This window comes from Desertivirga xinjiangensis (genome assembly GCF_024436435.1).
GTDB lineage: Bacteria > Bacteroidota > Bacteroidia > Sphingobacteriales > Sphingobacteriaceae > Desertivirga > Desertivirga xinjiangensis.
Genome location: NZ_JAFMZP010000007.1, coordinates 170167 through 227837 on the forward strand (window position 1 = coordinate 170167; position 57671 = coordinate 227837).

The 57671-nt window shown below is 42.4% G+C and carries 41 protein-coding genes and 1 pseudogene (2 of these 42 only partly in view); 25 read left to right on the forward strand and 17 right to left on the reverse strand.

Going from position 1 to position 57671, the window contains the following annotated elements:
- Window positions 1-2999, reverse strand: partial view of an amidohydrolase family protein gene (locus tag J3P37_RS17250; RefSeq protein ID WP_256012599.1) — the 5' portion only. 229 nt of this gene lie to the left of the window's left edge; 2999 of the gene's 3228 nt are visible here — the first part of the coding sequence; the start codon lies at window positions 2997-2999; its stop codon lies beyond the left edge, outside the window.
- A gap of 100 nt (window positions 3000-3099) precedes the next feature.
- Between J3P37_RS17250 and J3P37_RS17255 the strand changes: the two genes are divergently transcribed.
- Window positions 3100-4992, forward strand: a complete 1893-nt coding sequence (locus tag J3P37_RS17255) for a RecQ family ATP-dependent DNA helicase (RefSeq protein WP_256012600.1) — start codon at window positions 3100-3102, stop codon at window positions 4990-4992.
- Window positions 4993-5000: 8 nt separating this feature from the next.
- Here J3P37_RS17255 and trpA read toward each other — a convergent pair whose 3' ends face one another.
- The 4 genes from trpA to trpD are packed head-to-tail and all read right to left on the reverse strand — an operon-like array spanning window position 5001 to window position 8683.
- On the reverse strand, window positions 5001-5789 hold the full coding sequence (gene trpA, locus J3P37_RS17260; RefSeq protein WP_256012601.1) for a tryptophan synthase subunit alpha: 789 nt from the start codon (window positions 5787-5789) through the stop codon (window positions 5001-5003).
- A gap of 44 nt (window positions 5790-5833) precedes the next feature.
- On the reverse strand, window positions 5834-7015 hold the full coding sequence (trpB, locus tag J3P37_RS17265) for a tryptophan synthase subunit beta (protein ID WP_256012602.1): 1182 nt from the start codon (window positions 7013-7015) through the stop codon (window positions 5834-5836).
- 4 nt (window positions 7016-7019) lie between these two features.
- Window positions 7020-7685, reverse strand: a complete 666-nt coding sequence (locus J3P37_RS17270; RefSeq protein WP_256012603.1) for a phosphoribosylanthranilate isomerase — start codon at window positions 7683-7685, stop codon at window positions 7020-7022.
- The gene (gene trpD, locus J3P37_RS17275) at window positions 7685-8683 is read right to left on the reverse strand and encodes an anthranilate phosphoribosyltransferase (RefSeq protein ID WP_256012604.1); all 999 of its coding nucleotides are present in this window, start codon (window positions 8681-8683) and stop codon (window positions 7685-7687) included. The genes J3P37_RS17270 and trpD overlap by 1 nt, the downstream gene beginning before the upstream one ends.
- A gap of 290 nt (window positions 8684-8973) precedes the next feature.
- Here trpD and J3P37_RS17280 point away from each other — a divergent pair, with 290 nt between their 5' ends.
- Window positions 8974-9858 carry a YitT family protein gene (locus J3P37_RS17280; protein ID WP_256012605.1) on the forward strand — a complete coding sequence of 295 codons (885 nt, stop codon included), beginning with the start codon at window positions 8974-8976 and terminating at the stop codon, window positions 9856-9858.
- A gap of 138 nt (window positions 9859-9996) precedes the next feature.
- Here the strand turns inward: J3P37_RS17280 and J3P37_RS17285 are convergent, their stop codons facing one another.
- From J3P37_RS17285 to J3P37_RS17305, 5 genes are all read right to left on the reverse strand, one after another.
- The gene (locus J3P37_RS17285) at window positions 9997-10812 is read right to left on the reverse strand and encodes an SDR family oxidoreductase (protein ID WP_256012606.1); all 816 of its coding nucleotides are present in this window, start codon (window positions 10810-10812) and stop codon (window positions 9997-9999) included.
- Between the two features lie 18 nt (window positions 10813-10830).
- On the reverse strand, window positions 10831-13179 hold the full coding sequence (topA, locus tag J3P37_RS17290; protein ID WP_256012607.1) for a type I DNA topoisomerase: 2349 nt from the start codon (window positions 13177-13179) through the stop codon (window positions 10831-10833).
- 105 nt (window positions 13180-13284) lie between these two features.
- Complete coding sequence (locus J3P37_RS17295; protein ID WP_256012608.1) at window positions 13285-13971, reverse strand: hypothetical protein; 687 nt, start codon at window positions 13969-13971, stop codon at window positions 13285-13287.
- Window positions 13972-14003: 32 nt separating this feature from the next.
- On the reverse strand, window positions 14004-15092 hold the full coding sequence (gene mnmA / locus J3P37_RS17300; RefSeq protein WP_256012609.1) for a tRNA 2-thiouridine(34) synthase MnmA: 1089 nt from the start codon (window positions 15090-15092) through the stop codon (window positions 14004-14006).
- A gap of 74 nt (window positions 15093-15166) precedes the next feature.
- Window positions 15167-16711: a SulP family inorganic anion transporter gene (locus J3P37_RS17305; protein WP_256012610.1), complete on the reverse strand. Its 1545-nt coding sequence runs from the start codon at window positions 16709-16711 to the stop codon at window positions 15167-15169.
- A 126-nt stretch (window positions 16712-16837) separates the two neighbouring features.
- Between J3P37_RS17305 and J3P37_RS17310 the strand changes: the two genes are divergently transcribed.
- Complete coding sequence (locus J3P37_RS17310; RefSeq protein WP_256012611.1) at window positions 16838-17692, forward strand: endonuclease/exonuclease/phosphatase family protein; 855 nt, start codon at window positions 16838-16840, stop codon at window positions 17690-17692.
- 66 nt (window positions 17693-17758) lie between these two features.
- On the opposite strand, the gene J3P37_RS23220 is transcribed toward J3P37_RS17310, so the two are convergent.
- The 5 genes and pseudogenes from J3P37_RS23220 to kaiC all read right to left on the reverse strand — a co-directional run bounded on the left by J3P37_RS23220 (window position 17759) and on the right by kaiC (window position 21733).
- Window positions 17759-18391 carry a sensor histidine kinase gene (locus tag J3P37_RS23220; RefSeq protein ID WP_439648976.1) on the reverse strand — a complete coding sequence of 211 codons (633 nt, stop codon included), beginning with the start codon at window positions 18389-18391 and terminating at the stop codon, window positions 17759-17761.
- A gap of 60 nt (window positions 18392-18451) precedes the next feature.
- Window positions 18452-19429, reverse strand: a pseudogene (locus tag J3P37_RS23225) (PAS domain-containing protein); the annotation flags it as partial.
- A 10-nt stretch (window positions 19430-19439) separates the two neighbouring features.
- Window positions 19440-19730, reverse strand: coding sequence for a circadian clock KaiB family protein (locus J3P37_RS17320; protein ID WP_256012613.1), 291 nt, complete (start codon window positions 19728-19730; stop codon window positions 19440-19442).
- Window positions 19731-19735: 5 nt separating this feature from the next.
- Window positions 19736-20026, reverse strand: a complete 291-nt coding sequence (locus tag J3P37_RS17325) for a circadian clock KaiB family protein (protein ID WP_256012614.1) — start codon at window positions 20024-20026, stop codon at window positions 19736-19738.
- A gap of 15 nt (window positions 20027-20041) precedes the next feature.
- Window positions 20042-21733 (reverse strand): circadian clock protein KaiC, encoded by a 1692-nt coding sequence (gene kaiC, locus J3P37_RS17330; protein ID WP_256012615.1) that lies wholly within the window; start codon window positions 21731-21733, stop codon window positions 20042-20044.
- Window positions 21734-21945: 212 nt separating this feature from the next.
- On the opposite strand from kaiC, the gene J3P37_RS17335 reads away from it, so the two are divergent.
- The 5 genes from J3P37_RS17335 to J3P37_RS17355 all read left to right on the forward strand — a co-directional run bounded on the left by J3P37_RS17335 (window position 21946) and on the right by J3P37_RS17355 (window position 27532).
- On the forward strand, window positions 21946-23538 hold the full coding sequence (locus J3P37_RS17335) for a glycoside hydrolase family 28 protein (protein ID WP_256012616.1): 1593 nt from the start codon (window positions 21946-21948) through the stop codon (window positions 23536-23538).
- 122 nt (window positions 23539-23660) lie between these two features.
- Window positions 23661-24047, forward strand: coding sequence for a hypothetical protein (locus tag J3P37_RS17340; RefSeq protein ID WP_256012617.1), 387 nt, complete (start codon window positions 23661-23663; stop codon window positions 24045-24047).
- A gap of 98 nt (window positions 24048-24145) precedes the next feature.
- Complete coding sequence (gene mtaB / locus J3P37_RS17345; protein WP_256012618.1) at window positions 24146-25465, forward strand: tRNA (N(6)-L-threonylcarbamoyladenosine(37)-C(2))-methylthiotransferase MtaB; 1320 nt, start codon at window positions 24146-24148, stop codon at window positions 25463-25465.
- Window positions 25466-25572: 107 nt separating this feature from the next.
- The gene (locus tag J3P37_RS17350) at window positions 25573-26733 is read left to right on the forward strand and encodes a prolipoprotein diacylglyceryl transferase (protein ID WP_256012619.1); all 1161 of its coding nucleotides are present in this window, start codon (window positions 25573-25575) and stop codon (window positions 26731-26733) included.
- Between the two features lie 4 nt (window positions 26734-26737).
- Entirely contained in the window at window positions 26738-27532 is a 795-nt protein-coding gene (locus J3P37_RS17355) for an inositol monophosphatase family protein (RefSeq protein WP_256012620.1), read from the forward strand.
- A 48-nt stretch (window positions 27533-27580) separates the two neighbouring features.
- Here the strand turns inward: J3P37_RS17355 and J3P37_RS17360 are convergent, their stop codons facing one another.
- Together J3P37_RS17360 and purB are read right to left on the reverse strand one after the other, a co-directional pair.
- Window positions 27581-28132, reverse strand: coding sequence for a NifU family protein (locus J3P37_RS17360; protein WP_256012621.1), 552 nt, complete (start codon window positions 28130-28132; stop codon window positions 27581-27583).
- A 97-nt stretch (window positions 28133-28229) separates the two neighbouring features.
- Entirely contained in the window at window positions 28230-29573 is a 1344-nt protein-coding gene (gene purB / locus J3P37_RS17365) for an adenylosuccinate lyase (protein WP_256012622.1), read from the reverse strand.
- 160 nt (window positions 29574-29733) lie between these two features.
- Here purB and J3P37_RS17370 point away from each other — a divergent pair, with 160 nt between their 5' ends.
- The 17 genes from J3P37_RS17370 to J3P37_RS17450 all read left to right on the forward strand — a co-directional run.
- Complete coding sequence (locus J3P37_RS17370) at window positions 29734-30345, forward strand: TetR/AcrR family transcriptional regulator (protein WP_256012623.1); 612 nt, start codon at window positions 29734-29736, stop codon at window positions 30343-30345.
- A 10-nt stretch (window positions 30346-30355) separates the two neighbouring features.
- Window positions 30356-31696 (forward strand): TolC family protein, encoded by a 1341-nt coding sequence (locus J3P37_RS17375; protein ID WP_256012624.1) that lies wholly within the window; start codon window positions 30356-30358, stop codon window positions 31694-31696.
- Between the two features lie 19 nt (window positions 31697-31715).
- Window positions 31716-32801, forward strand: a complete 1086-nt coding sequence (locus tag J3P37_RS17380) for an efflux RND transporter periplasmic adaptor subunit (protein WP_256012625.1) — start codon at window positions 31716-31718, stop codon at window positions 32799-32801.
- Window positions 32802-32834: 33 nt separating this feature from the next.
- The gene (locus tag J3P37_RS17385) at window positions 32835-36236 is read left to right on the forward strand and encodes an efflux RND transporter permease subunit (protein ID WP_256012626.1); all 3402 of its coding nucleotides are present in this window, start codon (window positions 32835-32837) and stop codon (window positions 36234-36236) included.
- A gap of 356 nt (window positions 36237-36592) precedes the next feature.
- The gene (locus J3P37_RS17390) at window positions 36593-37813 is read left to right on the forward strand and encodes an exo-beta-N-acetylmuramidase NamZ family protein (protein WP_256012627.1); all 1221 of its coding nucleotides are present in this window, start codon (window positions 36593-36595) and stop codon (window positions 37811-37813) included.
- Between the two features lie 280 nt (window positions 37814-38093).
- Entirely contained in the window at window positions 38094-41117 is a 3024-nt protein-coding gene (locus J3P37_RS17395) for a SusC/RagA family TonB-linked outer membrane protein (protein ID WP_256012628.1), read from the forward strand.
- Between the two features lie 13 nt (window positions 41118-41130).
- Window positions 41131-42666, forward strand: coding sequence for a SusD/RagB family nutrient-binding outer membrane lipoprotein (locus J3P37_RS17400; protein WP_256012629.1), 1536 nt, complete (start codon window positions 41131-41133; stop codon window positions 42664-42666).
- A gap of 7 nt (window positions 42667-42673) precedes the next feature.
- Entirely contained in the window at window positions 42674-43465 is a 792-nt protein-coding gene (locus J3P37_RS17405; protein WP_256012630.1) for a hypothetical protein, read from the forward strand.
- A gap of 5 nt (window positions 43466-43470) precedes the next feature.
- Window positions 43471-45060, forward strand: a complete 1590-nt coding sequence (locus tag J3P37_RS17410) for a PKD domain-containing protein (RefSeq protein WP_256012631.1) — start codon at window positions 43471-43473, stop codon at window positions 45058-45060.
- 52 nt (window positions 45061-45112) lie between these two features.
- On the forward strand, window positions 45113-46153 hold the full coding sequence (locus J3P37_RS17415) for a glycoside hydrolase family 18 protein (protein WP_256012632.1): 1041 nt from the start codon (window positions 45113-45115) through the stop codon (window positions 46151-46153).
- 238 nt (window positions 46154-46391) lie between these two features.
- A complete protein-coding gene (locus tag J3P37_RS17420) occupies window positions 46392-48245 on the forward strand; it encodes an outer membrane protein assembly factor BamB family protein (protein ID WP_256012633.1) in 1854 nt (617 codons plus the stop codon).
- An 8-nt stretch (window positions 48246-48253) separates the two neighbouring features.
- Window positions 48254-49471 (forward strand): C40 family peptidase, encoded by a 1218-nt coding sequence (locus tag J3P37_RS17425; protein WP_256012634.1) that lies wholly within the window; start codon window positions 48254-48256, stop codon window positions 49469-49471.
- 2 nt (window positions 49472-49473) lie between these two features.
- A complete protein-coding gene (locus J3P37_RS17430) occupies window positions 49474-50604 on the forward strand; it encodes a dipeptide epimerase (protein WP_256012635.1) in 1131 nt (376 codons plus the stop codon).
- Between the two features lie 16 nt (window positions 50605-50620).
- Window positions 50621-53575 (forward strand): serine hydrolase domain-containing protein, encoded by a 2955-nt coding sequence (locus J3P37_RS17435; RefSeq protein ID WP_256012636.1) that lies wholly within the window; start codon window positions 50621-50623, stop codon window positions 53573-53575.
- A gap of 44 nt (window positions 53576-53619) precedes the next feature.
- Window positions 53620-54453 carry an N-acetylmuramic acid 6-phosphate etherase gene (gene murQ / locus J3P37_RS17440; protein WP_256012637.1) on the forward strand — a complete coding sequence of 278 codons (834 nt, stop codon included), beginning with the start codon at window positions 53620-53622 and terminating at the stop codon, window positions 54451-54453.
- A gap of 70 nt (window positions 54454-54523) precedes the next feature.
- Window positions 54524-56032 (forward strand): sodium:solute symporter, encoded by a 1509-nt coding sequence (locus J3P37_RS17445; protein WP_256012638.1) that lies wholly within the window; start codon window positions 54524-54526, stop codon window positions 56030-56032.
- A gap of 16 nt (window positions 56033-56048) precedes the next feature.
- On the forward strand, window positions 56049-57671 hold the 5' portion of the coding sequence (locus J3P37_RS17450) for an FAD-binding and (Fe-S)-binding domain-containing protein (RefSeq protein ID WP_256012639.1). 1191 nt of this gene lie beyond the right edge of the window; 1623 of the gene's 2814 nt are visible here — the first part of the coding sequence; the start codon lies at window positions 56049-56051; the stop codon falls past the right edge of the window.

The window sequence follows — 57671 nt, forward strand, 5'->3', positions numbered from 1 at the left end:
AGTTTTCCCGGCTCCAGTGAACCAAGTTCTTTAGACACTCCCAGGTATTCGGCTCCATTTATTGTTCCGGCTCTAAGGACTTCCATGGACGACATACCTCCCTGCGCAAGCATCCAGAGTTCCCAGTGTGTGCCTAATCCCTGCAGCTGACCATGTCCTCCGACATTTATTTTTGTGCCGCCGTCTGCTATTTGTTTCACTGCCTTCGAAATTTCGATGTGACCATAGTCGCCAAATTCGGAGGTGGTTCTTCTGCGGGCACGGCTATCAATAAGGGCTCTCGGAGTAAATGAAAGTAAACGCTCGTTCTCCCAAACGTTCGTTCTGTCGTACCAGAAGTTTTCTCCCGACTGAGCGCCGTAACTTACAATAAGGGTAGGAGTGTAGGCAGTTTTGCTGGCATTCCATAAAGCTTTAACATCTTTATACACAGGCACCACAGGGATGTTATGCTCAATTCCTGTATGCCCGTCTAGTATCATCGACATGTTATGAGCGAATGTTGAACCGCCTTCAGGCACAACCTGCATTTTTAACTCTCTGGCCGCCTGAATAATCTGTTGGCGTTGTTCACGCCTCGGCTGATTATAGGATTTTACCGTAAAGGCACCAACGGCTTTCATTCTTCTTAAATGAGAGCGGGCGTCGTCCAGGCTGTTAATAACTGCTTTAAAATCGCCGTCAGCACCATAAAGGATCGTCCCGGTGGAATACATCCGGGGTCCCACAATGGTGCCGGCCTTTTGCATTTCCGATTGGCTGAACACCATTTCGGTATTACTGGAAGGGTCATGCGCTGTAGTCACTCCGTATGCCAGATTAGCATAATACGCCCAGTCCTGTTCGGGTGTTAAGCCGTCGGGACTTGTAGGGATATGTGCATGTACGTCAATAAGTCCCGGTATGATTGTCTGATTATCAGCATTTATGATCTTTGCATCCTCAGGAACTTTCACCTGGTCGGCCGGACCGACTGCCGAAATACGGTTTTCTTTAATTACAATAGTTCCCTTTTCTATCACCTGCTCGCCCTTCATCGTGATGATCCGCGCATTGGTTAAGGCGATTGTGCCTGTCGGAACATCGGTTTTAAGCTTTAAACCCAGATCGAGGCCGGTACTGTCAACCAGCGAATTGGTTGAGGCGTTGTCAGCGAAGCTGAAAATGTTCTTTAATTCCTGTGAGAAATATTCAGGGCCTAAGGTCCAGTTCAGCTTCTTACTGTCTTTACTCCAGTGTAAAAACGTCCCTGCATCCCTGGTTACCTTAGACAAAGGCAAAGATTTGTTGCTGCTGGACAGTTCGAGGGAATTATTTGTATTTACCAGCGGCGTGATATAAGCGTTAAATAGTTCGGTAAAAGCAAGCCATTTACCATCGGGACTGGGCACAAACTGGTTAGCATACCTGGAAACATAATGAGTACGGACGTTCCCGCCGTTAGTGTCCATGCTTTTAAAGGCCTTCATCTCTCCCTGTGTCGATTGAAAATAAATCCGGGAGTCGGAAGAATTAAAAGATGGTCTGATGCCGTTATCTGATACTTTTATGCCAGTGCCTCCTGTGGCCGGCATAATATAGATACCGGGATTTTTACCGTGATTGAATCCCAGCATAACATTCCCAACTCCTTTCCGGTACACGATCTTGTCGCCTTTCGAAGAAAATTTTGGGGAATAGTAAAAGCCCTTTTCAGTGGTCAGGACTGTGATCTCTTTAGTTGTAAGATCAATTTTATTAACCGATCCCTTAGCTTCATCACCCCAGTTGATATAGATCAGGGACTTCCCGTCGGGACTGAAGTCAGGTTCATACTCAAAATCTGTCCCGGTGCTGAGACGTTCCGGCCTCCCGTTAGGCAGATCTTTCAGATATAAATGACCAGCAGCATGGAAAGCAACCCTTTTGCCATCGGGTGAAGTAGTAAGCTGGCGGATCATGCGGACCTTAAAGTCATCAGTAAATACTTTCTGGTCAAAGTGCAGAGCCTCTGAGATGTTATGTGAAGAGTTTACTTCAAATGGAATAACTGATACGACTTGGGAGCTCACATCCAGGCTTCTAATTTTTCCCTTTGCGTAGAAAATAATATTCCGGCTATCGGGCGTCCAGGCAAAATTCGGATAAACGCCAAATACAGCCCAGGTTTCCTGCTGATCACGAGACAGATCGTCGTAAACAGGCCATTCTTCGCCCGTCGCGAGATCCTGAATGAACAAGGCAGTTTTCAGTCGTACGCGTTTTACAAATGCCATTAATTTACCATCAGGCGAAATCTCAGGGCGAACAGCTCCTCCCTGTCCCCGCGCTACAACTTCAATTTCATTAGTTTCGCGATTCAGGCGTTTAATCTGGTAGATTTCGCCGTTAGGGTCCTTATTGTATTGAAAATATGGACCTGGACTTACATCTTCACTGAAATAGACGTATTTTCCATCAGGGGAAACCTCAGGTTCTCCGGCATCCTGCTGATCATTTTTTCGCTTAGTCAGTTGGATACCCTCACCGCCGGCGATATGGTATTGCCACATCTCACCGGCCCCGAGAGACCGTGTGCTCGTGAAGTGTTTTCTTGCAATAATGTATTGGTTGTCGGGAGTCCAGCTTGCATTGTTCAACAGGCGAAAATTTTCTTTCGTGATCGAATGCTTGCCGCTTCCATCCGCATTCATGATCCAGATATTATCGCCACCCTCTTTGTCGCTAGTATACGATATATACTTTCCGTTTGGACTGAACCGTGGCTGTACTTCAAAAGCGGCGCCACCCGACAGTATGGTGGCTTTGCCCCCGGTCACAGGCATTTTGTAAATATCACCTAACAGGTCAAAAACGATCTCTTTTCCATCCGGACTTACATCCAGGTTCATCCAGGTTCCTTCATCGGTGCTGAAGGAGGCTGATTTGGAAGGTCCTCCCGGTCGCTCAACATTCCATTTCGATTGTGTGTAGCCTAAGTGTGTGGTAAAGGATAGGAGGATGATGTATAATTTCTTCATTCTTTACTAAGGATGATTAAAATGCAAATATATTGCTTGTTCAATGCCATAAACTATTTTTGAAAAGATTTATTATCACAGGTTTGTTAGTTTTGGAACGATGTCCATTTATCAGGTCTTAAAGAAATACTGGAATTACGATTCATTCCGACCTATACAGGAAGATGTTATCAATTCTGTGCTGGAGGGAAGGGATACACTTGCATTACTGCCAACCGGTGGTGGTAAATCCGTTTGTTTCCAGGTGCCGGCGATGCTTCAACCAGGGATATGTATAGTGGTTTCGCCTCTCATCGCGTTGATGAAAGATCAGGTGGAAAACCTGCAGGCTAAAGGCATTCAGGCGGTGGCCATCATTTCGGGAATGGGTAAGCGGGAGGTTGATATAGTGCTTGATAATTGTGTATATGGTCCCATTAAATTTCTATACCTCTCGCCGGAACGACTGATGTCTGATCTGGTTCGCGAACGGATCAAATATATGAATGTCAATCTGTTCGCTATCGACGAAGCCCATTGTATATCTCAATGGGGATATGATTTTCGGCCGCCTTATCTTCACCTGGCGGAGCTGCGTGAATTACATCCCAGGGTACCCGTGCTTGCTTTAACAGCAAGTGCTACCAGCCTGGTGGTGCAGGATATCCAGGAAAAACTGAAATTCAGCAAAGAGAATGTCTTCAGGAAAAGCTTTGAGCGAAAGAATTTAAGTTATGTAGTTAGCCATGAGGACAATAAGCTTCGCAAGCTTTTTTCTATTACCAAAAAAGTGAACGGAACAGGCATCGTGTATGTACGTAACCGGCGTGAAACCCAGGAGGTCGTTAAGCAACTAAAGGCACAGGGCGTTGCCGCTGATTTTTATCATGCCGGACTAAGCACTATGCTCCGCAATGAGAAACAGGAAGCCTGGAAGAAAAATGTGATCCGGGTTATTGTGGCAACGAATGCTTTCGGAATGGGTATCGATAAACCGGATGTCCGGTTCGTGGTCCACTTGGATCTGCCGGAAAGTCTTGAGGCCTATTACCAGGAGGCAGGAAGAGCGGGCCGTGATGAGAAAAAAGCATATGCCGTTTTACTTTACAATGCGTCCGACAGGGCAAAACTGGAAAAAAAACTGGAGTTAAGCTTTCCTTCAGTTGAAGAGATCAAACAGGCCTATCATTTTTTGGGTAACTATTTTCAGCTCGCCTATGAGGCGGGGGAGGGATTGAACTTTGAAATAGACATCGCAGATTTCTGTTCGCGTTATAAGCTTGATGCGATTAAAACTTTAAATGCATTCAAGTTTCTGGAACACGATGAGTACATTACTTTAAGTGAAAGTGTTTATTTGCCATCCAGGGTGAAGATCCTTGTTTCTTCCGAGGAAATGTATCGCTTCCAGATCGAGTATGCGAACTATGATTCCTTTATCAAAATTTTGCTTCGGTCGTATGGAGGACTGTTCGACCAGTTCTCTAATATCCGGGAATCTGATCTGGCTAAAAGAACAGGACTGCATTATAACGAAGTGGTGCAGATATTGGAAAAACTGGAAGAGTTTGAACTGATCACCTATCTCAAGCAGACAGACAAGCCTCAAATAAATTTTATTAAAGCGCGCGTAGATTCTCAGCGTCTGTTTATCGACCACAAGTACATTCAGCAGCGCAAAAAGATCATGGAAAAACAGGTAGAGGCTGTATTGGATTATGCGGAATCGTACCAATGCAGAAGTAATGGCCTGCTTAAATATTTTGATGAAGTGCGGACAGACAAATGCGGCGTTTGCGATGTGTGTATTGAGGAAAGAAAACAAAAAGCGCAGCATGATCTGCATGGGGAAATAATGGCTGAAATAATTGAGCTTCTGGCTTCAAATCATTTTACCATCGATCAAATTATTTCTTCTCTAAAGCAGGGAAATGAAAATGAACGGATTGAAGTGTTCAGGAATTTGCTCGACGCCGGTAAGATCAAAACCGACGGGGAGCGGTATTATTTATAGGCTGTTAGCTAATAGCTAACAGCCTCTTTTCCTTTCAGCGATCCAATAAACTCAGGAATCTTTTCCAGATAGTTCTCTTCAGCCAATATCTTTACAAAAGCGCTTCCTACAATAGCTCCATTAGCATATTCACTTGCCTTACTGAAACTTTTATTATCAGAGATCCCAAAGCCGATCATGGTCGGATTTCTAAGCTCCATGCTTTTAATCCTGGAAAAGTAATCCTCTACCTGGCTTGATACCGACAGGTTTTTACCGGTAGTTGATGACGTAGAAAGCAAATAGATAAAACCATTACTTAATTCGTCAATTCTCCGGATACGAGCCTCTGAAGTGGTTGGCGTGATTAAAAAGATGTTGCTTAACTGGTTCTGTATAAAGCAATCCTGGTAAAGTTCTTCATACTCGTACATAGGCAGATCAGGAACAATAACTCCATCCACGCCAACTTCCGCGCATTTCGAACAAAAATTCTCAACACCATACTGCAATACAGGATTCACATAACCCATTAGCAGTACCGGGATAGATACCCGTTTTCTCAGGTCTTTTAACTGCTCGAATAACACCTTTACCGTCATCCCATTTTCAATAGCCTTTTGCGAGCTATTCTGGATAACCGGTCCATCAGCCAGAGGATCAGAGTACGGCACTCCGATTTCAAGGAAGTCGGCGCCTGCTTTCTCCAGGGCTTCTGCAATATCCAATGTGCTGTCTATATTCGGGTAACCGGCAGTAAAATATATGGAGAGAACGTTGTTCCTTTTTTGTTCGAAAAGCTGTTTGATTCTATTCATTGTTTTCTGATGAGCTCTTATTTAATAAATACTTTAATGATCAATTATAATCCAAAATGCGTCATATAGGTGCTCAGATCTTTATCACCGCGGCCCGACAGACAAATCACCACAGTCTCATCTCCCTTAAATTCCATTTTATCAAGATAAGCCAGTGCATGAGAGCTCTCTATGGCAGGAATGATCCCCTCAAGCCTGGCTAATTGTAAACCGGCATCCATAGCTTCGTTGTCAGTGATACTTACGTATTTGGCCCTTGCTGAGGCAAATAAATGTGCATGCTGAGGGCCAATGCCCGGGTAATCCAATCCGGCAGAAATAGAATATGGCTCCACTACCTGACCGTCTTCAGTTTGCATCACAATAGAACGGCTTCCATGAAGAACACCTTCCTTTCCCAAAAGGGTGGTAGCTGCAGATTCTCCCGACTCGACTCCTTTTCCCGCTGCCTCTACTGCGATTAGTTTCACATCATCCTGGTCAAGGAAATGATAGAACATCCCCATGGCATTGCTGCCTCCGCCGACACAAGCCAGTACATAGTCAGGGTTTACTTTTCCGGTTTTCTCTTTTAGTTGCGCCCTGGTCTCTTCTGAGATGATCGACTGAAAACGTGCAACCATATCAGGGTAGGGATGCGGACCAACCACCGAACCAATAATATAGTGAGTATCTACAGGATTATTGATCCAATCACGTAAAGCCTCATTTGTAGCGTCTTTTAAAGTTTGACTGCCTGAAGTTGCAGGTATAACCGTAGCGCCCATCATTTTCATACGGGCGACATTCGGTGCCTGACGTTCAATATCTACAGCCCCCATGTAAACTACACACTCAAGCCCTTTTAAGGCACATACAGTAGCTGTAGCTACTCCATGCTGACCCGCGCCGGTTTCCGCGATAATTCGTTTTTTTCCTAAACGCTCGGCTAAAAGGATCTGCCCTATAGTATTGTTAATTTTGTGCGCCCCAGTATGATTAAGGTCTTCACGCTTCAGATAAATAGTTGTACCATATTTCTCAGAAAGGCGCTCTGCCAGATATAGGGGAGAAGGACGGCCTACATAATCCTTCAGTAAAAGAAGAAATTCATGCTGAAACGCAGGTTCGCTCATAATACTGAGATACTTTTCTCTAAGTTCTTCCACATTAGGATATAACATTTCCGGCACGTATGCACCTCCGAAATTTCCGTAATACCCTTTTTCGTTTACATGATAGCTCATTTTGTTATTTTATTAGGCCTGTCGGCTTCGTTTTGATTCTGTTTATTGCTTGTGATAATTTCGCTATGTCTTTCAATCCAGGTGCCAGCTCAAACCGGCTGTTCAGATCCAAAGCATAAAACCTTTCGTCTCTGATGTCTAATGCCTGTTCTATATTAGCAGTATCTAGTCCGCCGCTTAAAAAATAAGGAACGTCCAGGGAATACGCGTCGAGCAGGTCCCAGTTAAAGGTCTGGCCCGAGCCGCCGTGAAGCTTCGTCTTTGTATCAAATAAAAAATAATCCACTACATCCTTATACTCGTTTAAAACGGCAAAGTTGAAACTTTCGTCCACCCCGAAGGCTTTTATTACCTCTGTTTGATGATCCTGCAGAGCTTGACAAACCTCTGCTGATTCGTTGCCGTGCAACTGCACAGCATTTAAATTGTAGAGTGATTTCGTTTCCAGAATTTCATCGAGCCCGGCATCGACAAACACACCTGTCTTTTTAATTGGGCGGGGCAGTTGCTGCAGCACATCTCTATCCAGTTCGCCCGCGTAGCGTTTAGAGGGGCCATAGAATATAAATCCAATATAATCTGGTAATAATGCAGCCAGTGACAGAATGTTATCCGGCTCACGCATGCCACATACTTTTATCCTTATCGTATTTTGCAGATTGTCTGACATTAGGCGTAAGCTCCTGCTAACAGTGTTTCGAAACTTTTTAATGCTTTTTTACTGAAAAGTGATTCTTCTGCTTCATAAAAGCAGTCGGCAAATGATTTATCTGCATTTATGGTTCTTATTGCAAGAGCCGCATTACATAACACCACGTTGTTTTGTTCTGTTGTAGCTCCTCCGTTTAAAACACTGCTGAATATTTTTGCCGATTCTTCCACCGTACTGCCACCGCTTATTTTTTCTGCCTGTATTGGTTCAAATCCCAGGGTATCCAGAGCATAGATATGTTCGCCACTGTTAGAGAACGTTTTAAAGCTTCCAGTCAGTGAAATCTCGTCATACCCGTCAAGAGCATGAAGTATGGTGTATTTTTTATCTGATTTCTGGTATAAGTAAGCATAAATCCTGGCCAGTTCCAGACTGAACACTCCCACAGACTGATAGAAAGGTTTAGCGGGATTTACCAGAGGCCCCAGCATATTGAAAAAGGTTTTTACGCCGAGCTCTTTCCTTATAGGCGCCATTGTTTTCATCGCCGGATGGAACAACGGGGCATGAAGGAAACAAATTCCAGCTTCTTCAATATTCCTTTTTAATAAAGAGGTATCATTGGTAAATTGATACCCGAGGTACTCCATCACATTTGAGGAACCGCAACCAGATGAAACACCATAGTTTCCGTGTTTTGCTACCTTGTATCCGGCTCCCGCTACTACGAAAGAGGCAAGGGTTGAGATGTTAAAGGTGTTTTTGCCATCACCTCCCGTGCCGCATAGGTCAATCAGATCATAGTTTTCCAGGCCTGTTTGCAAACAAAGGTCAAGCATGGCATCCCGAAATCCTTCAAGCTCCTGAACGGTAATTGTCCGCATGCAATAGGCCGTCATAAATGCAGCCATTTGAGAGTTATTATAGATCCCTTTGGTGATATTGGTTAAGATCTCCTTAGCTTCTGTTTTGGTAAAGCTCTTATGTTCAAAAAGGTGATTTAGTATTGCTTTCATTTGTTCGTACGCGTTATGTGAGCCGGGCAAAAAAAAAGGTTGCCTGATAAGAGCAACCCTGTTTTTATATTTATTGTAATACAGCTTGCCTTCCGATTCAATCGAAATGCCACCATTTAGCTGTATTTACTGTTTTTAAAATCATTTATTAAGCACAAATATCAATATATCTTTTTTTTTATGCAACTGTTTTGCATGATAATTCAAAAGAATAATTTTTTATTATTGATAACTATTGTATTCAAAAACATCGCATTTATTTCAAGGATTCTTTTTCTATTTTAGCAAATATGAAAAGCCGAAGAACCAAATATATGTTATCCCTGGAACAAAAGATAGGGAAGTTAGCATTCGTAATTGCGGGAGTTTTGCTGGCTGCATTTGGACTAAAAGGTTTTTTGGTGCCGAATGGGTTTATCGATGGAGGGGTAACTGGTATTTCCCTGCTGGCAAATCACATCACCCACATCCCCGTTTCTGTCTGGCTGGTTGTTTTTAATGCACCATTTATCTACCTGGGCTTAAAGCAGATCGGGAAGGATTTTGCAAAGCAGACACTGGCTGCGGTAGCGGGATTGGCAGTAGTAATATTCTTTTTAGATTTTCCGGTTATTACTCATGATAAACTGCTCATCTCAATCTTTGGAGGGTTCTTTTTAGGCGCAGGAATCGGTTTGGCTATGAGAGGTGGCTGTGTGCTCGATGGAACAGAGATCATCGCGGTCTATATAAACCGGAAGAGTGTTTTTTCTATAGGAGATATCATTCTCATCATCAATGTTGTGATATTTATCGTTGCGGCTTTTATTCTTGGTATTGAGGCTGCACTATACTCGATACTAACCTATCTTTCAGCCTCTAAAACAGTGGATTTTATTATTCAGGGTATCGAAGAATACACCGGGGTAACTATCATCTCTGCCAAGAGTAAAGAGATCCGTGAAGCCATTATTCATAGCCTCGGCCGGGGAGTAACCATATATAAAGGTGAACGCGGTTACGGCAGCAATATTTATGCAGACAAGGAAATAGATATTATTTTTACTGTAGTAACCCGCCTTGAGGTATCAAAAGTAAAGGAAGTAACTAAGCTGATTGACAGGAAAGCCTTCATGGTAATGAATGTGATCACAGAAACCAACGGCGGGATCATCAAGCAGCGGCCCCTGCATTAGAAACATAGTTTCTGAGCTGTTCAAAAAGCCAGTTTCTTAGCACACGCGGCACGCGTGGGCTAGCAAGAGTACTAACAAGCTTGCATGTTGGCGCACGCGTGCCGCGTGCGTGTGACATAGGAACGGCCTATTAAAACCTTACTTTATCAGCGGATCCCTTTCCTTGGCAAACAGCTCAAATACCTTCTTATCTACCCATGCAGGCAGCAGCTTATTCATCAGCACAGCAAGCTTACCCTGCGAAGTCATTATCAAGGTTCGTTTTCTTTGCACTACACCAGCCACGATGGTTTTAGCCACTTCTTCCGGGGACATCATGCTGGCTTCATCCATGCTCGTTTCACCCTGCGAACTGCCATCTTTAGCGAGCGCCGTATTGCGGATATTAGAAGCAGTAAATCCTGGGGCGGCGATCATTACATGCAGACCCGTCTTTAAGTTTTCAACTCTTAAAGCCTCCAGGAAACCATTCATCGCAAACTTAGATGCAGAGTATCCGGTCCTGCCGGGAAGGCCCCGGTACCCGGCAATCGAAGAAACCCCCACTACCGATCCCTGATTTTTAAGCAATTCAGGCAATGCAAATTTGGTACAGTATACAGTGCCCCAGAAGTTGATATTCATCAGGTTTTTGATCACAACCAGATCAAGATCTTTAAATAGTGCCCGCATACTAATGCCCGCATTATTTATAAGCACATCGATCCGTCCGAAAGTGGATACGGCCTGCTTTATCAAATGCTCACAGTCTTCTTCAATGGAAACATCGCATTGAACAGCTATCGCTCCCACCCCGAATTCCCTTTGAATCTGCTCCGCAATCTCACATAGCGTTACAAATTGACGGGCAGCTAAAATCAGATTCGCGCCCTGTCTTGCAAACTCTTCGGCACAAGCTTTACCGATACCCGATGAAGCACCTGTAATTATAACAGTTTTATTTTTCAGACTCATTGTATGGCGAAACCCAGCTTATTTCTTTTTAGTGAATTTGCGGCCCGTTTTCTTTGGCTCTTTCTCGGCAGCCTCGGCCAGCGCTTTAACTTCTTCATAAGTAAGATCGGCGGCTTCTTTACCTTTAGGAATCTTTACGTTTAGTTTTCCGTATTCAATATACGGGCCCCAGCGACCATTCAATATCTTAACATTCGGATCTTCCTCAAAAGTCTTGATAAGTTTCTCGATGTCTTTTTTACGTTTATCTTCGATTACCTGGATGGCCACCTCTTCAGTAACACTGTGAGGGTCAATATCCTTCGGTAAAGAGTAGAAAGCACTGTTATGACGAATATAAGGTCCGAAGCGACCAATAGCCACTGTCATCTCCTTATCCTCATAACTACCCACTTTCTTAGGTAACTTAAATAACTCAAGGGCTTCCTCAATGGTGATGGTTTCAATCATCTGACCCGAACGCAGACTTGCATACCGAGGTTTTTCGTCGCCCTCATTTTCTGCATTTTCACCGATCTGTACAAAGGGGCCAAATCGTCCAATACGGACAGACATCCTTTTCCCTGATTCAGGGTCTATACCCAGATCACGTTCGCCGCGGGCTTTTTCAGCAGTCTGTATTGTAGTTTCCACTTCCTGATGAAAAGGACTATAAAATGCCTTGAGCATCTCTGTCCATTCTTTCAGTCCGTGTGCTATCTCATCAAATTCCTTCTCAACGTTAGCCGTGAAATGGAAGTCTACAATCCCGTTAAAATGCTGAACAAGAAAGTCGTTTACTACAGCGCCGATATCTGTAGGAAATAGTTTTCCCTTTTCAGCACCGGTGATTTCTGTTTTTACATCTTTCTGTATTTCTGACTTGTTCAGTGTCAGAACGGTAAATTGTCTCTGTTTACCTTCACGTTCTTCCTTGATAACATAACCGCGATTTTGAACGGTCGATATAGTAGGGGCATAAGTAGAGGGACGGCCAATTCCAAGCTCCTCAAGTTTTTTCACAAGACTAGCCTCCGTATAACGTGCTGGCGGTCTGCTGAAGCGCTCGGTTGCTTTGATCTCCTGGGCCTGTAAGTCCTGCCCCTTTGATAGCGGAGGAAGAATAGCATTTGGGCTGTCATCATCCAGGTTACTTTCCTGATCTTCATCGGTAGATTCCATATAGACTTTCAGGAATCCGTCGAATTTCATTACTTCCCCGTTTGCTACGAAATTTTCGCTCCTTGAGGATATTGAAATTTTTGCGGTAGTTTTCTCGAACTGCGCCTCACTCATTTGAGAAGCGATAGCTCGTTTCCAGATCAGTTCATATAGCCGTTTTTCCGACGCGTCGCCATCGATGGTGTGCTGCTCAAAATAGGTAGGCCTGATGGCCTCGTGAGCTTCCTGAGCTCCCGCAGATTTTGTTTTAAACTTTCTCTGCTGGAGATATTTTTCTCCGTAAGCAGATAATATTTCTGCTGATGATGCATTTAACGCCGTATCAGACAAATTCACTGAATCTGTACGCATGTAAGTGATAAACCCGTGCTCATATAGCTTCTGAGCAATCGACATTGTTCTTGAAACGGAATATCCAAGCTTCCGGCTCGCTTCCTGCTGCAAGGTAGAGGTAGTGAATGGAGGGGCTGGACTACGTTTGGTGGGACGGGTTTCAAGATTAACTATTTGATAAAGCGCATTTTTGCAGTCTTCAAGAAACTTGCTGGCTGCAGCTTCCTCATTAAAGCGCTCCGGCAATTCTGCCCTGAAAAGTTCTTTCTGCTTCCCGGTAGAAAAGATGGCCGTAACTTTAAAAGCTGCGGTTGCTTTGAACTTATTTATTTCACGCTCGCGATCCACTATAAGTCTCACCGCCACTGATTGAACCCTGCCGGCAGATAAAGAAGGCTTCACCTTTCTCCATAGAACGGGAGATAGTTCAAATCCTACCAACCTGTCGAGAACACGCCTGGCCTGCTGGGCATTTACCAGGTTGTAGTCGATCTTTCGCGGATTTTCAATAGCCTTTAAGATGGCCGGCTTAGTGATCTCATGAAAAACGATCCTCCTGGTTTTATCCTCTTTAAGTCCCAGCGTTTCAAAAAGGTGCCATGAAATAGCTTCCCCCTCGCGGTCCTCATCGGATGCTAACCATACGGTTTCCGCTTCCTTCGCCAGTTTCTTTAATTCGGCAACAACAGCTTTTTTATCTGAGGGCACCTCGTATTTCTGAATGAAGTTATTGTTCACATCTATTGCATCATCGGTTTTAACCAGATCCCGGATGTGACCATAACTGGACTTCACGAGGAAATCTTTTCCAAGATAACCTTCTATGGTTTTTGCTTTCGCAGGGGACTCAACTATTAGTAGATTTTTGGCCATCAAAAAATTCTATTTTTTGCAAATAAAGTCATTAATAGCACTAATGCAAAATAGAATGGAAATATTCAGGTATAAAAAATGGGGACAGAAAGGTAAAAATGTATACTATTTATACGATTTTAGCGTCATCGTATATCTATAACCATCTTTAATTTCAGTTTCGGTGATCTCCGTTTCTCCATTAACCTCAGAACGTTGTACAAGACCAATGTTTTTGGCGTAGATGGCGGTGGAGTAATACTGCCTGATAAGATTGTTTTCCTGTTCTTCCTCAACAGTTAATGTCGAATCCAGTACCAGGGAATTGACCTCCAGTTTTTTATCGACATCGGTAATGCTGAAGACAGCGTAATCGCTTAAAGTATTATAGGTATTCCCTTTCCAGTATTTGCCGGCTTCCGGAGGGAACACCAGGCGTACAAAGCGTACATTGTCGATAAACTCTTCAGCCCGCTGACCCGTTATAGTTCTGGTGATAACTTTCTGGAAGGTCCAGTTACCATTCTCAGGCTTTTTAAAGCGGTGAATGATCACGGTTTTCCTGTCGCCTTCAGATATATCGTTAACCACAGAATCCTTTAGCTCAAAGTTATACTGAGTTTGGCTATTGTTAAATCCTGAATAGTGTATGGAATCGACTTCGTAAATGTTTACTCTGCCTGCTTCCAGTGGATAGTAGTTGAATTTAAAATCAAGAGGTGCTGAAGTTTCTTTTTTCTCGCAGGCAGATAACAAAATGATGATTAAAGCGACAGACGCAGAAGTTCTTAAATTGCTGAGAGCTTTAAACATAACGGTTATTTAAGCGAATATAATAAAAGCCTTTAAAGTAAAAAACCTCCCCCTAACAAATCATTACCTTCGTAAAAAACAGCGGACTGCCCTGGCGCAATTCCGGCAACTTCATGATGGAAATTGACCTTCATTATATCACCTTCCTGTACAATGCTGCTAAGTGTACCTGCGTCTTTGTATCTTATTTTAGTTACCGCTTCAATAGGCTCAGGGATGGTTTCGTACTTAACCATGTTAACGTTTCTCACTAAAGCGGTGCTGCTGTTCAATTCGTTTTGCGTGCCAAGCATCACAGTGTTGCTTTCAGGCATTATTTTGGTAACGAACATAGGTTGCCCAAGTGCTATGCCTAGGCCTTTACGCTGGCCCACCGTATAAAAAGGATAGCCCTGATGCTGCCCCACTACCGTGCCATCGGAAAGGATATAGTTTCCTTTGCCGATTTTTTCATCCAGACCCTCCACCTGATGGCGTAAAAAAGACCGGTAATCGTTATCCGGAACGAAACAGATCTCGTAGCTCTCACTTTTTTTAGCGAGTTCTTCCTGTCCCATGTCCAGCGCCATCTGGCGAATTTCAGCTTTGGTGAAACTACCGAGAGGGAACTTTGTGCGGGCGAGGTTTTCCTGAGAAACACCCCATAGCACATAAGACTGATCCTTATTCTCGTCCTTTCCTTTTGATATAACGAAACGTCCGCTGTCTTGCTTGCGAATATTAGCGTAATGCCCGGTGGCAATAAACTCGCAGTCCAGTTTGTCAGCACGCTTTAAAAGAGCTTCCCATTTTATATAGGTATTGCATAATACGCATGGATTAGGCGTGCGTCCGGCAAGGTATTCATCCACGAAATTGTCGATCACAAAGTCGCCAAACTCATTACGTATATCTAAAATGTAATGCGGAAATCCATAAGACACAGCCAGTGCGCGGGCGTCGTTAATAGAATCCAGGCTGCAGCAGCCTGTTTCTTTAGAGGTACTGCCAGAAGACGCATAATCCCATGTCTTCATGGTAAGGCCAATTACTTCATATCCCTGCTCATGCAGCATTACAGAAGCAACAGAGCTATCTACTCCACCACTCATTGCAACTAAAATTCGTCCGTGCTTACTCATAATAAAGTGGCAAAGATACCTTTTTCGTATGGGATATTTATTTTACGGGAGGTCAGTTACTTGTAAAATATCTGCTATGCGTTTCCGCCTTCAGCAGCCACATGATAAACAGGGTCTTCGAGGATATTTACCTCAATAATACTCTCAGCATTTTTCAGCAGAAGCCGACAGTCTTCACTAAGATGCCTTAGATGAAGGGTTTTACCTGCTTGCTGGTACCGCTCAGTGAGTTTGTTCAGAGCTTCTATTCCCGACATATCAGCAACCCGGCTGTCCCTGAAGTCTACGATAACTTGTTCAGGGTCTTCAGCGATGGTAAATTTTTCATTAAAAGCAGTCACGGAGCCAAAAAATAGGGGACCATAGATTTCATAATGCTTTACTCCATCGGCGGTGGTATACTTGCGGGCTCTTATTCTGATTGCGCTTTCCCATGCAAATGCTAATGCCGAGATGATAACGCCAATTAACACAGCCAGGGCCAGGTTATGGAGCCATACTGTAATCACAGCGACAAGAATTCCCACAAACACATCCTGCTTAGGCATCTTATTGATCACCCTGAAACTCATCCATTCAAATGTGCCGATAGCAACCATGATCATTACACCTGTTAGCGCAGCAATTGGTACCCGTTCAATTATTGGTGCTCCAAACAGGATGATCACCAGGATGGTCAGAGAAGCAATTATTCCCGACAACCTGGCCCGGGCGCCTGCGGAGAGGTTTACGAGCGTTTGGGCAATCATCGGACAGCCTCCCATTCCAAAGAAAAAGCCATTCAGAATGTTAGCGCCACCCTGGGCAAGGCATTCGCGGTTACTATTGCCCCGTGAAGCCGTAATTTCATCAACCAAATTTAGCGTCAGCAAACCCTCGGTTAAGCCTACGGCCGCCATTATCAGGGCATAGGGAAAAATAACCTGTAAAGTTTCGGTGTTAAACGGGATTTCGGGAATACGAAAAGGAGGGAAGCCTCCGCTTACTGAAGCAATATCTTTGACTGTTTTAGTGTCGATGTTGAATCCCAGGACTAAAACGAATACAACGAGGATGGCTGCAAGGGAAGGAGGAAAGGCTTTAGTAATACGAGGCATTACTAAAACAATCGCAATAGTTAATGCTACCAGGCCTGCCATGGTCAGCAAGGGTGGGCCGCTAAGCCAGGTTAGTCGACCATCTACAACTGTTTTAAATTGTTCAATCTGAGCCATGAAGATAATTATCGCCAGGCCATTCACAAATCCAAACATGACTGGCTGAGGTACCAGGCGTACAAATTTGCCGAATTTAAAGACTCCTATAAGCACCTGTATCACGCCAGCCAACACCACTGCTGCAAAAACATATTCAATTCCATGCGATTTCATGAGGGCAATCAGAACAATCACGGTAGCTCCCGCGCCTCCTGAGATTAGTCCGGGCCTCCCGCCGAAAACCGAGGTTATCAGCCCCATAGTAAAAGCAGCATATAATCCAACAAGCGGCGGGAAACCTGCCAGGATCGCAAACGATAATGACTCTGGCATCATGGTCATGGCAACTGTAAGGCCGGCCAAAATTTCATTTCTATAATTTATTTTCTCGGAAAAGTCAAATAAGTGCAGATATGGCTTCATTCTGATATTAAGATGTTGGAACAGGGCTGCAAAAGTATCGAATTTCCCTGGAGCTGGGATATTTAATTTGTTAACCGGAATTTAACCCGCAAAATTGTACTTTGGAATCAAATTTTTTCAATTGATATGGAAAGAGTCTTTACTGCAGCGCTTTTTATGTTGTTCATTGTTCCTAACCTGGGCGCGCAAACCTTAAGGATAGCATCATATAATCTCCGTTTTGCAAATGAGGGAGATTCGTTGAACGCTTGGCGTTACAGAAAATCCACCGTGTCTGATCTGATTCGTTTTCATGATTTCGATATTTTCGGTACGCAGGAAGGTCTGCATCAGCAGCTCACCGAGCTCAAGGCAGAGCTGAAGCTGTACGATTACACCGGGATTGGTAGAAACGATGGAAAGGCTGCAGGTGAGTTCTGCGCTATCTTTTATAAAAAAAGCAAATTTAGCTTCCGGAAAGGGGGAACTTTCTGGCTTTCTGAGAAAGATACAGATAAACCCATTAAAGGATGGGATGCCGTCCTGCCACGGATTTGCACCTGGGGGCTTTTTAAAGACAATGAGTCTGGACTCAGCTTTTATTTTTTCAATACACACTTTGATCACAAAGGTGTGCAAGCCCGGCTGGAAAGTTCGAAGCTAATTCTATCAAAGATCAAACAGATTGCCGGCAACTCTCCGGTTGTATTGGCAGGTGATTTTAACGTAGACCAGCATGATAACAGCTATGCAATATTAAATGATTCTCCGCTTATAGAAGATGCCTACCGGCTGGCTGATATTAAACTTGCCAATAACGGAACCTTCAACGGCTTTCGTGTCGGGACGACATCCTCGTCTCGTATTGATCATATCTTTTTGAGTAATAACTTCAAGGTGAACAGATATGGCATTCTAACCGATAGCTACCAGGGGCGCTTACCCTCAGATCATTATCCGGTGCTCATTGTTGTAGAACCAAAAACCGGAAAGAAAGATTAATCAGGTACAAAAACAGCAAAAAACCTATCTAATTACCCAAAACGCAAAGATTAATTACTGGTATAATTATTCAGGATTTTCAGCCAGCGGTATCGTAAAATAAAAAGTTGAGCCTTTGTTTAGCTCGCTTTCTACCCGCATACTGCCATCATGACTTTTTACAATCTCGGCTGAGATATAGAGGCCCATACCCAAACCACTTGCACTGTAATTATTATCGTTAGCACGGTAGAAGCGTTCAAAAACCCTCTCAATCTGATCGCTTGAGAGTCCAATGCCATAATCTTTCACTGAAACCTGTGCATGCCCATCTAATTTTTCTGCTTTTATTCGAATTGATTTTTCCTCGCAAGCGTATTTTACGGAGTTATTTATCAGATTCATTACTACTTGTTCAAGTCGTTCAGGATTGCCGTTCACAAAAAGCTGTTCGCTTGTGTCATTGTATATGGTAAATGTTTCATATATATGGTTAGCATTTTCCACCCATGATTCCAGCAACTCACTCAGGTTTATATCTGTCTTCGCAAACTGAAGCTTCCCTGCCTGGATCTTTGTCACATTCAGGAGGTCATTTACCAGGTATTGAAGTTTACCTAGCGCGGAATTGGCTTTACCTGCAAACTCCTTGATCTGAGGGGGTACTTCTTCTTTTTTAAAAGTTTCTATAAGTTGTAAGTATCCTTTCAAACTGGTCAAAGGAGTTTTCAGTTCATGACTGGCAATGCCAATAAACTCGTCCTTTTTTTCCAGTGCTTTCTTTTGTTCTTCAATGTTAGTAGCGGTTCCTACCCAGAAAAGTACTTTTCCAGCCTCGTTTCTGAATGGCAGGCTCCTGGATAAATGCCATTGGTAAGTGTCGTCTGCCTTGCGATATCTGTTTTCAACTTCAAAAGCAGTTTCAGTTTTCAATGCCTCTAAAAATTTCTCCATAGTGATCCGCAGATCGTCGGGATGAATAATTTTTTGCCAGCCCCATGACTTTGTGTCCTTCTCTGTAAGTCCTGTATATTCATACCAGCGTTTGTTGAAGAAATTGACTTCCCCATTTGGCAAATTGGTCCAGGTCATCTGGGGGATATTATTCGCCATCAGCTTAAAATGTTCCCGGCTTAAAAGCAACTCCTTCGTTCTTTCATTAACGGTATCCTCCAGTTTGTTGTTTAACAAGATACTAGCCTGTTGTGCTTCTTCAAGCTGCCTGTTTTTGGCTCTTAACTCCTCTTGTGCCGCTTTTTGTTGCGACAAGTCGGTAAGTATGATACTCATGCATAAGCCCTCGTCCAGTTCCAGAGTGGTGAACGAGAGATGACAAGGAAGCCGGCTTTGGTCACTGCTTTCTAAATGTATTTCGATTCGTCTATCCTTTTTCCAGCTTTCTTTAAAAACCGATTTAAAAAGTTCTTTTTCGTTTTCTGCAACAAATGAAATAAAAGGCTGCCCTGTAACTTTTTGGCCGGGCATCTTTAAACTCTGACAAAACGTAGTATTGCTGTAAATGATGATACCTTCGTTGTTTAAAGTCACAGCACCCTCATTCATTTTTTCAATAAATACCCTATAAGTTTGATCAGCATTTTTAAGGGTATAGAGTTGATGTCCATTTTCATTCAAAACCACCACAGCATCAACTTTACCTGTCCTGATCGCTTCGATAGTGTCGTTGGCTTCTTCAAGTTGAAATCGCAGCTCACTTAACTCGCTTTCCAGCTGTTTATATGTTTTATTTGATTCCATGTAACGTCATCTAGATCCCGAAACCACGAAGGACTTGAGCTGTGTCCGACATATCTCCCACGAACTGCCGCACCGGTAAGGGAGATTTTTTTATTAGCAGGGGCAGTGCAATGATCTGTTCTTTCTGAGCAATAGATGGCTGCTGATGTATGTCGATAATTTCCAGTTCATACCGGTCCTTTAAATGCGTTTCACAAATGTTTTTAATATTAGATATGGCCTTGACGGAGTTGGGGGAAGCACCGGCCACGTATAACCTTAACTTGTAAATGTCCTTGTTTTCTAAATCCAGGCTCTGCACATTTCTCAATTTATGGGTCTGATGTTTAGACCAACCAAAACTTTTTCTTCATTAGAAAGATCTCCAATAATTTTGCGTATAGGTACGGGCACTTTTCGTACAAGGGTCGGGACAGCAAAGATCTGGTCCCCTTCTGCTAATTGAGGTTCAACAAGAAGGTCGATCACTTCTATACGGTATTTGCCGCTTAAATGCTCCTCACAATACTTTTTTAGATTATTCAATGCGGTAATTGATTTTGGAGTTTTACCAGCAATGTATAGCCTGAGCTCCCATATTTGTTCTACTATTTCCATAAGATTTCAGGGCTATTATTTGTCATTTCCATCTCCACTGCGCATGTTTGTTATATCTTTCCGCGCTCTTTCCAGGATCTCTTTTTTAACTGCCTCTTCCTGGTGAACTCTGTTTAATTCTTCTTCGACAGATTCGAACTCTGTTTGCAGGCGCGCTATCTTAGATTCCAGCACTCGTCTCTTACGTGATATTTCCTTGTCCTTCCACGTAAGAGAATGATCTTTTAATGCAGTTCCTGCCTGCTCCTGCAATATTTGGGCCTCCCTTGCAGAGCCAACTAAAACACCGTCCGAGCCTAAATAAACATCAACCAGATTCAATCCGTTGTCGGTAATAATAAACTCCCTCACCTGGTTTGAATGCTGCATCCCCCTAGACTTCATGATATACATGCCGCGGTTCCTTTCCCCATTGTATTCAATATCACGAACCAGTAACCAGGTATCAACCAGCGAAGAAACACCCTCATCGGTTTGTTCGTTGGTTATGTTGTTGAGACTCAGTGCTGTAAACATGACCGTGATTTGCTCGTGCTGCAAGAAATCGATCAAGCGTATCAGCATAGCTTTTATTTCACTCACAGAACCAACCGTGATCAGATTAGTAATCGGGTCAAGTATAACAACCGCTGGTTTGAAGTCTTTTACAAGCTTATGTATGGATACAAGATGCATTTCCAGCCCGTGTAATGTGGGCCGGGACGCTTGGAACTTCAAAAGGCCGGAACTGATGTGCTTATCCAGATCCATTCCAATGGAATGCATATTCCTGATGATCTGTTTAGGAGATTCTTCAAAAGCGAAATAGATGCAACGCTCGTTTCTGTTACAGCTTTCATTGGCAAATGTCGCTGCGATACTAGTTTTCCCTGTACCAGCTGTGCCCGAGACCAAAATACTGCTCCCTTTGTAAAAACCCTTGCCACCTAACATCTTATCCAGGGAAGGTACCCCTGTTGTTAATCGTTCTGATGATACATCACCTTCGAGTTTAAGGGATGTAACGGGTAAAACGGAAAAGCCTTTTTCATCAATCAAAAAAGGATATTCATTCGTGCCATGTACGGATCCGCGATATTTAATAATGCGCATCAGCCTGGTGGATATATGATTAGATACCCTGTGATCAAGCAGTATCACACAGTCGGAGACATATTCTTCAAGGCCCTGGCGCGTCAGTGTCTTCTCGCCCCGTTCGCCTGTAATTATCGCGGTAACTCCTTTTTCCTTAAGCCATTGAAATAACCGCCGTAGTTCAGCTCGAAGAATGCTCTCATTAGAGAGACCAGAAAAAAGATTTTCAATAGTGTCGAGAACAACCCGTTTTGCTCCTATGCTGTCAATAGCATGTGCCAGGCGGATAAACAAACCATCCAAATCATATTCTCCTGTTTCTTCTATCTCACTGCGTTCAATATGTACATGATCTATTTTGATCTTTTTCTCCGCCTCCAGTTTTTGCAGATCGAAACCAAGGGAAGATACGTTAACTGCTAACTCTTCTGATTTCTCTTCAAATGCCATGAAAACTCCGGGCTCGTTATAATCAATTGCCCCTTTTACAATGAATTCAACAGCCATTAATGTTTTTCCGCAACCTGCGGAACCGCAAACTAATGTTGGTCTGCCTGCAGGCAATCCTCCGCCTGTAATTTCATCTAAACCGTTTATCCCAGTTGGGGTCTTTGTAAGCTTGTTTATCGTCATACGGGAAACAATTCGTATCCTTACCTAATTTACGCTTAAGATTCGAGATCAGTAAGCAGATACGTAAAAAATCTAATTAAAGTACAATAACAGCAATGGGCCCCAAAAGTTTTTTGCTTAGATAACACACTAATTAATTATAATATTAAATGGGCTTCCAATACTAAACACTTAGTTTTGCAGTATTAATAATTGTGATAAACACATTTAAAATGACATACACTCGGATTAACCATTTAAGAAAACCATTACTCATCTTGTCGTTGTTTATAGCAGCCATAACTTCTGAGTTATATGCTCAGGTAAGTACGAAAGCACCGGTTGGTATTCCTGTAAAGTCTCAGGTCGGTGCAAACAACATGCCTGCTGAGATAGCGCCCATTAAAGCTCCGTTTGCGATGCCCTTAATGCAGAAGCCAACGTTTGCTTCTCTCACGATGAGTATCCTCAGCAAGAACGCAAAAAAAGATGTGATCACCACCAAAGAGATTCAGGCAACGATCGATGAAGTAAATAAACGGGGAGGTGGCACGGTGATCGTTCCTCCGGGAATATGGAAAACCGGGCGTATCAGCTTGAAAAGTAATGTCAATCTGCATATCCAGGAAGGGGCTGAGCTTCATTTCAGCTCGGAGGTTGAGGATTACAGGCCGGCAGTATTTACAAGGAATGAGGGAATCGAACTGATGTCGCTGGGAGCTTGCATTTATGCCAACGGCCAGGAGAATATTGCTGTTACAGGCAAAGGGAAGCTTGTAGGACCCGGACAAGGTTCGGTAAGAAAGCAGGTGATGGAGGTGGATGTGATCGAAAAGGTGGTCCCTTTAGATAAGCCGGTTTCTGAAAGGGTATACGAAGGTTATAACGGAGAGTTTATTTTCCTGCCTATGTTCATATCTCCAATAAACTGTAAGAACGTTTATATCGAAGGAATTTCTTTGGAGAATACTGCCTTCTGGAACATTGTACCAGTGTATTGCGACGGCGTGATCATTCGCGGAGTGACAGTGAATTCGGTTGGCATTCCCAGAGGAGACGGTATTGATATTGAATCCTCAAGAAATGTCCTGATAGAATATTGTACGATTAGTTCTGGCGATGATTGTTTTACCATAAAAGCGGGTAGAGGAGAAGATGGTTTGCGAGTGAATAAACCTACTGAAAACGTAGTTGTGCGCTATTGCCTGGCCAGAGAGGGACACGGAGGGATTACCTGTGGAAGTGAAACTGCGGGAATGATACGGAACTTATATATTCACGATAGTGTTTTTGATGAAACGGGTGTAGGTATACGGTTTAAAACCCGCCGCACACGTGCCGGAGGAGGAGACAATCTTTATTACGAACGCATCCGGATGAACCTGAAGCACACCGCCTTCAATTGGGATATGCTGGGCAGTGCGATGCACATGGGTGAGCTGGCAACCCGCTTACCCGCAAGGCCCGTTACTGAACTTACGCCAGCTTATCGGAATATCTTCGCGAAGGACATTATCGTAGAACGAGCTACTCATTTTGTTAAGATCAACGGTATACCGGAATCGCCGCTTTCAAATATGCGGATTGAAAATGCAGAGGTGAATTGTAAGGATTTGTTCCTCTTGAATGATGCAAAAGATATCACGATCAAAAACGTGAATGTGACATGCCCTGATTCTGTGATCAACATCAATGATGGAAGGAATATAAAATTTCAGAACGTCAGGTTTAACGTACCTGGTAACAGAGTCACACTTAATAAAACTGGTGAGCTCAGTAAAAATATCAAGTTTAAAAACTGTTCGCCGAAGCCGGTTAAGTTATAGAACTTCACAAAAAAAGGAGGCAAATGCTACATTGCCTCCTTAAAAAATTACACATCAATTCAGTTTAACCTCTATATACAGAGCGTTTTATGTTTTGATCTCCTTGTTCTTACGGATGAAAAGTGATTGAGGTTGTCGTATATTGTAATCCTTTTGTAATCTCTCAAAAACCATGGAATGCCTGGGCTGTTAATGGGAAGATGGTTCTTGTACAACTTCTGCTGCCACTCTACGATAATGAGGGAAAAATGTTCCCTTCGCATTTTTTCACCGCGTTAAAAACCGAATTGACAGAAAATTTTGGTGGTATCACAACCTATACCCGCTCGCCGGCTTCAGGGTTGTGGAAAGAGGACGATGATAAGGTTGTTTACGATGATATCATCATTTATGAGGTAATGGCAGAAGAGCTCGATCTGGACTGGTGGAAGGCTTTTAAGCTTCGGTTAGAGGTTCATTTTAAGCAGGATGAAATAGTGGTAAGGTCATGGCCGATAACGAAGCTTTGAGGAGATGTTGGTTTATTTAACGGTATTTTGTTAACAGTATGTAAGGTATTCAGAGATGCTTTTTAAAACCTTTAAAAAACCTATCTTTGCAGCCTGATATGAGCAGGAAGGTTGCATTTTATACACTCGGCTGTAAGCTTAATTATTCTGAGACTTCAACTATTGGACGACAGTTTAAGGCTGCAGGTTTTGATACTGTTGAATTCACGGATCGGGCAGATGTTTATCTGATAAACACCTGTTCGGTAACTGATAACGCTGATAAAAAATGCCGGAAAGTTGTTAAGGAAGCTTTAAAACATTCTCCTGATGCCTACATCATCATCGTAGGTTGTTACGCCCAGCTTAAACCTAAGGAAATATCTGAGATTCCCGGAGTGGACGCAGTATTGGGTGCTGCGGAGAAATTTCGTTTAATTGAATACCTTACTGACTTTACTAAACAGCCTAAGGCCAGGGTTTATAATCAGCCCATTGCAGAAGCCAATGAGTTTGTAGCTTCTTATTCGTATGGCGACCGCACTCGTACTTTTCTTAAAGTTCAGGACGGATGTGACTATTCTTGTACCTTTTGCACCATTCCATTAGCCCGGGGTTCAAGCCGTAGCGACACCATCGCCAATATTGTTAAGCAGGCCGAGGACATTGCAGCTTCCGGAGTTAAAGAAATAGTACTGACCGGTGTTAATATCGGCGACTTTGGTATCCGGAATAACCAGCGCGAAGATAAGTTCTTCGATCTGGTGAAGGCATTGGACCAGGTGGAAGGTATAGAGCGGATTCGCATTTCCTCCATAGAGCCAAATCTGCTGACCAATGAGATCATTGAGTTCGTAGCGCAGTCCAGACGCTTTGTGCCGCATTTTCATATCCCTCTGCAATCAGGTTCTAATAAGATACTTGGTTTAATGCGCCGCCGCTATCGCCGCGAGCTTTATGTGGAGCGCGTTGCAAAGATCAAAGAGATCATGCCGGATTGCTGTATAGGCGTAGACGTGATCGTTGGTTTTCCGGGGGAAACCCGCGAAGATTTTATAGATACTTATAATTTCTTGAACGATCTGAATATTTCATACCTGCATGTATTCACCTATTCTGAAAGAGAGAATACTCCTGCTGCGGAAATGGATGGCAGTGTACCCGGATCTCAGCGCGCCGACCGTAGCAAAATGCTTCATATCCTGTCGGATAAAAAACGAAGGGCCTTTTACGAAAGTCAGCTAGGCAGAGATTCACAAGTGCTTTTTGAATCAGATCATAAAGATGGTATTATGCACGGCTTTACGCCTAATTACGTAAGGGTGCGAGCTAAGTATGATCCTGTTTCAGTAAACGAAATGCGCCATGTGAAGCTGGTTAATGTCTCTGCTGAAGGTGAGGTTGAAGTCACTGAAGCTGCGGAAGTACTGGTTCATTAGGCAGGAAGACTGTTAATTCTTCCTGATCTCTTCCATCTTTTCGATGTTTTCCATGTTTTCATTACTGAACCTTTTTCAACTTCAAATCCAATCGGTATCTTAGCCGCATGTTTCCAACCCTATCTTATTTAATAGAATATATTACCGGAGTCAATATCCCCTTACCGATACAAACCTTTGGCTTTTTTGTAGCAATTGCTTTTATTGCTGGATACTGGGCCTTTACTCAGGAATTAAAGCGAAAAGAAGCACTAGGTATCTTACATCCTTTCAAACAAAAAGTAACTATCGGCGAGCCAGCCACAGCTGGGGAAATAGCCTTGAACGCTGTTTTTGGGTTTCTGGTGGGATATAAGATCGTGTATGGGATATTTAACTATTCCGAATTTGTGAATAATCCTCAGGGCTTTATCCTCTCAACGGATGGCAATTTTTTTGGTGGTATCCTGGTAGCTGCGTTGTTCGCATACATGGCTTATTCTGATAAGAAGAAACACCAGCTGGATAAGCCTAAAGTTGTGGAGCAAACTGTACATCCTTATCAGCTGATGAGCTCGATGATTGTTTGGGCGGCTGTCTGGGGATTTCTGGGTGCTAAGATCTTCCATAACCTGGAGTACCTGGATGAGTTTATGAAAGATCCTGTTGAAGGACTTTTATCATTCAGTGGATTAACTTTTTACGGTGGTTTGATCTGTGGAGGGGCCGCAGTTCTTTATATAGCCAATAAAAATGGAATAAAGCCTTTACATATGCTGGACGTTGGTGGTCCGGGCATGATGCTGGCTTATGCCGTGGGGCGTATCGGTTGTCATATGTCGGGAGACGGCGATTGGGGAATTTCAAACACTAACCCTAAGCCAGGCTGGCTTAGCTGGGCACCCGACTGGGTGTGGTCGTTTAAGTATCCTCATAATGTGATCAATGAGGGGGTGCCGATTCCCGGATGCACCGGTAAATTTTGTCATGAGCTCGCTGAAGGAGCATATCCAACGCCCTTCTATGAAGTAATTATGTGTCTTATCCTATTCTCCATCATGTGGTCTTTAAGGAAACATATTAAAGCTGCCGGGGTGATGTGGTTCTTATACCTTATACTGAATGGTATAGAACGTTTTATGATTGAGCATATCAGGGTAAACTCCCTGTATCATGCTTTCGGACTTGCTTTTACTCAGGCGGAACTGATTTCATTCATTATGATCGTTGTTGGAATTATCGGAATTTTCTGGTCAATTAACCGGCACAAGCAAACATCTTTATCCTGATACTATGAATTTAGAAAAACTGACTGAAGAGGTCATCGAACTTGCGAAGCAGGTAGGTGGCTTTATTCGTGAAGAAGCGCAAAAATTTAACAGCGAGAGCATCGAATATAAGGGGTATAACAACCTTGTTTCTTATGTAGATAAAACTGCAGAGGAAAAGATTGTTGCCCGTTTGTCCGAGCTTTTACCAGAAGCCGGATTCATCACTGAAGAAGAAACCATAAATAAGACGGGAGAGGTATATAACTGGATCGTTGATCCGCTTGACGGAACGACAAACTTCATTCACGGACTGCCTATATTTTCTGTAAGCATTGCCCTGGAGCGGAATAAACAATTGGTTTTAGGGGTGGTGTATGAGATAAATATGGATGAGTGTTTTTATGCCTGGAAGGATGGAGGTGCTTATGTTAACGGGAAATCGATCAAAGTGACTAAGAACACAGAGCTTAACCAGACGCTTCTGGCTACTGGATTTCCGTATTATAACTTTGAAAAGGAAGCTCAGTATCTCAATATTGTCCGTGAGTTTATGATGCACAGTCATGGAATCCGTAGAATGGGATCGGCTGCTGTGGATATGGCCTATGTTGCCTGCGGAAGGTTTGATGGTTATTTTGAATATAATATCAACCTTTATGATATTGCAGCGGGAGTGGTGATCGTTAGAGAAGCGGGCGGTACAGCGTTTAATTTTTCAGGAGAAGATGAGTTTTTTGGTTCGCGGGAAGTAATAGCGAGTAATGGTATTGTTGGAGAAGCTATGAAAGAGGTTATACAAAAGCATTTTTATAGCTAGGAAGAAAAAGGGTGTGTAAATCGAAGATTTACACACCCTAAAGATTTGTTACAAAGCTTCAGAAACAACTTCCTGAACTTCAGGAACCATTCTTTTAAGCAGGTTTTCAATCCCGGCTTTAAGTGTAAAGGTTGAAGAGGGGCATCCACTGCATGAACCTCTCAATTCTACAGTTACAATTCCGTTTTCGAAAGATTTATAGCTGATAGCGCCGCCATCCTGCTCTACTGCCGGACGAACATAGTCGTGTAATATTTGCTGAATTTTTACTTCCTGCTCTGTCCCTTCAAAGCTCGGGGCTTCATCCACTGTAACATCTTGTACCTTAAGCTCTGATTCAACAGCGCCTTTTACAAATTCTTTTAAGATTTGTTCAATATCGGCCCAGTCAGAATCCTCTGTTTTTGTAATAGTTACAAAGTTACTTGCAAAGAATACGCCATTCACAAAGTTGAACTTATAAAGTTCTTTTGCAAAAGGGGATGTTTCGGCACTCTCCCTGGTTGCAAAATCTGCACTACCATTTATCAGAAGCTTATTAACCAGGAACTTCATGGTAGCTGGATTAGGAGTAGATTCAGTATATACGTTAATATTCATTGCCATATTATTCTATTAAAGTCTGAACAAAATTACCAGTTAAAAAGTTTCCTTGCGTGCTAATCGGAAGTTTTTACAGGTCCCAGACAAAGTGTTATTAAATGCCGGTATAAGTAGAAGGACTGATCTGCCGGATCTCCTTTTTCACCTCATCAGATACATCCAAAGTCTCCACGAATTCAGAAATAATATTTGCATTTACTTTAGAGTTGGTGCGGGTAAGTTCTTTCAATGCTTCATACGGGTTTGGATATGCTTCTCTCCGTAAGATCGTCTGTATAGCTTCAGCAACTACCGGCCAGTTATCCTCCAGATCCTGTCTTATGGCATCCTCATTTAACAATAATTTGCCTAATCCCTTTTGTGTTGATTTAATAGCAATAAGCGTATGCGCTACCGGAACACCGATGTTCCTTAGAACGGTTGAATCTGTTAGATCGCGTTGAAGTCTTGAAATAGGAAGTTTGGCTGCCAGGTGTTCAAATAAAGCGTTTGCCAAGCCCAGGTTACCTTCTGAGTTTTCAAAATCGATAGGATTAACCTTATGAGGCATGGCAGATGAACCAACTTCTCCTGCCTTTATCTTTTGCTTGAAGTAGTTCATGGAGATATAGGTCCACATGTCCCTGTCAAGGTCAATCAGGATGTTGTTTATACGCTTCAATGCATCGCAATGAGCCGCAAAGTTGTCGTAATGCTCAATTTGCGTAGTGTATTGGGATCTGGAAAGCTTTAATCTTTTATTTACAAATTCATTTCCGAATACCTTCCAGTCTATTTGCGGGTAAGCTATATGATGGGCGTTGAAGTTACCCGTTGCACCTCCAAACTTTGCTGAAAAAGGAATGTGATTGAATAGTGCCAGTTGCGACTCCAGACGTTCAACAAACACCAGGATCTCTTTGCCAAGACGGGTGGGAGAGGCAGGCTGACCGTGAGTATGCGCTAAAAGCGGAATATGTTTCCAATCCTCCGCCAGTTTCTTAAGTTGTTCTACCAGGTCGTGCAAAGCAGGCAGATATGATTTTTCTATAGCCAGCTTAAATGAATGGGGGATAGAGGTGTTATTTATATCCTGGGAAGTCAATCCAAAGTGAATAAATTCTTTATGCTCAGCTAGTCCAAGAGCGTCAAATTTCTCCTTAATGAAATATTCAACAGCCTTAACATCATGATTTGTGATACTTTCAATGTCTTTGATTCGCTGGGCATCATCTTCATGGAAACGCTCATAGATCTTTCTCAGATCATCAAATTTTTCTTTAGGGAAATTTTGCAGTTGAGGAAGAGGTATTTCGCATAAAGCGATAAAATATTCAATCTCTACATAAACGCGGTATTCAATTAAAGCTGCTTCTGAAAAGTAAGTTGCAAGTTCTTGTGTGGTTTTTCTATAACGTCCGTCAACCGGAGAAATAGCATATAATGGGGATAAGCTCATACAAAAAATTTGGTGGGCAAAGTTACGTTTTTCCTTTTTAACCCGTAACGCTTAAATGTATTCCGACCTTTTAAGTCTCCGTTAAATTTCTTTAGGAAACTTTGGATAAGAAAAAAGTTTCCTTAGTTTTGTCCGCTGTTATGATTGGGGTAAAACACGAATGGAATTAAAGGAAAGAATTATAACTAGTACAGAGGCATTGTTTTGTCAGTATGGTATCAAAAGGATGACTATGGATGACATTGCAAAGCATCTGGGAATATCTAAAAAGACTATTTACCTGCATTTTAAGGATAAGGAAGAACTCGTTAATACAGTGGTAGCCGAAATGTTAAGCCGGGAGGACTGTATTTCGGAAGAAAACGAAGCGGAGGCTGAAGACGCAGTAAAAGAAATTTTTTTAGTTGTAACACATTTACAGGATCTGCTCTCTAAGATGAATCCGATGCTATTTTTTGATATGCAAAAATATCACCCCAAAACCTGGGAGCTTTTCAGGAACTACAGGTACGATTACGTGCGAAAATGCATTGAGAAAAATTTGCAACGGGGAATTGATGAAGGGTTGTTCAGGAAAGAGATAAACATGGAGATTATTTCGATTATGAGAATGGAACAGGTGGATATGATCTTTAACCAGGTGGCTTTCGCTCCAGGTAAATATAATTTGTCGCAGGTGATGACAGAAATAACAGAGCATTACTTACACGGCTTATGCACATTAAAGGGACATAAGCTTATTAACAAATACAAACAAATAACAGAAGAATAATTTAAGATTTATGAGAAAAATCCTACTTGTCACCCTTGTAATTCTTAGCGGCTTCGATATACGAGCCCAGGAAAATCCGCAAGGACGAACATTCCAGTTTAACTTGCAGGAATGTTTACAATATGCTTATGAAAACCAGGATTCAATAAAGAATGCCAAACTAGATATTGAAAGTGCTAATTATAAGGTTAAGGAAACTATTGGAATTGGCTTACCGCAGGTTAGTGGAAGTGCGCAGTTTCAGGATTATTTGAAGATACCTACCACACTTATTCCGGGCGACTTCGTTGGAGAGCCAGGCACTTTTGTACCGGTTAAGTTTGGTGTAAAATATCAAAGTAATGCAGCGCTGGCAGTTAATCAATTGCTTTTTAACGGCAGCTATCTGGTTGGCCTTAAGGCGTCGCGTACTTACAAAGAACTGAGCGAGAGAAATTATAATCGTACTAAGATTTCTACGACTGTTTCAGTAACCAAAGCCTATTACCAGGTTTTGGTTAGTAATGAGCAGATTCGCTTGCTTGATGCTAATGTGAGCCAATTGGAGCAACAGTTGAAGGAAACTACAGAGTTGAACAAACAAGGTTTTGTTGAAAAAATTGATTTAGACAGGCTTCGTGTTATTTACAATAATTTGTTAACCACCCGTGAAAATACAGAAAGATTGCTTGTGTTGTCCACGCAGATGCTGAAATTCCAGATGGGGATGCCGGTGACAGATGATCTAAAGGTGAAAGACAAAATTTCGGCAATAAATATGGATGTAAACACTTCAATTGCTGTTGATACATCTGCTTATAAAAATAGAATCGAATATGGGTTGTTAGAAACTCAACGTAAGCTAAACGATTTGAATGTTCAAAGACTAAAATCTGAGTATTTGCCAACTCTTTCGGCTTTTGGAAATTCTTCTTATCAATATCAGGCTGATCAGTTCAGGGATTTGTTTGACCAGAGATTTCCTATGACTGTAGTTGGACTGCAACTGAATATTCCCATTTTTAGTGGGTTTCAAAGAAAATATCAGATCAAACAGGCTCAGGTTGAGGTTAAAAAAACTGATAACATCCTTAACACCGCCAAGAACGGTATTCTCTTACAGCAAGAACAAGCAAGGATCATGTATCAAAACGGCATGAAATCCCTTAATAATCAAAAGGCCAACATGGAGCTTGCAAGGGAAGTACTTCGCGTTTCGAAGATTAAATACCAGGAAGGAGTTGGTTCGAGCATCGAAGTAACCCAGGCGCAAACCGAACTTGAACAGGCAGAAAATAATTATATCCAGGCATTATATGATGCTCTGGTAAGTAAAGTAGACTTAGATAATGCTTACGGGCGTATACAATAACCGATCACTCAATAAAATAATGAAGAACTTAATTTACTTAACAGTATTAGCGTTTGTCGTAGCATGCGGGAAACCTAAAGATAAAAAAGCAGAATTAGCGGAATTAAAAAAGCAGCGAACCGCTATCAACGCTCAGATTGCAGAACTTGAAAAAGAAGTAGGCGGTACTAAGAACATCGAAACAGCGGATGTTTCTGTGATTGAACTGCGTCCGGTAACTTTTAAAAGTTATGTTGAAGTACAGGGCAAAGTGGATGCACAAGAGAACGTTCAGGTTAGTTCTGAAACTCCCGGTGTAATTACAGCTATTTACGTTAGAGCCGGTCAAAACGTTAGTAAAGGGCAAGTGTTGGCTCAGCTGGACGATAAGGTGCTTCGCCAGAATGTAGCGCAGTTGCAGACACAGTTAGAGCTGGCCACTACGCTTTATCAGCGTCAGAAAAATCTGTGGGATCAAAAAATCGGAACAGAGGTTCAGTACCTGAATGCAAAAACTCAAAAAGAAGGTGTAGAAAGACAGATTGCTGTGCTTCGCTCTCAGTTAGCTATGTACCGCATGAAGTCGCCGATCTCAGGAACGGTAGATCAAATGGATCTGAAACTCGGACAGTCGATAAATCCGGGAATGCCGGGTATCACGGTAGTAAATGCCAGTAATTTAAGAGTAAAGGCCGAAGTGGCTGAATCTTATGCCGGAAGGGTAAACTCAGGTGATGAAGTAAATGTGGTATTACCAGATGTACCAGATAGTTTACAAACTAAAGTAACCTTTGCTTCAAAAGTGATCGATCCAGCCTCAAGGAGCTTTGGTGTGGAAGTGAAGTTGCCGAGCAGAAAAAACTACCGCCCTAACATGCTTGCAATCCTTAAGATAGTCGATTACAAGGTTAATGATGCGATTACTATTCCCGTAAACGCTATTCAAAAATCAGAAAGCGGCGAATATGTTTTTGTTTCTGATAATGGGAAGGCTAAAAAAGTCGATATCAAAACCGGAAAAGTTTCTGATGGTCAGGCGCAGGTAATATCTGGCTTAAAGGCAGGAGATAAAGTTGTAACCCTGGGCTTCCAGGATCTGAATGAAGGCGATACTTTAAGGTTTTAGTCGCTTAATAAATAATAAGTAATTTCTTTTTAAATGAAAGACGTAAATAAAGAGTTTAAGCCTTCAAGCTGGGCGATAGACAATAAAATGGCCATTTATGTGCTGACTTTTATTGTAACAGTACTGGGCTTGAACGCTTACAATAACTTGCCGAAGGAAAACTTTCCGGAAATCATTATCCCGAAGATCTTCGTGACGACCGTATATCCGGGTACTTCTCCGGAAAATATGGAAAACCTGGTTACAAAACAGATTGAAAAGGAGCTCAGGGGAACCAAGGGATTGAAGAAGATAACCTCAAATTCCTATCAGGATTTTTCGATAATCACAGCGGAATTTAATACCGGTGTTGAAATTGAAGATGCAAAACAGCGGGTGAAGGATGCGGTTGATAAAGCACGACAGGACCTTCCTAATGATCTACCCAATGATCCGGATGTTCAGGATATCAACCTTTCTGACCTTCCTATCATGTACGTAAATATCTCCGGCGACTATGATCTAAAATCGCTGAAGAAGTATGCGGACGATCTCGAAGACAGGATTGAAAGCCTTAAAGAGATTTCAGGGGTCGATATCGTAGGAGCGCTTGATCCCGAAGTTCAGATCAATGTAGACCTGAATAAAATGGCTGCTGCGCAGATCTCATTCGGTGATATTGAGATGGCCGTGAAATATGAAAATATGACCATTTCGGGCGGTTCGGTAAAAATGGACGGGGTGCGTCGTACGCTAAACGTAAAAAAGGATTTCAAAAGTGCTGAGGAGATTGCAAACATCGTGATCAAAACGCCTACGGGTGCAGCAGTATATTTAAAGGATATAGCTGATGTTAAGGATTCCTTCAAGGAACAAAACAGTTATGCACGTTTGTACGGAAAGAACGTTATCACCTTGAACGTTAAAAAACGAAGCGGTGAAAACTTAATTGAGGCATCTGATAAGATCAACGCTCTGATCAAGGAAATGCAGGGAACTACTTTGCCTAAGAATCTTGATATTACCCTTACAGGAGATCAGTCAGATCAAACGCGGGTTACCTTACACGACCTGATCAATACCATTATTATCGGATTTATCCTGGTAACGGTGATCCTGATGTTCTTTATGGGGGTAACTAATGCATTGTTTGTTGCGCTGTCGGTACCCCTGTCCATGTTTGTGGCATTTTTAACCATGCCAGCTTTAGGAGCGCTATTTGGGTTCAGTTTTACTATGAACATGATCGTGCTCTTCTCTTTCCTGCTTGGGTTGGGTATAGTAGTGGATGATGCTATTGTGGTAATTGAAAATACACACCGGATCTTTGATAACGGAAAAGTGCCTATTGTGAAGGCAGCTAAGATGGCAGCAGGAGAGGTGTTCCTTCCGGTGCTTTCCGGAACATTGACAACGCTTGCTCCCTTTGTGCCTTTATTGTTCTGGCCTGGAATTATCGGTGAGTTTATGTTCTTCCTGCCGGTAACTCTTATTATAACCCTGCTTGCTTCGCTTTTGGTAGCATATATCATAAATCCTGTGTTTGCAGTCGATTTTATGAAGCCTCATTTAGAAGAGGAGCATCATAAGCCAACATTTGACAGATCGGTTAAACGGGCACTTATAGTATTATTAGTTTTAGCGGGTATAGCTTATCTGTTCAGTTTCGGAGCAGGTAACTTCTTTGTGTTCCTTGCCTTACTTTATCTGCTTAACCATTTTTACCTTACCGGAGCGGTTAAACGTTTCCAGGAGAATGTCTGGCCTCGTTTCCAGGCGCGTTATGTTAAGCTGCTAACCTGGGCATTGGCCCGTCCGCGGACAATGATTTTTGGTACCATTGGTTTGTTCATTTTCTCAATCGTTCTTACAGGAATAGTGCCTCCAAAAGTGGTATTCTTTCCAGAGTCGGACCCGAACTTTATCTACGTATACGCCGAATTACCAGTAGGTACAGATCAGGCATATACTAATGAGGTTATTAAGAAGATCGAAACTAAAGTTACTGAAGCCGTTGGCGGCAAGAATAACAAAATCGTCTCTTCGATAATTTCCAACGTAACAGTTGGTGTTACTGATCCTCAGGATGAAGACCAGGGAGAGTACCCTAACCGGGGTAAGGTTACGGTTGCCTTCGTTGAATTTGGAAAGCGGGATGGTGAAAACACTTCGCAGTATTTAGATAAAGTGCGTGAGGCTGTTAAGGGAATTCCCGGAGCAGCAGTAACGGTTACAAAAGAGCAATCAGGTCCTCCGACAGCAAAACCTATTTCAATTGAAATTACAGGTGATAATCTTGATTCAATTGTGAGAACCTCAGATCGTTTGAAGAAATATCTTGACGCCAAGCAAATTGCCGGAGTGGAGGAGTTGAAATCTGACTTCCAGAATAACAAACCGGAGATCATCTTTGATATCGATCGTGAACGAGCTAATCGTGAAGGTATATCAAGTGGTCAGGTAGGAGGTGAATTACGTACGGCTATTTATGGCAAAGAAGTATCTAAGTTCAGAGATGACGATGAAGACTACGAAATCAATGTGCGGGCGCAAGAAGATCAGCGTAACAATCTTCAATCGTTGAGGAATATGAAGATCACTTACCGTGATATGGCAATGGGTGGTCAAATCCGTCAGGTACCATTATCCTCCTTTGCAGGAATCGACTATGTAAATACCTACGGAGGTATCAAGAGAAAGCAGCAGAAGCGAATCATTATTCTATCCTCTAACGTTTTAGGTGATTACAATGCCAATGAGGTTGTAGCTGAGATTCAGACAGAGATAAATCAGTTTAAAGCACCGGATGGAGTAGAGATTAAGATGGCAGGGGAGCAGGAAGAGCAAATGGAAACTGCTGCATTCCTGGGATCAGCCTTAATGTACGCTTTCGGATTGATCCTGATTATCCTGGTGATGCAGTTCAACTCGGTGAGTAAGCCATTGATCATCCTGAGCGAGATCCTCTTTAGTGTGATCGGGGTGTTACTGGGTATGATCATCTTCCGGATGGAAATGTCTATCGTAATGTCTGGTGTGGGTATCATCGCGCTTGCCGGTATCGTGGTTAGAAATGGTATCCTTTTGGTTGAATTTACCGACCTCATGGTAGAGCAGGGGATGTCTGTAAGAGACGCAGCTATTGAAGCTGGCAGAACCCGTATGACACCGGTGCTCCTGACTGCCACAGCAACGATGCTGGGTTTGATACCATTGGCTGTTGGTTTGAATATGGATTTTGCCAAGTTATTCAGTGAAGGAAACCCTCATTTATATTTCGGCGGTGATAACGTTGCCTTCTGGGGGCCGCTATCGTGGACGATGATCTTTGGGTTGAGTTTTGCGACTTTCCTTACACTGGTATTGGTACCATGTATGTACATCATTGCAAACAGCAATTCAAGGAAATTTAAAAATTTCTTGAAGAGGACTTTTGGATCTGAGCATAAAGCTTAAAAAAATCTTCTTTAATTGATGAAGGGCGGCTTGTGGTCGCCCTTTTTTTGTGGTGTGCAACTTTCACTGCATTTGTAGAATATGATCGCTGCCGCTGTGCGATTTCTTGACTCTATGAGGCTACCCCTATAATTTCTTGGATTTAACGCAAGAAAACGCAATGCGGTCGTGGCTTCTTTACCCGCTAATGGCGAGTTTTTGCGGTATTGTGAAACTTTTTCTGCGTTTTGTTGCATCTTTTCATTTTAATCTTTATGTTTGGTTCGTGCATCTGTTGCATGAGCTAACCAAAATAAGAATTATAAAATTTAACTTCTCTTGCTGGGGGAGTTAGACAAAGCATAATAGTTAGATACATGAAGAAAACTTTACTGCTAGCGCTATTGGCGGGCCTGCTAGGAACTGCAACAACAGGCAAAGAAAAGAAATCGGACCGAAAAGCGAAATCGGTTATTATTACAGGTGCTGACCAGACTGACAAATACCTTTCTTATCTGAAAGGTAAGCGAATCGGTATGGTAGTGAATCAAACCTCAATAATTGGAAAAACTCATAGTGTCGATAGTCTCAAGTCTCTTGGTGTTAACATTGTGAAGATCTTTGGTCCGGAGCACGGATTCAGGGGAAATGCCAGTGCCGGTGTGCATGTAGAGGATGAAAAAGATCCAAAGACAGGCATAGAAGTAGTGTCTTTATATGGGAAAAATCACAAGCCGTCCAAAGAAAGTCTTTCTAATGTTGATTTAATGGTTTTTGACATTCAGGATGTTGGTGCACGATTCTATACATATATAGCAACCATGCACCGGGTGATGGAAGCGTGTGCTGAGAGCGGGAAGGAATTGCTAATTCTTGATCGTCCCAACCCCCATGGTTACCTGATCGACGGACCAATTCTTGATATGGCTAACAAGTCCGGGATCGGTATTCATCCTGTCCCTATTGCTCACGGAATGACAGTAGGTGAGTATGCTAAGATGATCAATGGTGAAAAGTGGCTGGCTAATGGTGTGCAGTGTAAAATTACAATCATACCTGTTGCCAATTATTCCCATGATCTTCCTTATGATCTTCCAGTCAATCCTTCCCCTAATCTTAATACTCCCGAATCAATTATTCTCTATCCATCGACCTGTCTGTTCGAAGGAACAGTCATCAGTCAGGGAAGAGGTACGTATACGCCATTTACTGTATTAGGGAATCCGCAGCTGAAAGGGAAATACACTTTCTCATTTACGCCTAAAAGTATAAAAGGAATGAGCGAGACCCCCTTGCATATGAACGAGGAGTGTTATGGTCTTAATTTACGCAATCAGGAAACCGTTGCTGCTCTCCGGAAGTCAGGAAAAATCAATTTGAAGTGGATGATGGACTTATATGCAGCGTATCCGGACAAAGAAAAGTTTTTTGACTCAAGTCAAAGTAAGGAAATTGGAAATATCGACAGGTTGGCCGGAGTGAAGCAGTTTAAAGAGCAGATTGTTGCAGGACTTTCTGAAGAAAGAATCCGAAAAAGCTGGAAAAAAGGCTTGGATGGTTTTAAAAATATGCGGAAAAAGTATTTGATCTACCAATAATTGCTTTTTTGATCCACTTTGTATTCTTGGGATCGCAGTTTTGGATTGTGTAGATGGAAATAATAGGAGTTTGCTGTGGATTTTTGCATGTTTTAGCTTATTTGTTGAATTTTTATGTCAATTTCTGCGTTTTTTTGTCGAAAAAATTTGAAAGTTGCAGATTCAAGTATTAAATTTGAAGAAGTATGAGGGGGGGATTCATCTTAAGATACGTTATTATGCCTGTTTGTTCGTCATTAAAGAAAAATTTAACTATATATAACTCAATCACTAATTTATTATGAAAAGAAGGCTACTCAATTTAATTATGGGTTTGGTCTTGATGTCGCTAAACGTAATTGCTCAGGAAAAGGTGATTACAGGAACGGTGACATCTGCCGAGGACGGGCTACCTCTTCCAGGGGTTTCTGTCAAAATAAAAAACTCAGTTCTGGCTACAAGTACGGGCACTGATGGAAAGTACACCATTCGCGCCACACAGGGCCAAGTTCTGATTTTTTCGTACATAGGCACCCTGACGATGGAAAAGATCATTGGTTCAGAAAGTGTGGTCAATGCTGCCTTGAAATCTGATGCCAAGGCTCTTGGAGAAGTGGTTGTTACGGCCTTGGGTATCGAGAGGGATAAAAGAACTTTAGCTTATTCCGTCCAGACCGTGAAAGGAGAAGATTTAAGGGAGTCTAATCAGTCAAATATTATTAACGGACTTCAAGGTCAAATTGCCGGAGCGCAGATCACTTCTTCCGGTGGGTCTCCTGGCCTTCCTTCTGAGATCATCTTAAGGGGCGTATCTTCTCTAAGCGGAGATAATCAACCGTTAATGATCGTGGATGGCATTAGGGTCAGTAATGCATCTACAGACGGCACCGTAAACAGGCTTGCTGATTTTAATCCTGAGGATATTCAGGACATCTCTATTTTGAAAGGTGCGGCTGCCTCTGCGCTTTATGGTATTGATGCAGCGTCGGGTGCTATTATTATTACAACAAAAAAGGGGAAATCAGGAACAACTCAAATGAATGGCTCTTATAAGTCATTTTTAGAGACGGTCGGTCGTCTTCCGAAGCAACAAAGCTTATATACCTCTGGTACAGGCAGTGGTTTTGACGAGAGTTCTATTTCATCTTGGGGAAGAAAGTTTAGAAGTGATGAACTCATATATAATAACCTCGACAGATTCTTCGAAACAGGTCAGATTAATGATGTAAACTTTAACGTAAACGGAGGTGCGGAAAAATACAATTATTACTTTTCTGGTAATTATAGGGATGGTTCCTCTATTATTCCCAATACAAGGTCCGATAAATTATCTGTCTTAATAAAGGGCACCACTAAGCTTACGAGAAAAATCGAGTTAACAGCTTCAGCAAATTATATCAACAATAATATTAAGGAAGGTATCGTAGGAGGCAGTTCAGGTGGTTATGCCAATAGTATTTATATGTATCCACTACGGTACGATATACAACGATATCAATACGATAATGGTAAGCCCTACTACGAGTACTATGAGAATAGTGGTGTAGAAGAAACAGCAAGAATATCGCCTATGTGGGCGATCATGAAAAATGCAAGGAACACAGGAACGCAACGATTTGTAATAAATGGTAATCTCGCCTATAAGCCTGTTGACTGGATCAATCTGTCTTATAGAGTTGGACAGGATTTTTATAACCAGGATTATGGCTATGTAACGGTGCCGGGCACACCAGGTTTTATGGATGGCCGTTTATACGAAAGTAAAGGAAACTTTATTTATCAAACCAATATATTTAATGCCAGTTTTGACAGAAAGATAAATAATGATCTAAGGGCTACATTAATTTTAGGAGCTAGTTCAGAGTACTTTGAAGCCAAGACAAATGTTGTTAGCGGTGAGGATTTCGTTGTTCCCGACATTTACAGTGTAAATAATATAGCAGCAGCGAATCTGGTTTCATCAGAAGGTTTTAGAAGACGGCAGCGATATGCTCTATATGGTGATTTCAAGCTGGACTATAAAAATATGTTGAGCTTAGGGATCACCGGTCGAAACGACTGGTCGTCTACGTTGCCTCAAGACGCCAGATCTTTCTATTCGCCTTCGATATCAGGTAGTTTTACATTTTCTGAATTGTTTGATAATAAAAATGAATGGTTTGGAAAGTTAAGGGTTAGTTATGCCAAAGTAGGTAAGGATGCTCCTATCTATGCAACTTATACAAATCTGGTCCCTTATCTCGGAATCGGCGGAGGTTATCAGAACTTCGCTACCGGAGGTAATCTTCATCTTGTTGCCGAAACGACAGTAGAAAATGAGTATGGTCTTGAATTCAGGTTGTTTAGAAATCGTTTAAATCTCGAAGCTACATACTATGATAAAGAGAGCCGGGATCAAATAGTAACGGCGAGAGTACCTCTTCCAACTGGTTTTGTTGAACAAACTTTCAATGTTGGAAAACTTCGAAACCGGGGAATTGAAATGTCTCTAAGCGGAAGTCCGTTTAAGTCTAAAAACTTTACCTGGAATACCACATTAAATGCTTGGAAAAATACTTCAAAAATGCTTGAGTTTCCCGGACATATCGAAGTATTCCCTTATACATTCGGTCAGCCGTACACTTCCGCTTACGGAGCATCAATGATCGATAAACCGGTGTTGGGTATTGTGGGCAGCGATTATCTGAAAAATGATGAAGGATACACGGTTATCGGCAGTGATGGGTATCCCGTTATCAATCGTCAGGATAACTCGTTGTATATTGGTAATCGGGAACCTAAGTTTAATATTGGTTTACTGAATAAATTCAGTTACAAAAATCTTAATCTATCCTTTTTATGGGACTTCCGATTTGGAGGCGATGTTTACAATGCGACCAGATTAGGTATGGTGTCCAGGGGGATCGCCTACGATGTTGGACAGTTGAGAGATCGGGCGTTTGTGTTTAACGGGGTAGTTGAACAGCCAGATGGTTCCTATGTCAAAAATACTAAGGAGGTTGCGTTAGACTATAACTACTTTGTCAATAATTATACGTCGGTTGGATCCAACTTTGTCGAAACGGTAAATTGGGCCAGAGTAAGATATATTACACTTGGTTATACTGTTCCAAAAAAATATACTGACAGACTGAAAGTGTCAAGAGTTAGTTTTGAGTTGTCTGCACAAAATCCGATTCTAATTACAAATTATTCTGGTGGGGATCCGGAAGTGAACAGTGCAGGACCAAATGCAGGAGGGGGAGGAGGCAGCACCATGGGTGTTGATTTCGGTGCAATTCCTGTATCAAGGACTTATTCATTAGGTGTATCAGTTGGATTTTAACCTCAATTATAACATGAAAAAAATATTAAGAACGTTATCGATTATGCTGATAGTGGTGCTTGCATCATGCAGTAAGTTGGATATTAATGTAAATCCGGTGCAGCCGGTAACAACAGAAGCTAATCTTAGATTACCTGCAATATTGGGTAATATGGCTTATCACATTTACTCCCAGGCCCGTTTCACATCATATCATTCGCTCTATCTAAATAGTAGATACAACAGTAGCAATAATGGTTACACTGCGCCATTAGTTCACTGGAACTATACTTTAGCACAGAGAATTGGTGCCTGGCGGTGGCATTACTTCGATGTCGGCAGTAATTGTCTAGGGATGATTGAAAGGGCCGAAAGGGACGGGGCAAATAATTACAAGGGAGTTGGCAAAATAGTGCTTGCTTTTTCTTACCTGACAGCGACCGATGTTTTTGGAGATATGCCTTATACGGAGGCTTATACAGGTATCTATTACCCTAAATATGATACGCAGGATGTCGTATATGCAGGTGTGTTATCACTGTTAAACGAAGGTATCGAGGCGCTTAATAGTGCCTCTTCTGCAGATCCGGTTATGGATTCTAGCGCTGATTTGATTTATGGAGGTGACATTAATAAATGGAAAGCTTTTGCAGAAGCCGTACGAGCCAGACTTTTGTTACATACAGCAAGTTTTGAAAAAAACTACGATGAGGTCCTGGCAGTTACTAATGCTGCTTTAGCAGGGTTTTCAGACGCGATGTTTAGGTATGCGGAAGCTCCTTCCAGGGATTGGGAAACTAATATGTGGGGCCCGGATATTCCCAGACCTGAGTGGAACTTTGCAGATATAACTAACGTCTTAGAATCATCTGTACATACAGATTTCTTTATGAACTATCTTACCGTTAATGATCCTGGATTAAAATATGATCCCAGGTTACTAAAGTTGACTACTCCGGGAGTTAAAGGAGTCTATAACGGGGCGATGATATCAGAGGGTCTGGCAGTGAAAAATTGGCCTAAGGATACTCCAGTCCCTGCAATGGAAGACTTTGCAAAATTATATAATGGCTATTGGACTTCTGATAATTCTCCTCAGCCATATATCCTGAAAGAAGAACTATACTTTATCAAAGCTGAAGCGGCTTTTTACCAGAATGATAGAAACACAGCTTTTGAAGCATATAGAGAAGGAATCAGGTTGAACATGGAGAGATTGGGGGTAAGTGCGGGCGAAATCACAGGTTATTTATCCTCTTCAAAAGTTAAACACGACGCCTCTGAACTAACGGTAAGCGATATTATGGGGCAAAAATATATTGCGATGTACTTACAGCCAGAAAGTTGGGTGGATATGAGGAGGTATAAATACAGTGCAAAGGCTTATCCCGGCATTTATTATCCTAAAAATGTGACATCTGATGCTGCCGGAAGATGGCTTCAGAGAATGCCCTACGATCCTCAAACAGAACCTATTTATAACCCAAGAGAGTTGGAAAGGCTCGGTGCTAATGCCAGAAACTGGCTATTCGTACCGGTATGGTGGGCAGAAAAGTCGCAATTAAACTAATAAGAGTATGAAGAACTGTAAAATATTTTTATTCGCAATATTAGTGGTTGTTGGTTTGTCTTGTAAGAAGAACAATCCAATTGAAGAAATTGGAGCTTTAGGCGGCGGACATAAAGCCCAGTTAAGTGTTTCGTTAAGCAACCGGACTCCTGCTTTAGGAGACATTGTGGTAGTAACAGCGACAACTTCTCATAAGTCAGATAAAATAACAAAGGTTGAATTTTCACATACGCTATCAGAGAGGTTTGGTATTTATCTGTCATTGGATAACACCGTTATTAATACCTGGCACGACACCAATCCAATATTGATTGTCAGAGATACTATTGTGAACAATGATATCTGGAAAACGGTAAGTAGTGGTGCGGCTGATGACTTGGAAAACTACTATCGTACAAACGAAAATTACTTCGTCATACCGGCCCGATACACATTATTTGCTCAGCGTGCGGGCAAGTACGATCTGGCCGGGCCCGGTTTGTTGCTACAACTTCCTGATGAAGCGTTTGAGATCTTAAAAAGTCAGTTAGCACGAACTATTAAAGTGTCGGAATATGCAAGGTTATTTCCCACGGCCCCCGATGGAAACTATGTAATGACAGCGGGTACAAAAACAGCTATTTCTGCCATTGGAAAGGCTTTCTTGCGATCAAATCTCAGTAAACAGAATTTAATTGACAATGGCTTAAAGGAGATACATAAAGAAGGAGTGATGGCCGCTTCAGTGAACGTCAGAGTTACCACGGAAAATGGTATAATTAAGGAAACCAGCAACAGTTTTGAATCGGCATACCAATAGAAATTATGAGAAAACTTAGTTTATTATACTTTATATCTTCAATGCTTCTGATGTTTGGTTGCAAGGAAGATGAGGTTTCAAGGATCGAACCTCAGGGTAATTTCGCAGTGAATTTTACTCTTCCTGAGGGTGACATTACTGCACCAGCAAAAGTTCTGTTAACGAACAGGTCGAAATATTCAGAAAAATATCTTTGGAAATTTCCCGAAGGTAAGGCCCTTACTAAAGAAGGGTTGGTTGATCGGGAAAGCAGCGAGGCATTAGTGCCGGACACAATTTATTATGATTTGCCGGGTGAGTATAAGGTAACCCTTGTAGCCTGGCAGGGCGGTAAAATCGATTCGGTTACAAAATCGGTAAATGTGATTAAGATGCAACCTCAAATTGTACTGCCTGCTAATATTGGTATTATGGCTGAGGTAGAATTTAGTGCAAATGTCTTTAAATATCCCGGCCAGGAGGGTACTTATTCCTGGGATTTCGGCGAACCTGGCCTGGTATCTACTGAAGCAAAGCCAAAAGTCACCTTTCAGAATGAAGGAGTTCATACAGTCACTTTAGCCTTTAATGACGGAGAGGAAACACTGACCACTACAGTGCAGGTAAATGTAAGGGGGGAGTTGACAAAAGCCCTGTACTTTACTGATATAATCACGAAAAAGATATATAAGTATCAGTTTAAGCAATTGACAGCTCCTGTAACAACTCAATTGCCTCATTCTTTAGGCAGTCATCCATTATCTCTCAGTGTTTATAACGATAGGGTATTTATAACTGAAGCAGGTAATAACGCATGGTTTATCACCTCCGCTAATGCTGACGGACGCATTTACTCGACTAATTTGGGGGGTACTAATGATATTACGCTCACAACAGCCACAGGGATTTATCAGCAAGATCCTTTTGCTCATGAGATTGATCCTGCAACTGGTATACTTTATTTCCTCACCCGGAATTTTAATGTAAGAGCTATTTCGACAACAGGACAGGACCTTACGTATCCAACCACTCAAAAGCTCGGTATAGTTGTGGGGAATGCGGCCGGCGTTACCACTGTATTTAATTGGGTAGATGGAGGTGTCCGGGTTGTGGATGGAGAAATTTGGTATTCAAAACATGCGAACGGTAAAGGATTGTATAGATTCAATTTAACGACAAATGCCTTTTTAGGACGAATTGGAAGTTTAGAAGAAGTAAAGATCCGCAGTTTTGTGGTAGACTCCAAAAATGGGAAGATTTACTTTTATGTCAATTCGATAGGAGGTAACTTAACTCCAGGGTTATATCGGTGTGATATCAATGGGGCTAATATTGTTCTTATCGACAATCTTAGTAACCTTAGTCAGGAGGGTAGTGGCACGGAAATTCTTGGCATTACCGGAATGGCGTTAGATACCGACCCGGATGATGGATCGGCAGGGTACTTATACTATGGATTCAGAGCTGTAACTGATGTAAACAATTTGGGAGCTGTAGTAGGTACAGGAGCTAATTCTGGAATTAAGAAATATGCGTTAGATGGAAGTAAACCGGCAGAGTTTTTAATTAAGGGTTATGCACCCTATGGAATTGGCATTGATCATACTAAAAGATAAAAAAACTCCATGTTCTCTGTCTAAATCAGAGAACATGGAAAATTTGAATAAAATGAAAAGACTTTTATATATAGCAGCAATTTTTCTTGGGGGCTTGTATTCTTGTAAGGATGAAGTAAAATGGGTTCCGGATGACTACCATAAAGGTGCCCATGAGATCCCTTCTGGTGAATATGTTACAGACCGTAGCTTTAAAATGGTAGCTTATTATGCTGAAGCGAATGAGCCTGATTCGATTGAAATGGAGAAGTTCAAGATGATCACTCACCTTCATTATGCATTTGCCTATCCAAATGCCGATGGAACTATTCAACCTTTGATAAAACCGCAAAATTTCGCTAAGATTATGCAGCGGGCAAAAGAGAACGGGGTGAAGAGAGCAGTGTCATTCGCCGGATCTCAGGCGATATACTCAGCTATAGCTGCCGACTCCGTATTGCGTTCAAAATTCATTGACAACATTGTCACCTTCGCTTTAAAGTATGATCTGGACGGTATAGATATAGATTGGGAATATCCGAACGCTGGCCTTTCCAACGACATCACTTTTGAAAAATTTATGAAAGAGCTCTCAGGTAAGCTCCATAGATATCATTTGTATTTAAGTGCTGCTGTTACTGCAGGTCTTTTTGCTGGTGATGTCCGTGATGGCATAACTCCAGGAGCAGTTGAGGCAATGGACTTTGTTAATTTAATGGCTTATGATGCAAAAGGACTGGACCCGCAGGAGCCTAACCATCATTCAACCTATGTTATAGCCCAAAAAGTAATGGATGCCTGGTTAAACATTAAAGGATTGCCGAAAGAAAAAGCAGTGTTAGGTTTTCCTGCTTATGGAAAAACGGCAGATCCAACCCCTCTGGCAATGTCGTACAGAGAATTATTAAAAAATGGCGCGAAGCCACTACTTAATTCGGCAACTGTCATAACCGGGAACAGAACGGATATTTATTATTACAATAGTCTTGATGTGGTGAAGTTGAAAGCTCAACTAGCGAAGGATAACGCCAATGGCCTAATGGTATGGGAGCTTTATCAGGATGCTAATGGACCAAATTCAATGGTCAAAGCGGCTTACGACGTTATTAAATAAGCCGATCAAGTACAGTTTTAAGTCACGAGATAAAGCCTTCTCTGCGCAGAGAGGGCTTTATAAAACATTTTATAGCATAAAAATTGGGAATGCATTTTTAAAATGATTTATTGGTAAAAAAGCTAATGTTTTGCGTTTTTATGCGTTTTGTTCTGGTTTAGACTCTTTATTAAATAAAAATTGCATGTTTGTGCCGATTTATTTGTATAATTGTATGACAAATTGCCACCGTCTAATTATGAATGGGAGTCCTATTGCGGTTTTGCTCTTTTTGTGGGTATTTGAGTCAAATGCACAATCCCTCAAATTCGCTTTTGTCTCCGACACACATATCGGTAATCATACTGCCGCTGAAGATCTTCGGCGCACTGTCACCGATATTAACAGCCAGGCTGACATCCAGTTTGTAGTGATCAGCGGTGATATTACCGAATTTGGTTCAGATGAGGAGCTGAAGCTTGCGAAGCAGATCCTGGATAGTTTAAATATGCCCTGGCATATTATCGCGGGAAACCATGACTCCAACTGGTCGGAGAGTGGCAGTAACAGCTTCCTCCGGGTATTTGGCGGAGAAACCTTTTCTTTTACGGCAGGTGGTTATTTCTTTGCCGCTACCAGTTCTGGTCCAAACATGAGAATGGGGCCGGGGCAGGTGCCAAGAGAAAATATTGTCTGGCTTGATTCGGTGCTAAACAATATGCCTAGTCCATCCATGCCGGTTATCTACATTAATCATTATCCCCAGGATTCTTCTCAAAACAACTGGTACGAAGCAATCGACAGGGTGAAAAAGAGGAATGTTCAGCTGCTGCTTTGCGGGCACGGGCATGCAAACAGAAAGTTTAATGTAGAGGGTATTCCTTCAGTGATGGGGCGTTCCAACCTGAGAGCAAAAGACAGTATTGGCGGGTATAACATTGTTACTATCCAAAACGGAACGGCGAGTTTTGACGAAAGAAAGCCGCTTATTCAAACCAATAGAAAATGGACTGAGGTGGCTTTGGCAAACCATCATTTTGAAAAAGACACTACAACGTATTTCAGACCTTCATTTGCTGTTAATAAAAAGTTTCTGGGCGTTAAAACTCTATGGGAATACCAGGATCAGAGTGATATAGGTGCGGGAACAGCAATGTCTAAGATTTTTGTATTCGCAACCAACACCAAAGGATCAATTAATGCACTTCATAGAAAAACCGGTTTAAAGGCCTGGCAATACCAAACTGGCGGCAAGATTTATTCAACTCCTTATTATGCTGAAGGTTATGTCCTCGCTGGTTCATCTGACAATTTTATTTATTGTCTTTCTGCTAAGGATGGTAGTTTGAAATGGAAGTTCCCTGCCTTACGGCCGGTTCTTGGCTCTGCCCTTGTGAAAGGAAATCAGGTTTTTATTGGAAGTTCCGACGGGCATTTTCGTTCGCTAGACCTGAAGTCGGGAAAGTTGATCTGGGACTTCGACCAGGTGAAGGGATTTGTTGTAACAAAGCCGATGATCTATGAAGGTCTGATTTATTTTGGTTGTTGGGCTAACGACTTCTATGCTTTAGATATAAAGACTGGTCAATTGGCCTGGAAGTGGAACAACGGCGCATCTAACCGGATGTTTTCTCCTGCAGCCTGCTATCCTGTTGCAGCAAATGGCCGGGTATTTATCGTCGCTCCCGACAGGTATATGACTGCCTTTAACGCAAAAACTGGCCATGTGATATGGAGAACCCAGATGAAAAATGTCAGGGTGCGCGAGTCGATGGGCTTATCCGAAGATAAAAGCCTGGTATATGTTAAAACAATGGATGGTGAATTGTATGGCATCTCGACCACTACTCCCCAGATGGACCTAACCTGGAAGGGAGATTTGAAGCTTCCTTATGAGCTTACTCCTTCAGCTATTATTGAGAGCCGGGGCGTGATCTATGTGCCGAGTCATTCCGGATTGGCTTCTGCTGTTGACCGGAAAACAGGAGAGGTGCTGTGGCAATATAAGACGTCAAATTGCTTGATGAACCCAATTATGCCTTTAGATAAGAATAAAGTTATTGTTAGTACAATGGACGGGAAAGTTGCCTGTTTAGAATACTCCACTAAATAGAATTTGATGTGAGATACGCATTGCTAATTGCTTTGTTTTTTGATTCTCTCAGGCTGTCAGCTCAGACTCTGCCTGATTCAGCCAGTGTTTGGACTGTCATCAGCGAGGTTAAAAAAGAGCTTGCGCCTGACAGGAGGACTGCTTATTTCAAAGTGAACATCAAATCGCAGTCTCCCTTTGTTATAGAATTGGAGAGTACGCAAGCAAATGCCGCAGAAATATTAAAGAAAAGGTTTATGACTCAAAGTATAAGCGCTACTGTTCTTGAATCTTTGCTGCCTTCTAACGCTCTGCAGGGAAAGGTTTACGGAGTGGCGACTCTTTCAGTTTGCAACAGCCGCTTTGAACCTGATCATACAGCAGAAATGGCTACACAGGTCTTGCTTGGAACTCCCGTCGAAATTCTTAAAAAGGAGCGAGGATATTATCTTGTCCGTACGCCTGACAACTATATTTCCTGGACTGATGACGCCGGTATTGAGGCAATGACGAGTGAAGAATTTACTGAATGGCAATCTGCCGATAGAGTAGTTTATACCAGCCAGTACGGTCATGCGTTTAGTAAGCCTTCGGGTAATTCCAGCCCTGTATCGGATGTTGTGGCAGGCAATATTTTAAAGGTCTTAGGCCGCAAAAAAAAATACTATAGAGTTTCCTACCCTGACCAGCGCATCGCATACATCCCGGTTAAGGACGCGGCAAAATACAATAACTGGGTTTCCAGACCTAATCCTCAGGCGTTCAATATTCTGAACACAGCAACAAGCCTTATAGGTATCCCTTATTTGTGGGGAGGCACGTCTGTTAAAGGCTTCGACTGTAGTGGATTCACTAAGACCTGTTATTACCTGAACGGAATTATCCTTGCCAGAGATGCTTCTCAACAGGTGCTGTCTGGCGAGCAGGTAGACATATTTGAGTCTGACACTGTGAATCTTACTAAAGCCTTAAAAAATCTTAAAGCTGGTGATCTACTGTTTTTTGCCGCAGGAAAACATAAAGTTGACAAGCCCAGGGTGACGCATACGGCGATCTACATGGGTGAAGGAAAGTTCATTCAGGCAGCAGGACTGGTCCGCATAAACAGCTTAGTTTCCGGTGATCCTGATTATGATGAATTTCAAACCCGGACACTTGTTAACGCAAAGCGAATTCTTACCTCTATAGGTAAACCTGCGATTACCCGGGTAGATGAGCATCCATTTTACTCAGTTAGAAAGGATTAACAATGAGCAGCAGAAGAGAATTTATAAAAAGTTCGGGACTACTAATGGGAGCCTCTTTAACGACAGCTCCCGAGGACTTGTTTGCCGCTCAGAAGAAGAAAATGAGTGGTGCCGGGTCTTTAAAGCTTCGTTTCAGACCCTACATTTTAAACCTTAAACATGCCTTTAATCTAGCCACAAGTTCGCGTACCACAACACCAGTGGTTCTCACGGAGCTTGAGTATGACGGCGTGATTGGTTATGGAGAAGCTTCTATGCCTCCCTATTTGGGCGAATCTCATGAAACAGTTACAAAGTTCCTTTCAAAAGTAGATCTCTCGAAATTTGATGATCCTTTTGAAATGGAGAATATACTCCGATACGTTGATGAGATTGAAGTGGGCAATAGAGCCGCAAAGGCTTCCGTTGATATTGCCCTTCATGACCTGGTTGGAAAATTAGTAAAGCAGCCCTGGTATAAAATCTGGGGTTTTGATGCTTCGAAAACACCACTAACGTCCTATACCATCGGCATAGATACGGCTGAAGTGGTGAGACAAAAAGTTAAAGAAGCTGCGCCGTACAAGATCTTAAAGGTTAAGCTGGGCCGGGATACAGATAAAATGATGATCGAAACTATCCGGCAAATCACTGACAAGCCAATATGTGTGGATGTAAACCAGGGCTGGAAGGACAAGTCTTTTGCCCTGGAAATGGCTCATTGGTTACACGAGCGCGGAGTGATCTTCCTGGAACAGGCGATGCCGAAAGAGCAGATCGATGACAATGCATGGCTGACAGAAAGGAGTCCGATACCAACGGTTGGCGATGAAGCAGTACAACGTCTGGATGATGTCTTGAAAGCGCATCAGGTGTATCATGGCATCAATATCAAATTGATGAAATGCACCGGAATGAGGGAGGCTCATAAAATGCTTACCCTGGCCAGGGCTTTGAATATGAAAGTGATGATGGGTTGTATGACGGAAACTTCATGTGCTATTTCGGCTGCCGCGCAATTAGCGCCTATGGTTGATTGGGCCGACCTTGATGGCGCAGTCTTAATTTCAAATGATGTCTACAAGGGAGCAGAGATCATTAATGGAAAGGTAACCCTGAAGGACCTGCCAGGCATTGGAATTAAAAAGATTTAAGAAATAAAGTATAAAAATGTACACATCTCATTTTTTTATAAAAAGGTTTATATCCAGGTCGATCTTGCCTGCACTTGCTCTTTGCCTGTCTTCTTCTGCTAAAGGACAAGACTTTCTCCAAAATACGCCCGCTTCCAAAATCTGGGTGGAAAAAACATTCAGCAAACTATCAAAAAGGCAAAAGATAGCACAGCTAATGGTGATCCGTCTTTCGGAAAAAAGAGGGAATGAGGTTGTATTTTTCGATAAAGAGGTTCAAAAATACGTCAGGAAATACAATATAGGTTCGGTTTGTCTTTTCCAGGGAAACTCAGCACAGCAGGCTGATGTGATCAACAAGCTTCAGTCAAAAGCAAAAACGCCCTTGCTTGTATGTATTGATGGGGAAACCGGCGTCGGAATGAGATTTGGTGATGTAAAGCCTTTCCCGGATCAGCTGACCCTGGGTGCAGCGCCTGATGCGTCTCTTGCTTATAAAGTAGGAAAGGCAATTGCCGAGCAATGTAAACGTGCAGGCATCCAGGTAGATTATGCTCCGGTTGTTGATATCAATAATAACCCCAACAACCCTGTGATCAACTTTCGCTCATTGGGTGAAGATAAATACAAGGTTGCTGCCTTCGGTATTCAGATGATGCGCGGAATGCAAGATGCTGGTGTGATGGCCTGTGCCAAACATTTTCCGGGTCATGGCGATGTAGCGGTGGATTCCCATCTGGATCTGCCTGTAATTAATAAATCGATCGGGTCCCTGGATTCCCTGGAAATGTATCCCTTTAAAGAGCTGATTAAAGCAGGTGTAGGGAGTATGATGGTAGCTCACCTTTATATTCCTGCGATCGATGATACGCCTAATCAGGCAAGCTCGCTTTCCAAGAAAAATGTAACAGGTATATTAAGAGAACAACTGGGTTTCAAAGGAATTACATTTACCGATGCACTTGAAATGAAAGGCGTTGCAAAATTTTATCCACAGGGTGAGGCAGCTGTGCAGTCAATCATTGCAGGGAATGATATGTTATGCCTTCCCGGTGATATTAAGGGCAGCATCAGGAAGGTACGTAAGGCCATCCGTCAGAATAAACTTAGATGGGAAGACATAGATGAAAAGGCACGTAAAGTACTACTTGCAAAATATAACCTGGGTTTAAGTAATGCGACACCCATAGATACCCTGGGTATTGCGGCTGATCTAAATTCAAAGGTTAGAGGGATCAAACTGGAAGTATACGAAAATGCCATCACCCTGTTAAAGCAGGAGGAGTCAGCCATGTTGCCACTCATGGCCTCTAAGAAAGTGGCGTTTGTTGGTGTGGGACTAAAAGATGAGAATCACTTTGCGAAGCTATTGAAGGAAAACTTTAAGGCAGATTGTTATTACTTTGACTTCGCTTCTGATTCTGTAAAAGCACAGGAAATTGCTCAAAGCCTTCGAGGAAAATATGATGCAATTATTGTCGGACTACATAAGTATAAAAAGTACCCTGCAAATAATTTTGGAATAAGCGCGGCTCCCGTGAAATTGATGCAGCTGCTGCAGGATCAAAAAAACGTGATAAGCTTTGTATTCGGTAACCCTTATGCCATCAAAAATATTACTGCCGCTAAAAACATTGTAGCGTGTTATGAAGATGATGATCTGATGCATGATGTTGCTTTAAAGCTTCTGAAGGGCACAGTATCTCCCAAAGGAAAACTGCCTGTCAGTGTATCCCCTGAATTTCAGTATGGAACCGGCGTTACCGGTAGCCATTATCTTCCGGCTGCAAGTCCCGAATCAGTTGGCTTGAATAGTAAAAAACTCAATGAAATAGACGCAATTGCACTGACGGCCATAGAAAAGGGAGCAACCCCGGGTGCTGTAGTGTTGGTTGTCCGGGATGGTAAAGTTGCCTTTCAAAGAGCCTATGGTTATATGAACTACGACAGGAAGGAGCCGGTTACACTTGAAACTGTTTATGACCTGGCATCGGTAACTAAAATATCTGCCACTACCGTTGCAGTCATGAAATTATACGAAGAAGGAAAGCTCGATCTAAATAAAACGCTTGGAGATTATTTATCATGGACAAGGGGATCTGATAAAGCTGGTTTGAAGCTAAAAGACATCTTGTTACACCAGGCAGGCCTGGTAGCGTTCATCCCTTTTTATAAAGAAACACTGGACAAAAATGGCAAGCCGAAGCAGGGAATGTACAGCACAGCGATGTCCGATCTTTACCCGGTACGGGTGGCTGAAAACATGTATATGCCGCAAAGCAGGATCGATAGCATGTACAAAAAGATCCTTGAAAGTAAACTTGGGCCTTTAGGGAAATATGTATACAGCGACAATGACTTTATTTTTCTTGGGAAAGTGGTGGAAGCAATAAGCGGCAAAACACTCGATCAATATGTTAAAGATAACTTTTATACGCCTCTTGGAATGCTTAGCACGACCTTCAAACCAAGGGAGCATATTCCTCTTAACCAGATAGCGCCCACAGAGAACGAAAAGTATTTCCGGCTTCAGCATATCCAGGGAGATGTGCACGATCCAGGGGCTGCAATGTTCGGCGGGGTTGCCGGGCATGCAGGCTTGTTCAGCAACGCTAATGATCTTGCAAAACTGTATGTACTGTTATTAAACGGCGGGGAGCTTAATGGGGTACGCTTATTAAAAAAGGAGACCATCGATTACTTTACTGCTTACCACAGTGAAATAAGCAGGAGAGGCCTCGGCTTTGACAAGCCTGAAAAGGATAATTTGACAAGCAGTACTCCATACCCAAGTCTCAGCGCTTCTCCCTTAACTTTCGGACACACTGGCTTTACCGGCATAGGAGTTTGGGCTGATCCCAAATACAAGCTGTTATATATTTTCCTTTCAAACCGTGTTAATCCTGATAGCGCAAATAACAAGCTTGGAATCATGAATGTAAGAGGAGATATACAGGAGTTGATCTATCAGTCAATTATCAGAACAAAATAATATATATAAGCTGAATCAATCAGCATATGCTACAATAAAAAATCATGACAGAAATTAAGGAATTACATATGGAAATTACAACAGAAAGAGACTCTAACTATAAGGATTTAGATAAGATGTCTGTTAGGGAGATTTTAGAGAATATCAACAGGGAGGACAAGACCGTTCCTGATGCAGTTGAAAAAACAATTCCCCAGATTGAAAAACTAGCAACGGCTGTGGCGGAAAAAATGGCCGACGGCGGTCGCTTGTTTTATATTGGTGCCGGTACCAGCGGGCGTTTAGGTGTTGTTGATGCCTCCGAATGTCCTCCAACCTTTGGTGTGCCCTTTGACTGGGTGATTGGAATAATCGCCGGAGGAGATACTGCAATCCGTAAAGCGGTAGAATTTGCTGAAGATGATACAGAACAAGGATGGCTGGATCTCCTAAAGTATGATATAAACGAAGGCGATGTGGTGGTAGGCATAGCTGCTTCGGGCACTACTCCTTATGTAATAGGGGCACTGAGAAAAGCAAATGAAAATGGCCTGATCACCGGGTGTGTGGTGTGTAATTCGAACAGTCCTGTAGCTGCTGAAGCCCAGTTTCCCGTAGAAGTAGTTGTAGGACCTGAATTCCTGTCGGGATCCACCCGTATGAAGTCGGGAACTGCACAGAAGCTCGTGTTAAATATGCTGAGCACGGCAGTCATGATCAAATTAGGGAGGGTAAAAGGTAATAAAATGGTGGATATGCAGCTCACCAATCATAAGTTATTTGTTCGCGGAGTAAGAATGATCATGAAAGAAACAGGTCTTGATCAAACTACCTCCACCCAGTTACTGGAACGGTATGGAAGTGTGCGTAAAGCCATTAACGCTAGTGTTCCCCAGTAAAATTAACAGGGATCTGATTTAATGGTCCCGGAGAAACCTTGATACATTCCAGATAATTCCAAGATAATTTATGTCTCCAATAGTTTTATTATCATTTTTAATAGGATACTTTGCTGTCCTAATCCTTATTTCAGCGATAACCTCGAAAGGAGCGTCGGATAACTCAAGCTTTTTTATTGCTAACCGGAATTCCAAATGGTATTTCGTGGCATTCGGTATGATTGGAACCGCACTTTCAGGGGTAACGTTTATATCGGTCCCCGGAGCCGTTTTCAACAGCGGCTTTGGTTATTTTCAGTTTGTGCTTGGCAATGCCGTAGGTTTTGTTATTATAGCCACCGTACTGTTGCCTCTATATTATAAGATCCATCTCATCTCCATCTATACTTACCTTGAAAAACGCTTAGGTTTCTGGAGTTATAAATCCGGTGCTATGATCTTCTTAATTTCCCGGACCATTGGCTCGGCTTTTAGATTATACCTGGTAGCAATCGTCCTGCAAAAGTTCATATTTGATGCGTGGAATGTCCCTTTTTGGGCAACTATCACGATTTGCCTGGTTCTGATCTGGTCATATACCTACAAAGGGGGCTTAAAAACCATTATCATCACAGATACCCTGCAAACGGTATTTTTACTGTCTTCCGTAGTGCTTTCCATTTATTTTATATCTAAAAGTTTAGACCTGGATCTGGCACAGACGTTCGAAACAGTTAAGAACAGTTCCTATTCAAAAGTTTTCTTCTGGGAGGACTTCTTTAGCAGTAAGAATCATTTCGTTAAGCAGTTTTTAGGCGGCGTTTTCGTGACGGTAGCTATGACGGGCCTGGACCAGGATCTGATGCAAAAGAACCTTAGTTGTAAGAATATTGGTGAAGCCCAAAAGAACATGCTGACCTTTACATCTGTATTCCTGGTTATCAACATCTTCTTTCTGAGTGTTGGCGCTTTGCTTTATCAATACGCGGCTGCTAAAGGGATCGATGTAAGTACTCTCGCCACTCCGGATCATCTTTTCCCTGAAATTTCACTGAACTATCTGGGAATGGCTCCGGCAATCATCTTTATGCTTGGCCTGACAGCGGCTACGTTCGCTACAACAGATTCAGCCCTGACAGCCCTGACTACTTCCTTTTGTGTAGATTTTTTAGGGTTTGATAAGAAGAAGGATCAGAACGATGCATCGCTGGTGAGGACCAGGCATATGGTGCATGTGCTGTTTTCTTTTGTGATGTTGCTTGTGATCCTGGTATTTAAGGTTATTAACAACGACTCTGTGGTAAATGCCATTTTTAAAGCCGCAGGATACACTTATGGGCCTCTTCTTGGCTTATTTGCATTTGGAATGATTACAAAACGAAAAGTGACTGACAAGTATGTTCCATATATTTGTATTTTGTCTCCGATAATTTCGTATTTTATCGATTATAACTCGTTAAGCTGGATAGGCTACTCCATTGGATTCGAACTAATAGTGATCAATGGTTTAATAACTTATGTCTTTCTATGGCTTAACAGTAAAAAGAAGATGAAAGAAAAGGAATATTTCGGCGTGCCGGAGGTAGCCGATTTAAATTAAAAGATTAAATTACTTAATGGAAATAGCAAGTCTTCTTGAGTCCGTATTACCTAAAGAAAGAATAAAGTCACGGCTAATTGATGTGGTGGCTTATGCTTCAGACGCCGGCTTTTATTACCTGCGCCCTAAAGCAGTGGTCCAGCCAGTCTCTAGAGAAGAGGTAGCTGGCCTTTTTCACTTTTCACACCAGCATAGAATTCCCCTTACTTTTCGCACAGGTGGCACCAGTTTATCGGGACAGTCAATTACGGATGGCATTCTGGTAGATTTAAGTCAGCATTGGAACAGGGTTATTGTAGAAAACGACGGACATTCAGTCAGGGTTCAGCCGGGAGCTATCGGCGCAATAGTGAATGCGTACCTTAGAAAGTCCGGCCGAAAGATCGGCCCTGATCCTTCCAGTATCAATTCGGCGATGATGGGAGGGATCCTATCCAATAACTCAAGCGGAATGTGCTGTGGGGTAAGCAAAAACTCTTACCACACTACAAAATACATCAGGTTCATTCTTCCTAATGGCTTTAGTTTTTCTACAGAAGAGCCCGCTGATTATGAGAGGTTCAGAGTAGAGTGCCCTGCTATTTATCAGGAAATTGAATTGCTTAAAACTTCGCTGAGGACGAATCCAGCTATCCGTGATCGGATCAGGGCTAAGTATAAAACGAAAAATACGGTAGGTTACTCTGTAAATGCATTTATAGATTATGATGAGCCGCTGGATATTCTCGCTCATCTTATGATCGGAGCAGAGGGTACTTTGGGCTTTATTGCAGAGGCTGTTTTGGATACGGTGCCCGATTACCCTGCAAAGTCAACGGCTTTAATGTATTTTCCTGATATTTATGCTGCATGCCAGGCTATTGTGCCTTTGACAATAACAGGAGCAGAGGCGGTTGAACTAATGGACAGGGCTTCCCTAAGGTCAATCGAAGATATTAAAGGTGTTCCTGCCTTTTTTAAAGAACTTCCGGAAGGTGCCGCGGCGCTGTTGGTGGAATATCAGGGGCACAATCTGGAAGAACTGCAGCTAAAAGTTGACCGCTTCCTGGAACTTTCTTCCGAGCTGCGGCAACTTAATAGACCCTTGTTTACCACGGATCCGGCGGAGCAGGATTTTCTTTGGAAGCTGAGGAAAGGAATGTTTCCGGCAGTAGGGGCTGTGCGTGCAAGCGGAACCACTGTTATCCTGGAGGATGTAGCATTTCCGGTGGAGCGTTTAGGTGATGCTATTTTAGAGCTGCAACAGCTTTTCATAAAGCATAAGTACGATAATGCTATAATATTCGGTCATGCTAAGGATGGCAATATCCACTTTGTGGTTACCCAGGCTTTTAATACTCCCTCGGAAATTACACGTTATGATGCATTTCTTAAGGATGTGGTCAGCCTGGTTGTTGAACGGTATGGCGGGACGTTAAAAGCTGAGCATGGTACAGGCCGTAATATGGCTCCATTTGTTGAAACCGAATGGGGGCCGGAAGTATACCAGGTCATGAAACGTCTTAAACAGGTTGTAGATCCGGAGAACCTGCTTAATCCCGGCGTTATCATTAATGAAAATAAACAAGCGCATCTCCACAACCTGAAAGATCTGCCAAGTGTAGAGCCAGAGGTAGATAAATGTATGGAGTGCGGCTAC

Bases quoted from the DNA above. Each gene is read 5' to 3' on its own strand.
- J3P37_RS17255 (WP_256012600.1), top strand. From the start codon at position 3,100: ATGTCCATTTATCAGGTCTTAAAGAAATACTGGAATTACGATTCATTC.
- trpA (WP_256012601.1), bottom strand. From the start codon at position 5,789: ATGAATAGAATCAAACAGCTTTTCGAACAAAAAAGGAACAACGTTCTC.
- trpB (WP_256012602.1), bottom strand. From the start codon at position 7,015: ATGAGCTATCATGTAAACGAAAAAGGGTATTACGGAAATTTCGGAGGT.
- J3P37_RS17270 (WP_256012603.1), bottom strand. From the start codon at position 7,685: ATGTCAGACAATCTGCAAAATACGATAAGGATAAAAGTATGTGGCATG.
- trpD (WP_256012604.1), bottom strand. From the start codon at position 8,683: ATGAAAGCAATACTAAATCACCTTTTTGAACATAAGAGCTTTACCAAA.
- J3P37_RS17280 (WP_256012605.1), top strand. From the start codon at position 8,974: ATGAAAAGCCGAAGAACCAAATATATGTTATCCCTGGAACAAAAGATA.
- J3P37_RS17285 (WP_256012606.1), bottom strand. From the start codon at position 10,812: ATGAGTCTGAAAAATAAAACTGTTATAATTACAGGTGCTTCATCGGGT.
- topA (WP_256012607.1), bottom strand. From the start codon at position 13,179: ATGGCCAAAAATCTACTAATAGTTGAGTCCCCTGCGAAAGCAAAAACC.
- J3P37_RS17295 (WP_256012608.1), bottom strand. From the start codon at position 13,971: ATGTTTAAAGCTCTCAGCAATTTAAGAACTTCTGCGTCTGTCGCTTTA.
- mnmA (WP_256012609.1), bottom strand. From the start codon at position 15,092: ATGAGTAAGCACGGACGAATTTTAGTTGCAATGAGTGGTGGAGTAGAT.
- J3P37_RS17305 (WP_256012610.1), bottom strand. From the start codon at position 16,711: ATGAAGCCATATCTGCACTTATTTGACTTTTCCGAGAAAATAAATTAT.
- J3P37_RS17310 (WP_256012611.1), top strand. From the start codon at position 16,838: ATGGAAAGAGTCTTTACTGCAGCGCTTTTTATGTTGTTCATTGTTCCT.
- J3P37_RS17325 (WP_256012614.1), bottom strand. From the start codon at position 20,026: ATGGAAATAGTAGAACAAATATGGGAGCTCAGGCTATACATTGCTGGT.
- kaiC (WP_256012615.1), bottom strand. From the start codon at position 21,733: ATGACGATAAACAAGCTTACAAAGACCCCAACTGGGATAAACGGTTTA.
- J3P37_RS17335 (WP_256012616.1), top strand. From the start codon at position 21,946: ATGACATACACTCGGATTAACCATTTAAGAAAACCATTACTCATCTTG.
- mtaB (WP_256012618.1), top strand. From the start codon at position 24,146: ATGAGCAGGAAGGTTGCATTTTATACACTCGGCTGTAAGCTTAATTAT.
- J3P37_RS17350 (WP_256012619.1), top strand. From the start codon at position 25,573: ATGTTTCCAACCCTATCTTATTTAATAGAATATATTACCGGAGTCAAT.
- J3P37_RS17355 (WP_256012620.1), top strand. From the start codon at position 26,738: ATGAATTTAGAAAAACTGACTGAAGAGGTCATCGAACTTGCGAAGCAG.
- J3P37_RS17360 (WP_256012621.1), bottom strand. From the start codon at position 28,132: ATGAATATTAACGTATATACTGAATCTACTCCTAATCCAGCTACCATG.
- purB (WP_256012622.1), bottom strand. From the start codon at position 29,573: ATGAGCTTATCCCCATTATATGCTATTTCTCCGGTTGACGGACGTTAT.
- J3P37_RS17370 (WP_256012623.1), top strand. From the start codon at position 29,734: ATGGAATTAAAGGAAAGAATTATAACTAGTACAGAGGCATTGTTTTGT.
- J3P37_RS17375 (WP_256012624.1), top strand. From the start codon at position 30,356: ATGAGAAAAATCCTACTTGTCACCCTTGTAATTCTTAGCGGCTTCGAT.
- J3P37_RS17380 (WP_256012625.1), top strand. From the start codon at position 31,716: ATGAAGAACTTAATTTACTTAACAGTATTAGCGTTTGTCGTAGCATGC.
- J3P37_RS17385 (WP_256012626.1), top strand. From the start codon at position 32,835: ATGAAAGACGTAAATAAAGAGTTTAAGCCTTCAAGCTGGGCGATAGAC.
- J3P37_RS17390 (WP_256012627.1), top strand. From the start codon at position 36,593: ATGAAGAAAACTTTACTGCTAGCGCTATTGGCGGGCCTGCTAGGAACT.
- J3P37_RS17395 (WP_256012628.1), top strand. From the start codon at position 38,094: ATGAAAAGAAGGCTACTCAATTTAATTATGGGTTTGGTCTTGATGTCG.
- J3P37_RS17400 (WP_256012629.1), top strand. From the start codon at position 41,131: ATGAAAAAAATATTAAGAACGTTATCGATTATGCTGATAGTGGTGCTT.
- J3P37_RS17405 (WP_256012630.1), top strand. From the start codon at position 42,674: ATGAAGAACTGTAAAATATTTTTATTCGCAATATTAGTGGTTGTTGGT.
- J3P37_RS17410 (WP_256012631.1), top strand. From the start codon at position 43,471: ATGAGAAAACTTAGTTTATTATACTTTATATCTTCAATGCTTCTGATG.
- J3P37_RS17415 (WP_256012632.1), top strand. From the start codon at position 45,113: ATGAAAAGACTTTTATATATAGCAGCAATTTTTCTTGGGGGCTTGTAT.
- J3P37_RS17420 (WP_256012633.1), top strand. From the start codon at position 46,392: ATGAATGGGAGTCCTATTGCGGTTTTGCTCTTTTTGTGGGTATTTGAG.
- J3P37_RS17430 (WP_256012635.1), top strand. From the start codon at position 49,474: ATGAGCAGCAGAAGAGAATTTATAAAAAGTTCGGGACTACTAATGGGA.
- J3P37_RS17435 (WP_256012636.1), top strand. From the start codon at position 50,621: ATGTACACATCTCATTTTTTTATAAAAAGGTTTATATCCAGGTCGATC.
- murQ (WP_256012637.1), top strand. From the start codon at position 53,620: ATGACAGAAATTAAGGAATTACATATGGAAATTACAACAGAAAGAGAC.
- J3P37_RS17445 (WP_256012638.1), top strand. From the start codon at position 54,524: ATGTCTCCAATAGTTTTATTATCATTTTTAATAGGATACTTTGCTGTC.